A 43838-nucleotide genomic window follows, 5' to 3' on the forward strand; every position below is an offset into this window, starting at 1 on the left:
GCGGACCGCAACCTGTTCGACTTCACCAACCTGCGCATCGACGAAAACGCCACGCCGCGGTTCGTCAATGTGGTGAACCTCTGACGGCGCCAACCGCTCTATTCACGGCGCCAATGGCTATAAGGGCCACTGGCGCCGTTTTCATTTCCGACCCCAGGAGAGGGCATGCGCGATTACAAGTGGCTGCACGAGTATTGTCTGAACCGCTTCGGTTCGGCGGCTGAACTGGAAGCCCACCTGCCGGTTCCCAAGACCCCGGCGCAACTGCGCAAGATCGGCGACGACCGCTACCTTTCGACCATGGCGCTGCGGGTGTTCCGCGCCGGGCTCAAGCACAGCCTGGTGGACGCCAAGTGGCCGGCGTTCGAAGAGGTGTTCTTCAAGTTCGATCCGGAGAAAGTCGTGCTGATGAGCGCCGAGCACCTGGAGCGGTTGATGCAGGACGTGCGGATCATCCGCCATCTGGGCAAGCTCAAGAGCGTACCGCGCAACGCGCAACTGATATTGGACGTGGCCCACGAAAAGGGCAGCTTCGCCGCACTGGTCGCCGACTGGCCAGTGACCGACATCGTCGGCCTGTGGACGTACCTGAAAAAACGCGGCCATCAACTGGGCGGCCTGTCGGCGCCGCGCTTTTTGCGGATGATGGGCAAGGACACCTTCGTGCCCAGTTATGACGTGGTGGCCGCGCTCAATGCCCAGAAGATCATCGACAAAGTCCCCAGCAGCCAGCGGGACCTGGCGACGGTGCAGAATGCCTTCAACCAGTGGCATGAAGAGAGCGGGGGAAGGCCCATGAGCCAGATATCGATGATGCTGGCGTATACCGTGAATCATTGAGACCGCGTTGCGGCCATCGCGAGCAAGCTCGCTCCCACAGGGACTCGATGGCACCCTGTGTGCGAGCTTGCTCGCGATAGCGGTATATCAGGCGACGGAGACATCTCCCTCGCCCGCCAACCGTCGATTCAACTGAAACCGCCACCGCACATACAACAACGCCGAGCAGAACACCGCCACGCTCGCCGCCATTTCCAGCACACCGAACAGCTGACGGTTCGGGTCATAGGCTGCCAGTGCGCCCTTGATGAAGTACAGGTTCACCACGAAGCACATCCATGAGTGTCCACGGGCGCTGCCGCTGAGCATGCCGGGCGCGAGTATCAGCAGCGGCACCAGTTCGATCAGCAGAATCACCCAGGGCCGCGCGCCGTGCAGGTCGGCGATCAGCAGGTAATAGGCGCTGAGCAACCCCACCAGGCCGAAAAAGCACAGCAGGCTGAGAACGCGAGCCAGGCGTACGCGCGGTTCGAGCCATTGGATGGAAGGCAGGATCTTCGGCTTCTTAGCCACGGCCGTTCTCCAGCAACAGGGCGGTTTTCGCCAGGCGCAAACCCAGGGCGCGGCACAGGGCAACCTCATGTTCGTTCAAGCCGCTTTTACCGTCGGCCCCGGCGTGATGGCTCGGGCCGTAGGGCGTGCCACCGCCCTGGGTGTCGATCAGGGCCGATTCGCTGTAGGGCAGGCCGGTGATCAGCATGCCGTGGTGCAGCAGCGGCAGCATCATCGACAGCAGGGTGGTTTCCTGGCCGCCGTGCAGGCTCGCGGTGGAGGTGAACACCCCGGCCGGTTTGCCCACCAGCGCGCCGGTCAGCCACAGGTTGCTGGTGCCGTCGAGAAAGTACTTGAGCGGCGCGGCCATGTTGCCGAAACGGGTCGGGCTGCCCAAGGCCAGGCCAGCGCAGTTCTTCAGGTCATCGAGGCTGGCGTAGAGCGGGCCTTGTTCTGGGATGTCTGGCGAAACCGCTTCGCACTCGGCGGAAATGGCCGGCACCGTACGCAACCTGGCTTCCAGCCCGGCCTGCTCGACACCACGGGCGATCTGCCGGGCCATTTCGTTGGTGGCGCCACTGCGGCTGTAATACAACACCAGGATGTACGGCGTGGTCACGGCAGGATCTCCAGGATCTTCTCCGGCGGACGGCCGATCACGGCCTTTTCCCCGGCTTCCAGAATCGGCCGTTCCATGAGTTTCGGGTGGGCGGCGATGGCTGCGATCAACTGGGCCTGGCTCAGGCTTTCGTCGGCCAGGTTCAAATCTTTGTATTCGTCCTCGCCGGTGCGCAGCAATTGCCGGGCGGTGATGCCGAGCTTGCCCAGCAGACGCTCCAGGTGCGCGGCGTCGAGCGGGGTTTCCAGGTAGCGGACCACGGTGGGCGTCAGGCCACGGGCCTCCAACAGTTCCAGCGCACCGCGGGATTTCGAGCAGCGCGGGTTGTGATAAAGCGTCAGATCGGTCATGAGTGGGTCGCATCTTGCGTAAGGTGGCGGCTATTCTACTGTGCCGCGAAGCCCCTAGCACCTGAGAGAGGCGACGGGTCGCAGCAGCGTTCACATTCAGACAAGGATTGGCACATGGCAAGGCGATTGACGGCGGCACTGACATTTATCGGCATTTTGTTGCTCGCCGGCTGCGGGAACGACTACGGCGTGGACCAGAACGGCCAGGCCATTGCCTCGCAGCGGCTGGACAAACAATGGGTGGTGCTCAACTACTGGGCCGAATGGTGCGCGCCATGCCGTACCGAAATCCCGGAATTCAATGCCTTGGCCGAACAGCTCAAGGGGCGCAACGTCGGTGTATTCGGGGTCAACTTCGACCAGGTGCAGGGCGAAGAACTCAAGAGCGCCAGCGACAAGATGGGGATTCGCTTCACGGTGCTGGCCCGGGATCCGGCCGAGATCTTCGACCTTCCTCGCAGCGAAGGGCTACCGGTGACGTACATCATCGACAACAAGGGCAAGGTGCGCGAGCAGTTGCTGGGGGAGCAGACGGCGGCGGGGGTGATGGCCAAGCTTGAAGCGTTGCAGGCGTTCAAATAACCCCTGTCATGGCTGAGGGCTTGTGTGGCGAGGGAGCTTGCTCCCGCTGGGCTGCGCAGCAGCCCCAAAATGTATCTGTCACCACGGTGTCGGACAGGACGCAGGGGCCTGCTGCGCAGTCCAGCGGGAGCAAGCTCCCTCGCCACAGGGGGGCTCGTCAGCTTCAGCCCTCTTCCAACCACCACCGCAGCGGCTTGCCCTGGGCCGGCCAGAAGCGTATTTGCTCGATGGGCGAGATGTCCCAGCGCTCGACCTTTTCCAGGGCCTGCAAGAAGCGCGTTTCTTGCTCCATCACCGCCGGGGCGCAGAGTTTGCGCGTGCTGCCGATCTTGCCGAAGCTCAAACGGTGGCCTTCCAGGGTATAGGGCGCGAACCAGTGGTTGCAGCCGCCATTGCCATAGGCGCGACCGTCATCCCCAAGGGTGATGGTCAGGTGGCTGTAGTCCATCAATGGCCGTTCACCGATCCACTCCAGGATGTAGCTGCGGTTATGTTGCAGCTGTACAGGTTCAGCGGCACAGCCCATCAGGCTCATGCCGATCAACGCGGACAGGGCCAAACGTTTCATCAGGCGGCTTCCTGGCATTTCGGGCACAGGTGTTTTTCACCCACGGTGATCCAGCCCAGTTCGGCGATCCGTGCGGAGGCGGCCGGTTTTTCGGCCTTGACGCCGAGCTTGGCATCGACGGCGAATTCGAAGCTCAGTTCCTTGGCGCAGCTGTCGCAGTTGACCTGCCAGGTGTGGATCGCCAGTTCGCCGAACACCGGGCCGGTGGTCATGGCGGTCCATTGGCCCATGGGCTTGAGCAGGTGCCGCACGGTGTCCACGGTCAGGCGCATGGACAAGTCCTTGCTGCCCTTGAGCGTGACGAGCAACACATCGTTGGCCTGGATCGAACCGCCATTGCCGGTGACCTGGTAGCGGCCCGGCGCCAGTGCGCGGACTTCGGTCAAGGTGTGCTGCGGGTTCATCAGGGTGTAGCGGAAATCGTGTTCGGCCATGGGTCCTCCAAATAGGCGCGACATGCTAGCACGGGGCATGGCTTTGGATGCTCCATAAGGGATCTGACCGACGAAACTCCATCCCTGTGCGAGCTCGCGATGGCGTCAGCCCAGACAACCCACAACCCGTGGCGAGGGAGCTTGCTCCCGCTCGGCTGCGCAGCAGTCGCCAACCGGATCATGCGGTCCGGCTGAAAAAATGCAGAGGCCTGCTTCGCAGGCCAGCGGGAGCAAGCTCCCTCGATACATTGGGTTTGTGTGAAGCCGAAATTGGAGCTCGACCAAAGTCCCTGTGTGAGCGAGCTCCTACAGGGGGGGGCTGGCTAGAGCGGATCAGCCATCCACCAGGTTTTGCGGCGTGCCGGCTGCCCAGGCGGCGATGTTGTCCAGGGTGGTCATGGCAATCGCCGCCAAGGCTTCATGGGTCAGGAACGCCTGGTGAGCGGTGACGATCACGTTGGGGAAGGTCAACAGCCGGGCCAGCACGTCGTCCTGCAAGGGCAGGTCGGAGCGGTCCTTGAAAAACAGCTGGGCTTCTTCCTCGTAGACATCCAGGCCCAGATAGCCCAGCTGGCCGCTTTTCAACGCCTCGATCAAGGCCGGTGTGTCCACCAGGCCGCCACGCCCGGTATTGATCAGCATGGCGCCGCGTTGCATCGCAGCAAGCGATTGGGCATTGATCAGGTGTCGGCTTTGTTCATTGAGCGGGCAATGCAGGCTGATGATCTGCGCCTGCGCGAGCAGCTCGGCCAAGGGCAGGTAGCGGGCGCCCAAGGCTTCGACCTGCGGGTTGGGGTAGGGGTCATAGGCCAGCAACTGGCAGCCGAAGCCTGCCATGATCCGTGCGAACGTCGCGCCGATCTGCCCGGTGCCGATCACGCCAACGGTCTTGCCCACCAGATCGAACCCGGTCAGCCCATGAAGGCTGAAATTGCCGTCCCGGGTGCGGTTGTAAGCGCGGTGCAGGCAGCGATTGAGGGCCATGATCAATGCCACGGCATGTTCGGCCACGGCATGGGGCGAGTAGGCCGGCACCCGGACGATGCTCAAGCCCAGGCGCTGGGCGGCGAGCAGGTCGACGTGGTTGTAGCCGGCCGAGCGCAGGGCGATCAGCCGCGTGCCGCCTTCGGCCAGTTGCTCCAGCACCGGGGCGCTGAGGTCATCGTTGATGAAGGCACACACCACTTCATGCCGTTCGGCCAGGGCCACGGTGTCGAGGTTCAGGCGGGCGGGCTGGAATTGCAATTGAAGGCCTGCGGGCGTCGGGGCCTTGGTGAAACTGTCGCGGTCGTAGGTCTGGCTGCTGAAAAAAATCACGCGCATGGCGGCCTCCTGGCATTGGAATAGACCCAGCTTAACCGCCATCGCTCCGGTCGCCATTGCCCTGGATCAGGCGCTGATACGCGCCTCGCTGGCCAGGCGGTTGATGGCCCGCTCCAATTCTTCCAGGGCGTCGGCGGCCTTGGGATCCTGTTGCTTGAGCAGGGTTTCGCTGCGCTGGCAGGCCGCCCGCAATTGCGGTACGCCGCAGTAGCGGGTGGCGCCGTGCAGGCGGTGGACGCGTTCGATCAGTGCGTTGTGATCGTTGGCCTCGATGGCCTGGCGGATCGCTTCGCGGTCGGCTTCCAGGGAGGCCAGCAGCATCGCCAGCATGTCCGCCGCCAGGTCAGCCTTGCCGGCGGCCAGGCGAAGGCCTTCTTCGTGATCGAGCACCAACAGTTCGCTGCCGCCCGGGGCATCGCCGCTGCGCTCCGGTGACTGGTTGCGCAGGGCCAGGCCAGTCCATTTGAGCACCACCTGGGCCAGTTGCCGCTCGCTGATGGGTTTGGTCAGGTAATCATCCATGCCACTTTGCAGCAGGGCGCGCTTTTCGTTGGCCATGGCGTGGGCGGTGAGGGCGACGATCGGCAGCGGTGTGCAGTGCCGCTCGCTTTCCCACTGGCGGACCGCCTCGGTGCTCTGGCGACCGTCCATGCCGGGCATCTGCACGTCCATCAAGACCAGGTCGAAGGTTTCCTTCTGCACGGCCTTGACCGCCGCATAGCCGCTCTCCACGGCCAGCACCTTGGCGCCCATGTCTTCGAGCAGGGTCTGCACCAGCAGCAGGTTGGCCGGGTTGTCGTCCACGCACAGCACTTTCGGGGCGCGGCTGGATACCGGTTCGTGGGGGTCGCTGCGGGTCGGGCGCGGGTTGACCAGGTCGGAAAGCGCGCGGCGCAACTTGCGGGTGCAGGCCGGCTTGGCCTGGAGCTGGCTGTGAGGGTTGGGCACCGAGAGGTGGTACAGGGTCTGTTCGGTGGTGGGGCACAGCACGAGTACTTTGCAACCCAGGTGCTCAAGGTCCCAGATGTGTTGGTTGAGGCGCTCCGGTGGCATGTCGTTGCTGGTGATGCCCAGCACGGCCAGGTCGATCGCCTGATCGGTCTGGTGGGCAATGGTGATGCCGTTGGTCAAGCTTTCCAGGGTGTTGAACGGCGTCACTTGCAGGCCACAGTCTTCAAGCTGGTGCTGCAAGGCCTGGCGGGCCAGTTCGTGATTCTCCAGCACCGCTACACGCCGGCCCAGCAACGGTGGGCCCGGCAGGTCCTCGGCATCGTCACGGGTCTTGGGCAGGCGCAGGCTGATCCAGAATTCCGAGCCTTCGCCCGGTGTGCTGTCGACGCCGATCTCCCCGCCCATCTGTTCCACCAGGCGCTTGGAAATCACCAGGCCCAAGCCGGTGCCCCCCGGTTGCCGCGACAGCGAGTTGTCAGCCTGGCTGAACGCCTGGAACAGCGCCCGCACATCCTGGTTGGACAGGCCGATGCCGGTGTCCTGGATGCTGATGCGCAACTGCACGCTGTCTTCGTGCTCGTCTTCGAGCATGGCCCGGGCGACGATGGTGCCCTCGCGGGTGAACTTGATGGCGTTGCTCACCAGGTTGGTGAGGATCTGCTTGAGGCGCAGCGGATCGCCCACCAGCGACAGTGGCGTGTCCCGGTAGACCAGGCTCACCAGTTCCAACTGCTTGGCATGGGCGGCGGGGGCGAGGATGGTCAGGGTGTCCTGCAGCAGGTCCCGCAAGTTGAACGGAATGCTGTCGAGCACCAGCTTGCCGGCCTCGATCTTCGAAAAGTCGAGGATCTCGTTGATGATCCCCAGCAGGCTGTCGGCGGATTTTTCAATGGTACCCAGGTAGTCGAGCTGGCGTGGGGTCAGTTCGCTTTTCTGCAACAGGTGGGTAAAGCCGAGGATACCGTTGAGCGGCGTGCGGATTTCATGGCTCATGTTCGCCAGGAACTCGGATTTGATCCGGCTCGCTTCCAGGGCTTCCTTGCGAGCCAGGTCCAGCTCGATGTTCTGGATCTCGATGGTTTCCAGGTTCTGGCGCACGTCCTCGGTGGCCTGGTCGATGCTGTGCTGCAATTCTTCCTGGGCGTTCTGCAAGGTACTGGCCATGCGGTTGATGCCCGAGGCCAGTTCGTCCAGCTCCTGGCTGCCCAGCGGCGGCAGGCGGGTTTCCAGGTGACCGTCCTTGAGCTGTGCCACGGCCTGCTTGATCTGGCTCAGCGGGCGGTTGATCGTGCGGCCCATGCGCAGGGCCAGCAAGCCGGTCAGGCACAGGCCAGCGGCGATCAGCAGCAGGCTGGCGAACAGGCTGCGATAGCCGCGCAGCAACATACCGCTGTGGGACAACTCCAACTCGACCCAGCCCAACAGGCGGTCGGCTTCTTCGGGAATCAGTTCCCCCGCCAGGTTGCGGTGCTTGCCGAATACCGGCAGCAAGTAGCGCGTGGCGTCGTTGCCAGTGCGTTGCAGTAGCTGCGTGCTGTTGCCCTCCGGCGCCCGGTTGAGCATGGTCGGGCCGGCGTGGGCCAGTGGTACGCGGTCGGGGGCGAGGAAGGTGACGGCGCGCACGTCCGCCTGTTCGAGGGACTGGGTGGCGATGCGCTCCAGTAGATCGATGTCCTGGCGGCTCATGGCTGGGGCGACCAGCGGCGCAAGTTGTTCGGCGATCATTTCACCGCGTTGCAACAACTGGGCATGCAGCTCCGATTGCTGCATCCAGGTGAAATAGCCGCCCAGGACCAGCGCCATCAGGCTGGTCGGCAACAGGGTCAGCAACAGCACACGGCCTTTGATTCCCAGTTTCTTGAGCACACTTGTCTCCTGCATCCAGCGTCTGATTGAGCGGTGCGCGCATCCAGCACGCAGTACCTGCGCAGTGTAGCGATTTGCGGGCGGGCGATCTTCGTAAAAATCATGTCACGGTCCTGGCACCTTCGCCTGCTCGTCTTTGGGGCTGCTGTGCAGCCCAGCGGGAGCAAGCTCCCTCGCCACGCGACCTGCTTATTCCCATAAGCCATAACCCCCTTACTTTGCGTGATATGGCCGCGCCAGGTTTGCCGGTATGATAGGCGCCCCCGCAGTCCGGATTGCGAATACGCCATGACTCTGCAGTACCCAACCATCGCCGATTGCGTCGGCAACACTCCGCTGGTCCGTTTGCAACGCTTGCCCGGCGTGACCACTAATACGCTTTTGCTCAAGCTCGAAGGGAATAACCCGGCGGGTTCGGTCAAGGACCGGCCGGCGCTGTCGATGATCACCCGTGGCGAATTGCGCGGGCAGATCCGGCCTGGCGACACGCTGATCGAGGCGACCTCCGGCAACACCGGTATTGCCCTGGCGATGGCGGCGGCGATCAAGGGCTACAAGATGATCCTGATCATGCCCGACAATTCCAGCGCCGAGCGCAAGGCAGCGATGACAGCCTACGGTGCCGAGTTGATCCTGGTGACTCAGGAGCAGGGCATGGAAGGCGCCCGGGACCTGGCCGAGCGCATGCAGGCCGAGGGGCGTGGCAAAGTGCTGGACCAGTTCGCCAACGGCGACAATCCAGAGGCCCACTACACCTCCACCGGCCCTGAGATCTGGCGCCAGACCGACGGCACCATCACCCATTTCGTCAGCTCGATGGGCACCACCGGCACCATCATGGGCACCTCGCGCTACCTGAAAGAACAGAACCCGAACGTGCAGATCATTGGCCTGCAACCGATGGAAGGCTCGGCCATCCCCGGCATTCGTCGCTGGCCCGAGGAATATCTGCCGAAGATCTACCAGGCCGACCGCGTGGATCGCATCATCGACATGGCCCAGAGCGAAGCCGAGGACACCACCCGCCGGCTGGCGCGCGAGGAGGGCATCTTCTGCGGCGTGTCTTCGGGCGGTGCCGTGGCGGGGATGCTGCGCCTGTCCAAGGAAGTTGAAAACGCGGTGATCGTCGCGATCATCTGTGACCGTGGCGACCGTTACCTGTCGACCGGCATTTTCGACGCGCCCAACTGATGGCCAAGCAAGAGAGAGGTCTGCGCTTCCAGCCCAGCGGCGGAAGCCGGGCCCCGCAAGTGCCCACCGGCAAGAAGCAGCGCTTGACCATCGAGCGCCTGGCCAACGACGGTCGGGGCATCGCCTTTATTGAAGGGCGTACCTGGTTTGTCATCGGCGCCCTGGCCGGCGAAGAAGTCGAGGCGCGGGTGCTCGGTGCCCATGGCAAAGTGGTCGAGGCCCGTACCGAGCGCGTGTTCCTGCCCAGTGAACTGCGACGTGCGGCGCCGTGCGTCCATGCTGGTCGCTGCGGCGGTTGCAGCGTCCAACATTTGCCCCATGACGAACAACTTGCCCTGAAACAGCGCATGCTCGCCGAGCAGTTGTCGCGGGTGGCCGGGGTGGTGCCAGAGGAATGGACCGCGCCCTTGAGCGGGCCGGAATTCGGTTACCGGCGTCGCGCCCGCGTGGCGGTGCGCTGGGATCAGAAGGCGAAAAAACTCGAAGTCGGTTTCCGCGCCGTCGGCAGCCAGGACATCGTCGCCATCGGTGATTGCCCTGTGCTGGTACAGCCCTTGCAGCCGATCATGAGCCGCCTGCCGGAGATGCTGCGTCGCTTGAGCAAACCCCAGGCGTTGGGGCATGTGGAATTGTTCGCCGGTTCGTCCCTCGCGGTATTGCTGCGCCACATGGCGCCGCTGTCGGAGGCCGACCTGACGATCCTCAAGGACTTCTGCGCGTTCCATGAAGCCCAGTTGTGGTTGCACGGTGAAGGTGAGCCGCAACCGGTCGAGCCCGGGCAAGCTCTCGGGTTTCGCCTGGATGCCTGGGACCTTGAGCTGGCTTACCGACCGGGGGATTTCATCCAGGTGAACGCCGGGGTCAACGAGGCGATGATCGCCCAGGCCCTGCAATGGCTGGCACCGCGAGCCGAGGAACGGGTGCTGGATCTGTTCTGCGGCCTGGGCAACTTTGCCTTGCCGCTGGCCAAAAGCGTGCGCCAGGTGGTGGCTGTTGAAGGCGTGCAGACCATGGTGGATCGTGCGGCGGCCAATGCCGTCAGTAACAATTTGAATAACACGGCCTTTTTTCAGGCCGATTTATCCCAGCCTCTGGCTGATGCCCAATGGATCGGCGAAGGCTTTTCTGCGGTACTCTTGGACCCACCCCGTGACGGTGCTTTCGAGGTGGTGCGCAAACTGTCGTCCCTGGGTGCCAAACGATTGGTCTATGTATCGTGCAACCCGGCAACTTTGGCCCGGGATACGGTCGAACTGATCAAGCAGGGCTACCGGTTAAAACGTGCCGGGATTCTCGATATGTTTCCTCAAACGGCGCATGTCGAGGCCATGGCGTTATTTGAAGCGAGCCAGGATGGCTTGTCCGACTGACCCGTTCGTGCCAACTCGCCACAGCCCTGGGCGTAAACACGGGCATCATGAAGGTCAGCGAAGTTGACGCATTGAATCTGCGTCGTAGGGAAGGTAAGTAAAGATGGTACAGGTGAGAGCACACCAGCCGATCAACACCGACGGCAGTATCAATCTCGAGGCTTGGCTCGATCATGCGGTCAGCGTCGACATGGCTCTGGATCGCGAAGCCTTGAAGGCCGCCTGCGAGTTCGCTCGTGAGGCGGAGCAGCAACATAACGCAGCGAAGAACCTGTGGTCCGAAGGCACCTCGAGTTTCCAGACGGGCCTGGAGATCGCCGAAATTCTTGCTGACCTCAAGCTCGACCAGGACTCCCTGGTGGCGGCGGTGTTGTACCGCGGCGTGCGCGAAGGCCAGATCCAGCTACCGGTGGTCAGCCAGCGCTTCGGCACGGTGGTCGCCAAGCTGATCGATGGCGTGCTGCGCATGGCCGCCATCAGCGCCAGCCTCAGCCCTCGCCAGTCCATGGTGCTGGGCACCCAGGGCCAGGTGGAAAACCTGCGCAAGATGCTGGTGGCGATGGTTGACGACGTGCGCGTCGCGCTGATCAAGCTGGCCGAACGTACCTGCGCCATCCGCGCCGTGAAGTCTGCCGATGACGAAAAACGCAATCGCGTCGCCCGGGAGGTGTTCGACATCTATGCCCCCCTGGCCCACCGTCTCGGCATCGGTCACATCAAGTGGGAGCTGGAGGACCTGTCCTTCCGCTACCTGGAGCCGGATCAATACAAACAGATCGCCAAGCTGTTGCATGAGCGGCGCCTGGATCGCGAGCGTTTCATCACCGATGTGATGACCCAGTTGCGCGAAGAGTTGCAGGCCACCGGCGTGGTAGCCGACATCAGTGGCCGGGCCAAGCACATCTACTCGATCTGGCGAAAAATGCAGCGCAAGGGCCTGGAATTCAGCCAGATCTACGACGTTCGCGCCGTTCGCGTCCTGGTCCCGGAAATGCGCGACTGCTACACCGCGCTGGGGATCGTCCATACCTTGTGGCGGCACATTCCGAAGGAGTTCGACGACTACATCGCCAACCCCAAGGAAAACGGTTATCGCTCGCTGCACACTGCAGTGATCGGCCCCGAGGGCAAGGTACTGGAAGTGCAGATTCGCACCCATGCGATGCACGAGGAGGCTGAGCTGGGGGTCTGTGCCCACTGGAAATACAAGGGCACCGACGTCAAGTCCGGCTCCAATCACTACGAAGAGAAAATCTCCTGGCTGCGTCAGGTCCTCGAATGGCATGAGGAACTGGGTGACATCGGCGGCCTGGCCGAACAGCTGCGGGTCGATATCGAGCCGGACCGGGTCTATATCTTCACCCCCGACGGCCACGCCATCGACCTGCCCAAGGGCGCGACGCCGCTGGACTTCGCCTACCGGGTCCACACCGAGATCGGCCACAACTGCCGTGGCGCCAAGATCAACGGGCGGATCGTGCCGCTCAACTACAGCCTGCAGACCGGTGAACAGGTCGAGATCATCACCAGCAAGCACGGTACGCCGAGCCGCGACTGGTTGAACCCGAACCTGGGCTACATCACCACGTCGCGGGCGCGGGCGAAAATCGTCCACTGGTTCAAGTTGCAGGCCCGCGACCAGAACGTCGCCGCTGGCAAGACCCTGCTCGAGCGCGAACTCGGTCGCCTGGGCCTGCCGCAGGTGGATTTCGACAAGCTGGCCGAAAAAGCCAACATGAAAACCGCCGAAGACATGTTCGCCGCCCTCGGTGCCGGCGATCTGCGCCTGGCGCAGTTGGTCAACCTGGCCCAGCAACTGGTGGAGCCGGAGCGGGGCAACGAGCAACTGGAGCTGATTCCGCGCAAGGCTACCGGCTACAAACCGGGCAAGCGCGGCGATATCCAGATCCAGGGCGTGGGCAACCTGATGACCCAGATGGCCGGCTGCTGCCAGCCATTGCCGGGGGATGCGATCGTCGGCTACATCACCCAGGGCCGTGGCGTGAGCATTCACCGCCAGGACTGTGCCTCGGTGCTGCAACTGGCCGGACGCGAACCGGAGCGGATCATCCAGGTCAGCTGGGGGCCGGTGCCGGTGCTCACCTACCCGGTGGATATCGTCATCCGCGCCTACGACCGCTCCGGCCTGCTGCGCGACGTGTCCCAGGTGTTGCTGAACGAGCGGATCAACGTGCTGGCGGTCAACACCCGTTCGAACAAGGAAGACAACACCGCGCTGATGTCGCTGACCATCGAGATCCCGGGGCTGGATGCGCTGGGGCGGTTGCTGGGGCGGATTTCCCAGTTGCCGAACATCATCGAGACTCGGCGTAACCGGACGCCAGGTTAAGCGCAGTCCAAACGTGTGGGAGCGAGCTTGCTCGCGATAGCGGTCCATCACTGACCGGCCGCCATCGCGAGCAAGCCCGCTCCCACAGGGTTATTTTGTGATGAGATGGATTGATGTATAGCCTCGAAGACCTGCTCCACCTGATGAACCGCCTGCGGGACCCGCAGTACGGCTGTCCGTGGGACATCCAGCAAACCTACGCGACCATCGTTCCTCATACGCTTGAAGAAGCCTACGAAGTGGCCGATGCCATCGAGCGCGGCGATTTCGATCATTTGCAGGGCGAGTTGGGCGACCTGTTGTTCCAAGTGGTGTATTACAGCCAGTTGGCCCGGGAAGAGAACCGCTTCGAATTTGCCGGCGTGGTCGACAGCATCACCCGCAAGCTGATCCGCCGTCATCCCCATGTGTTTCCTACCGGGGACCTGTATGCGCCTGTGGATATCCCGCGCCTGAGCGAAGAGCAGGTCAAGCAGCGCTGGGAAGAGATCAAGGCAGAGGAGAGGGCCGAGAAAGCCGCGGCGCCCGAACAGTTGTCGTTGCTCGACGATGTGCCAACGGCCTTGCCGGCGTTGTCCCGTTCGGCGAAGCTGCAAAAGCGTGCGGCGCAGGTCGGTTTCGACTGGCCAGGCCCGTTGCCGGTGCTCGACAAGGTCCGGGAGGAGTTGGACGAAGTCCTCGAAGCCATGGCCGACAATGATCCGGTTGCCATCAGTGACGAGATCGGCGACCTGCTGTTCAGCGTGGTGAACCTGGCTCGCCACCTCAAGGTCGACCCGGAAACCGCCTTGCGTGGCGCCAACGGGAAGTTCGAACGACGGTTCCGATTTATCGAACAGGCATTGCGCGACACCCACCGTCCCATGGAAGATTGCACCCTCGAAGAGTTGGACGCCTTGTGGGGCGAAGCCAAACGTCAGGAAAAGAATTTGCCCAGCTGTGGCTGAGGCCGTTGCCTAAGTGAGTAAGCACCATGAGCCTTTCCCTTCGCGACCAGTTGCTCAAAGCAGGGCTGGTCAACCAAAAGCAGGCCAAGCAGGTCGGCAAAGAGAAACAGAAGCAGCAACGCCTGGCCCATAAAGGCCAGATCGAACTGGATGATTCCCAGCAGCGTGCGGCCCAGGAGGCCATGGCCGAGAAGGTCAAGCGCGACCAGGAACTCAACCGGCAGCAGCAGGAAAAGGTCGAGCAGAAGGCCCGGGCCGCGCAGATCAAGCAATTGATCGAAGTCTCGCGCCTGCCGAAGCTGACCACCGAGGATTACTACAACTTCGTCGACGACAAGAAGGTCAAGCGCATCTCGGTCAACACCCTGATGCGCAACAAGCTGAGCAGCGGCTCGTTGGCGATCGTCCACCATGCCGGCGGTTACGAAGTGATCCCGCGCGAGGCGGCTCTGAAGATCCAGGAACGCGATCCCAAGCGCATCGTCCAGCTCAACACCCAGACCGAAGAAGTGGATGCCGATGATCCGTACGCGGCGTATCAGATTCCGGATGATTTGATGTGGTAAAGCCGGCAACCTGAAAAAACGACCCGTGGCGAGGGAGCTTGCTCCCGCTTGAGTGCGAAGCGCTCACAAGAAAGAGCTGCTACGCAGCCCAGCGGGAGCAAGCTCCCTCGCCACAGGGTCCCCGTGTCGTTCAGGATTCCGCCATTTCTCGCGAGCGCAGCCGTTCCTCGCGCTCCAGCTCAGCCTTGTAGCTATGGGCATCCGTCTCCGAGTGGAACATCCCCACCAGCAAATCCTGTTGATGCACATCCCAGATCCGGATACCGGCGGCAATGCCTTCGTGGGACATATGGGCGTCGTCGCGTTCAGTTACTTTCACAGTCATCTTGCAAGCTCCAATCTCTGTTATCTGCAGCAAGGCGTGTGCAGGACTTTGTTATAGATTTGGATAGCGTGCTAAGTAAATGCCCCGGTTCGTTAAGAAGTTTTCATGGAAAGCGCAATAATCCTGCAGGCCAGGTGGTGCGCGGCGTTCGGTCGCAGGTGTTTTTCATGAAGAAGATTTCATGTCGCAATCCTCCATGAATACAAATCCTGTGGGAGCTTGAAATCCAGGCAATAAAAAGCCCCGCATGGCGGGGCTTCCTGGTGTTTGCGTCGATCAGCTGCCTTTCACAGCCTTGCCGTTGACCGTACCGTCCAGGAGCATGATGTTGTACTCCTTGCCGTCGGTCTCGACCTGTTGCAGGCGGACCAGCAGGTAGTCCCAGTCCTTGGCGAACCAGAGCACGGTGATGCGTTTGCTTTGCGTCGGGTCGCGCACGCGCTCGACCTTGATCGCGTCGATCTGGCCGGCCTTGGTGTCGACTTTTTCCGAGCCCAGCACGCGGAAGTCATAAGTATCGATCTCGCCATCATCGACGACCTGATAGCTCATGCTTTTCTTGCCGGCCGCCACGTCGTGCTGTAGGGCCAGTTGATAGGTGGATTTATCGACCATGCCACGGTTGAGCGGCAGCTTGACCGCGTCGCCGCGATCGGTGCCGGTGACCATCTTGGTGTTCCAATCGAAGTCCAGGTCGGCCTTCTTGGCTTTGCCCAGGCCACCGCGTTCGAAGTGGTAGGACTGTGGCAGCAGCGTGTCCTTGTCCAGGGTCAGGGTGCTTTCTTCGGTCAGGCTGGCGATCATCATCGAAGCCTTGAAGCTCAGCTTCCAGGTGCCGTTGGCTTCCTTGGTCAGGCTGCGCTCGGCGGTGCCGCTCATGGGCAGCTGTTTCCAGTCGGCGGTGTAGCTGGCGGAGAACGGTTGTAGTTCCGCAGCCTGTGCCAGGGGCAGGGCAAGCAGAGCGCAAGCGAAGAGCAGGGCGCGACGCATAAAATCTCCTAGTATCGAATCAAATGGCCGCTGGCGGCGAGCAACTGGCCGTCCAGTGAGGCTCCGCGATCGTCGAGGGTCAGCCTTCCTTCGGCAAACCAACGCACGGCCATCGGGTAGATCTGGTGCTCGCGGGCGTGAACCCGTTGCGCCAGGCTGTGCGGCGTGTCGTGCAACTCTACCGGTATTACTGCCTGTACGACCAGTGGTCCGCCATCGAGTTCCTCGGTGACAAAGTGCACCGAGCAGCCATGCTCCGTGTCTCCGGCCTCCAGCGCCCGCTGATGAGTGTGTAACCCTTTGTATTTGGGTAGCAGCGAAGGATGGATATTGAACAGGCGGCCCTGGTAGTGACGCACGAAGCCGGCGCTGAGGATGCGCATGAAGCCAGCGAGGACCACCAGTTGCGGATTGAAGGTGTCGATCTGTTCGATCAACGCGGCGTCGAAGGCTTCGCGGCCCTCGAACGCCTTGTGATCCAGGACGCGGGTGTCGATCCCCGCGTCCTTGGCGCGTTGCAGGCCATAGGCATCGGCGCGGTTGGAGATTACCGCGCGGATACGGACCGGGCTGTCGCCGGTCCGGGTGCTGTCGATCAGGGCCTGCAAATTACTGCCGGTGCCGGACAGCAGCACCACCACGTCACAGGTTGCGGACATCAATGCGCCTTAAGGTTTTTCAGCTCGACCTGTGCAGCGCCTTCGGCCGCGGTAGCGATCTGGCCGATGACCCAAGGCTGCTCGCCAGCTTCACGCAATACTTTCAGGGCGGTCTCGACGTGCTCCTGGGCCACGCAGATGACCATGCCCACGCCGCAGTTCAGCACGCGGTGCATTTCGGTTTCATCGACATTGCCTTTCTCTTGCAGCCAGTCGAACACCGCCGGGCGGGTCCAGCTCGCCACGTCGACCACGGCCTGGGCGCCTTTTGGCAACACGCGCGGGATGTTGTCCAGCAAGCCACCACCGGTGATGTGGGCCATGGCCTTGACGGCGCCGGTGTCCTTGATCAGCTTGAGCAGCGGCTTGACGTAGATGCGAGTCGGGGCCATCAGCAGGTCGGCCAGTGGCTTGCCGTCGAGCTGGGTGTTTTCGATGTCGGCACCCGAGACTTCGATGATCTTGCGGATCAGCGAGTAGCCGTTGGAGTGCGGGCCGGAGGACGGCAGGGCGAGCAGGGCATCGCCAGCGGCGACTTTCGAGCCGTCGATGATCTCGGCTTTCTCTACCACGCCGACGCAGAAGCCGGCCAGGTCGTAGTCTTCGCCTTCGTACATGCCAGGCATTTCAGCGGTTTCGCCACCGACCAGGGAGCAGCCGGACAGTTCACAGCCGGCACCGATGCCGGTCACCACCTGAGCGGCGGTATCGACGTTCAGTTTGCCGGTGGCGTAGTAGTCGAGGAAGAACAGCGGCTCGGCGCCGCAGACCACCAGGTCGTTCACGCACATGGCCACCAGGTCGATGCCGATGCTGTCGTGCTTGTTCAGGTTCAGGGCCAGGCGCAGCTTGGTGCCGACACCGTCGGTGCCCGAGACCAGGACCGGTTGCTTGTAGCCGGCCGGGATCTCGCAGAGGGCGCCGAAACCGCCCAGGCCGCCCATGACTTCCGGACGCGCAGTGCGCTTGGCGACGCTCTTGATGCGTTCGACCAATGCTTCACCGGCGTCGATGTCTACACCGGCGTCCTTGTAGCTCAGGGAGGGTTGCTTGCTCATGATCCAGGCCTTTAGGGGGGATTTCTGGGTAACGACCGACGCCGGGGCCATTGAATAACCGTTGTACGAATTATTCCGGGAGCCCAGCCATTGCCGGTCTGCGAAGGCGCGCGATTTTATCAGGCTTGAGGGGCAGCGGCCATCCTCGCGCCGACGGGCAGGGACATATCCACGGAAAAAAACCGATATTTCTTATATTGGTACTGCGTAGCGCGTCTGTATAAGGTGTAGCGGTAACCGGCTATGGTGATGACCGTGCGAAACTTCCATCGGGCGTGTGAATGTTTTGCCGGGTGTTGTGGTCACAGCCATGCTCAATCTTCTTCACACGGCCTGTTCCAGCCGTTATGTCCGGGAATCTTCCATGCGTTTGTTCAAATTCTTGTCTATGGGCTGCCTGGCGCTGATCAGCCTGGCGAGCCATGCCGAAACCGTCAATGGCCTGTATCAAGTGCTCGAACCGGTCAGCAGCCAGACCCCGGAAGAGCGTAACCAGGCGACTCTGCGTGCGCTGGACACGTTGGTGCTGCGCCTGACCGGCGACGCCAAGGCTGCTCAGAATCCTGGCCTGGCGGCGATCCGCAAGGACCCGCAACAGATCATTCTTCAATATGGCTACGACGCCGGCCCGCCGGAAAGCCTCAAGGTGGACTTCGACCCGGCGAGTACCGACCGGGCATTGCGCTCGGCAGGCTTGTCACTGTGGAGTGCGAACCGGCCATCGATCCTGGGTTGGTGGCTGAACGACTCAGCCGAGGGCTCCAGCCTGGTGGGCGATGGCCAGGCCAGCGCCACGCCATTGCGGCGTGCCGCCCAGCATCGGGGGCTGGCGTTGCACCTGCCGCTGGCGGACTTGAGCGAGCAGATCGTTGCCACCGCACCAAACCTGGAAGGCAGCGACCCGGCGCCTTTGCGCGATGCCTCGGAGCGCTACGCGACAGACGCCTTGCTGGCGGTCCACGCCAAGGAGGAGGGCGGGCAGTGGAATGGGGCCTGGCGCCTGTGGCTGGGCGATCAGCGTGAGCAGGGTACGGCCCAGGGCGCCGATCCGGCCGCATTGGCTGACGCGGTGATGTTGGCGGTGAACCAGCGCCTGGCGCCGCGCTTCGTCGCCAAGCCGGGCGTGGCGACTGAACAGTTGCTGGAGGTGCAGGGCATGAACCTTGAGCGGTATGCGGCGCTTGGGCGTTTGCTCGAACCATTTGGTGGGCAGTTGCAGCAGGTCGAGGGTGATCGGATCGTCTATCGAGTCAATGGCAGCGCCGAGCAGTTGAAGGCGCAACTGGCCCTGGCGAAACTTCAGGAAGTTCCGCCCGGCGAGGCCGTCGCGCCAGCGCCAGTGGCGCCTCCCGCCGCCGATGGCTCGGTCCCGGTTGCAGCACCTGTGCCGGCGCCGGCAGCCAATCTGCGGTTCCGCTGGTAGGTTTTCTTTCTTTATATAGCTAGGAGTGGTTCATGGGCGATACGCGGCGTTGGTTCTGGTTGGGTGGGGTTGCCCTGCTGTTCGCCCTTATCTATTTGCTGCATCCGATCCTGACGCCGTTCCTGGTCGCGCTGCTGTTGGCCTATCTGTTCGATCCGGTGGTGGATCGCCTGGAAAAACTCGGCCTGTCGCGCACATGGGGCGTGGTGGCGGTATTTGCGCTGTTCACACTGATTGTGAGCGCCCTGTTGCTGGTGCTGATACCGATGCTCGCCAAGCAACTGTTGCGCCTGTACGAATTGGCGCCGCAGATGCTCGATTGGTTGCAGCACAGCGCGGTGCCGTGGGTGCAATCGAAGCTAGGGCTGGCGGACGGTTTCTGGAAGTTCGACAAGGTCAAGGCGGCTATCAGTGAGCACATGGGCCAGACCACCGACATCGTTGGCGTGGTGTTGAGCCAGGCCACGGCCTCGGGCCTGGCGTTGATCGGCTGGCTGGCGAACCTGGTGTTGATTCCGGTGGTGGCCTTCTATCTGCTGCGGGATTGGGATCTGATGATGGCGAAGATTCGTAGCCTGCTGCCGCGTCACCGTGAAGAACGCATCATGACCTTGACCTTCGAATGCCACGAAGTGCTGGGGGCGTTCGTGCGCGGGCAACTGCTGGTGATGGTGGCCCTGGGTTTCATCTATGCCGCAGGGCTGATGCTGGTAGGACTGGAGCTGGGCCTGTTGATCGGCCTCATCGCCGGCCTGGCCGCCATCGTGCCGTACATGGGGTTTGTGATTGGTATTGGCGCGGCATTGATCGCCGGATTGTTCCAGTTCGGCGGCGACCTGTACCCGATGCTGGGCATCGTCGCGGTGTTCATGGTCGGTCAGGCGCTGGAGGGCATGGTGCTGACGCCGCTGCTGGTGGGCGATCGTATTGGCCTGCATCCGGTAGCGGTGATCTTCGCGATCCTGGCTGGGGGAGAGTTGTTCGGCTTCACCGGGATTCTGTTGGCGCTGCCGATGGCGGCGGTGATCATGGTGCTGGTGCGCCATATGCATGATTTGTACAAGGATTCGGACATTTATAGCGGCGCTGAAGACCCCGACCTGTAGGGCAAATCGTTGGCGGAGCGTCAGGGAAACCGACGCTCTGTCCTCTTTCCGCTGCAAACCTTTGATTTTGCTCGTGGTCCGGCGCATTGTGCGGTCCGTGTCACGGGTATAAACTTTGCGAACTTTACACAGAGGCCACTAACGGTTCCTTTGGAACTGTTCAGTCAGCATGAAACCGATTCAGCTGCCCCTAGGTGTGCGTCTGCGTGATGACGCCACCTTTATCAATTACTACCCAGGCGCCAATGCCGCTGCACTCGGCTATGTCGAGCGGCTTTGCGAAGCCGACGCCGGCTGGACCGAAAGCCTGATCTACCTGTGGGGCAAGGACGGGGTAGGGCGCACGCATCTGTTGCAGGCCGCGTGCCTGCGGTTCGAACAATTGGGCGAACCTGCGGTGTACCTGCCGTTGGCCGAATTGCTTGACCGCGGTGTTGAGATCCTCGACAACCTTGAGCAGTACGAACTGGTCTGCCTGGACGATCTCCAGGCCGTGGCCGGCAAGGCTGATTGGGAAGAGGCGCTGTTTCATCTGTTCAATCGGTTGCGCGACAGCGGTCGGCGCTTGTTGATCGCCGCGTCGACGTCGCCACGGGAGCTGCCGGTGAAGCTGGCGGACCTCAAGTCCCGTCTCACCCTGGCGCTGATTTTCCAGATGCGTCCGCTTTCCGACGAAGACAAACTTCGTGCCTTGCAGCTGCGCGCGTCCCGGCGTGGCCTGCACCTGACCGACGAAGTCGGGCATTTCATCCTCACCCGTGGCACCCGCAGCATGAGCGCGTTGTTCGAACTGCTCGAACGCCTCGACCAGGCCTCGCTTCAGGCCCAGCGCAAGCTGACCATTCCTTTTTTGAAAGAAACTTTGGGCTGGTAAAGCTGTCGCCCGATGATGGCTTAAAGCCTCTTCTGGACCCGGTGAAGCCCGCGGTTTTACTGGGCTGTAGGGCTGTAACCCGCTCAGGTCGGGCTTAAGCGCTTAGATGTAAGCGTAAAACCGAGAAGTCACATTTGCATCGATTGAATTTGCAAATGAGGTTGATAGAAGGCATAGTCTCGCCATCTTTACTACTTCAGCCACGGTCGTGCCCATGCTAAATCGCTTCGCACCCCTCGTGCCTCTCGCACTCGTTACCCTGTTGTTTGGTTGCGCTGCCCACTCCCCAGTGTCCCAGCAAGAGCAACAACCACAGGTCAAGAACTCCGTTACCGCCCAGTCTTCCTCCGTTGCGTTCCAGGAAGAAATGGCCTCCGACAAAGAGCTCGCAGCCTTCGCCGGCAGCAAGCCTTACCAGCTTCCAGTATTGGCTGACAGCATCCTGGAACGTGGGATGTCGTTGATCGGTACCCGCTACCGTTTTGGCGGCACCTCTGAAGCTGGCTTCGATTGCAGCGGTTTCATCGGTTATCTGTTCCGCGAAGAGGCCGGCATGAACCTGCCGCGCTCCACCCGCGAAATGATCAACGTGAACGCCCCACTGGTGGCTCGCAACCAACTGGAGCCCGGTGACCTGCTGTTCTTCAGCACCAACGGTCGTCGCGGTCGCGTCAGCCACGCCGGTATCTACCTGGGCGACAACCAGTTCATCCATTCCAGCAGCCGCCGCAGCGGTGGCGTGCGGATCGACAGCCTGGGCGACAGCTACTGGAGCAAGACCTTCATCGAAGCCAAGCGCGCCCTCGCCATGGCGCCGACTGTGGTCACTGCCCGCAAGTAAGCACACAGTTTGTAAGGCAAACTTAAAGTCTTACTTGAAGTTTGTCGTATAGCCGCTAGAATCCTGATCATTGTTTGATGGCAATCCGCCTGCGTACTCCGCAGGCGGATTTGTTTTCATGCCCACGGCAGAAAAGCCGCATCCAGATCAGGATTGTTCTGCATATGTCGACGTCGGCCCGCCTCGCTCTCATGTTCCTCGCCGCGCTGCTCAGCGCCTGCGCCAGCCGCACTCCACCGCCAGCTCCCGTGCGGGCTCCGGTGGTCTTTGCCCCCTCACAAACCTTTTCCCCGGCTGCCGAAGATGTGCTGTTCCGGGCATTGGGTTTGGTGGGGACGCCGTATCGCTGGGGCGGTAATACGCCGGATTCGGGTTTCGATTGCAGCGGCTTGATTGGTTACGTCTACCGCGATGCGGCGGGTATTTCCCTGCCACGTTCCACGCGGGAAATGATCGGCATGCGCGCCCCGGATGTGGGCAAGGAGGCGTTGCAGACAGGTGATTTGATTTTCTTCGCCACCAACGGCGGCTCCCAGGTCAGCCATGCCGGGATCTATGTGGGGGAGGGCCGTTTCGTCCATGCACCGGCCACCGGTGGCACGGTCAAGCTCGACAGCTTGTCCAAGGCCTATTGGCAGAAGGCTTACCTGGGTGCCAAGCGGGTGCTGCAGTCGGAACATCTGGCGCGTAATCCCTGACCCTTCAACGTTTGCAGTGCTAGAAAGCTTTTGTGGCGAGGGAGCTTGCTCCCGCTCGGTTGCGCAGCAACCGCCAGAAGCAGGGGCTGCTTCGCAGCCCAGCGGGAGCAAGCTCCCTCGCCACGGGTGTTCACCATGTCCTCGGACCAAACAGGGTTCTTTCACAAGTCTTGGGTGGTGGGTTATTTACCCGACACCCGCCAAACCTTGTTCCCAACATCATCAGCCACCAGCAACCCACCCTGTTGATCGATCACCACGCCCACCGGCCGGCCCTGGGCTTTTTCGTCGGCGTTCAGGAAACCGGTGAGCACATCCACGGGTTGTCCCACGGGCTTGCCGCCAGTGAACGGTACAAAAATCACTTTATAACCACTGTGGGGCTTACGGTTCCAGGACCCGTGCTGCCCGATGAACGCCCCTTCGGTGAAGGGTGCAGGTAAGCGGCTGCCTTCGGCGAAGGTCAGGCCTAGCGATGCGGTGTGAGGGCCGACGGCGTAATCCGGGGCGATGGCCTTGGCCACCAGGGCCGGATTCTGCGGTTCGACCCGCACATCGACGTGCTGCCCATAGTAGCTGTAGGGCCAGCCATAGAACGCGCCGTCCTTGACCGAAGTGATGTAGTCCGGCACCAGGTCGCTGCCGATTTCATCCCGCTCGTTCACGGCCGTCCACAGGGCACCGCTGCGGGGTTCCCAGGCCAGGCCGTTGGGGTTGCGCAGGCCCGAGGCAAATATGCGGTGATTGCCGCTGGCTCGGTCCACTTCCCAGATGGCGGCGCGACCTTCTTCGGCCTCCATGCCGTTTTCCGCGACGTTGCTGTTCGAACCGGTGGTGACGTACAGCTTGCTGCCGTCCCGGCTGGCGATGACGTTTTTGGTCCAGTGATGATTGAGCGTGCCGCCCGGCAAATCGACGACCTTGGTCGGTTGCGCCTTGATCTGCGTGTCACCGTCCTTATAGGGGAAGCGGATCAGCCGGTCGGTGTCGGCCACGTACAGGTCATTGCCCACCAGGGTCATGCCGAACGGCGAGTTGAGATTTTCCAGGAACACCGTGCGGGTTTCGGCGACGCCGTCATGATTGGCGTCGCGCAGCAGCGTGATGCGATTGGGGCTAGGCACGCCGGCACCGGCGCGGCCCATGACCTTTTTCATCACCCAGCCGCGGATGCCCTTGGAATCGTCCGGTTTGGGTGGGGCGTTGGTTTCGGCCACCAGCACATCGCCATTGGGCAACACATAGAGCCAGCGCGGATGGTCTAGCCCTTCGGCGAAGGCGACCACTTGCAGGCCTGGGGCCGGGGTGGGTTTGGCGCCGCTGGCCCAGCCGACCGCTTCGGCGATGTTGACGGTAGGCACCAGGGTCTTGTTCGGTTCAGGCAGTTTCGGCGCAGGACCGGTGCCGTCGGACACTTGCAGGGTGGACGACTCGCCACAAGCGACAAGCCCGGCGGCAAGGGCGACGATCAGGAGATGGGGTGGCTTGAGCATGCTGGCTTCCCTATGAATGCATGGAGTTATTCATAGAGAAGCGTAGACGCGCGATGGTTCAACCGGTCAGCCGTGGGCCTGTTTGAACAGCACGGCGATGCCGGGGTGATAGAAGCCGGCTTCATTGCGCAACTTGCGGTAGGCGTAGGGGAAGTACCAGGCCACGGCGCAGGTGTTTTCCTTTTGCAGGTCGTCGATCATGTCCTGCAGTTCTTCGGGCGTGGCGCTCTGCTGGGCTTTTTGCGGCGAGACGAACAGGCAACCCAGCTTCAGGTCGCTGGCATAGCTGATACGCTTGGCATCGCTGGCGGCTTCCTGCAGCGGCTGGGTCAGGTTCAGGTTGCTGACCTTGGGCCAGCGTTGGGTGGCCTGGATAAAGGCGCGCTCCTCGGTACTGGCGATAAACAGATCGGCGCTGACATTGCGTTCGCCTTCTTCATTCTGTTTGCGGGTCGGGGCATCCTGCAGCGTGACCATCTCGGCCATCCACGCCGCGGCCGACAGCAGGCCCAGGTTGGCCCGTTCATCGAACCAGTAAGGCGTGTCGTTATCGCCGCGCACGGCGTTGTAGCGGTCGATACAGTCAAACCAACGTTCCAGCACCGGACGCAGGAATTCCAGTTTTGGATTGCTGATGATCATGCCTTGCATACATTGCCCTCTTGTTCTTGTGATATCGGGTCGTGATGCCGCTTTGATATCACTTCCCTCAGCGTGACACAAGATTGACGTCATTCCATTGATCCCGGCCAATAAACAGCGCTGGACCCGTGGCGGCTTTAATTGACGCTCCACCCCCAACCCTCTAACCTTCGCCGCTTGTTTCAGGTGCTCTGTGGCCGTGGCCGACAGAGTGAAACAGGGAAGCCGGTGAGTGCACACGAACCCGGCGCTGCCCCCGCAACGGTAAATGAGTCAAGGTTGCCTACAGGCCACTGTGTCCATGGACATGGGAAGGCGCGCAGCCCGGCATCACGCCGCTCATGAGCCCGGAGACCGGCCTGATTCATCCAACGGCATCACGGTGGGCGATGCCAGGCTTGTTGCCGTCTTTTTTTGTGCCCGCCCGCCGTTATCCAAGCCCAACGGAGAGCTCCCCCATGACCGACACCCCGGATCGCGACGAACGCCACCTGGCGCGCATGCTGCGCAAGAAAGCCGTGATCGACGAGCGCATCGCCAATTCGCCGAACGAGTGTGGCCTGCTGCTGGTGCTGACCGGCAACGGCAAGGGCAAGAGCAGTTCGGCGTTCGGCATGCTCGCCCGGGCCATGGGCCACGGCATGCAGTGTGGTGTGGTGCAGTTCATCAAGGGGCGCAACAGCACGGGCGAAGAATTGTTTTTCCGCCGCTTCCCGGAGCAGGTGCGTTTTCATGTCATGGGCGAAGGCTTCACCTGGGAAACCCAGGACCGCCAGCGCGACATCGCCGCCGCCGAAGCGGCCTGGGCGGTATCGCGCCAGTTGCTCGGCGATCCTTCCGTTGGCCTGGTGGTGCTCGATGAACTCAACATCGCCCTCAAGCACGGTTACCTCGACCTCGATCAGGTGCTCAGCGATCTCCAGGCCCGCCCGCCGATGCAACACGTGGTGGTGACCGGTCGTGGCGCCAAGCCGGAAATGATCGAGCTGGCCGACACCGTCACCGAGATGGGCATGGTCAAGCACGCGTTCCAGGCCGGCATCAAGGCGCAGAAAGGCGTCGAGCTGTGAGTGACACGTCCATGACGAGTCGCCATTGCCCGGCGGTGCTGATCGCCGCTCCGGCTTCGGGGCAAGGCAAGACCACCGTCACCGCCGCCCTGGCCCGTTTGCATCGCAACCAGGGGCGCAAGGTGCGCGTCTTCAAGTGTGGCCCGGACTTTCTCGATCCGATGATCCTCGAGCGCGCCAGCGGCGCGCCGGTCTATCAGTTGGACATGTGGATGGTCGGCGAGCAGGAGAGTCGTCGGTTGTTGTGGGAAGCCGCCGCCGAAGCGGACCTGATCCTGATCGAAGGGGTGATGGGGTTGTTCGACGGCACCCCGTCCAGCGCCGACCTGGCCCGGCATTTTGGTGTGCCAGTGCTGGCGGTGATCGATGGCACGGCCATGGCCCAGACCTTTGGCGCCCTGGCCTTGGGCCTGGCGCGTTATCAAGCGGACTTGCCATTCGCCGGGGTCTTGGCCAACCGCGTTGGCACCTTGCGCCACGCGCAGTTGCTCGAAGGCAGCCTGACCGAAGGCTTGCGCTGGTACGGCGCGCTGTCCCGGGAAACCGGCATCGAGTTGCCCAGCCGTCATCTCGGGCTGGTCCAGGCCAGCGAGTTGAACGACCTCGACCTGCGCCTCGACGCGGCAGCCGAGGCCTTGGCCGGCAGTTGCGAAGTGGCGCTGCCGCCAGCGGTGGAGTTTGCCGCGCCTGAGGTGATCACCGTTGAGCCGTGGCTCGCCGGGGTGCGCATCGCCGTGGCCCGGGACGAAGCGTTTGCCTTCACCTATGGCGCGAGCCTCGATTTGCTGCGGGCCATGGGCGCGCAGTTGAGCTTCTTTTCGCCGATCCATGACACCGAACTGCCCGAGGCGGACAGCCTGTATCTGCCCGGCGGTTATCCAGAGCTGCACCACGTTGCGTTGGCCCGGAACACGCCGATGCTGGCGGCGATCCGTGCCCACCATGCAGCCGGCAAACCGTTGCTCGCCGAATGCGGCGGCATGTTGTATTTGCTGGACTCATTGACCGACGTTGAAGGCGTGTGCGCCGAACTACTGGGTTTGCTGGCGGGTGATGCGCAGATGCAAAAGCGTCTGGCGGCCCTGGCGCTGCAATCGGTGGACTTGCCGGAAGGCATCTTGCGTGGGCATACCTATCATCATTCGCTGACCAGCACCGAACTTGAACCGATTGCCCGTGGCCATAGCCCCAACGGCGGGCGTGGGGCAGAAGCGGTGTTCCGGCAGGGGCGGATGACGGCTTCCTATGTTCATTTTTATTTTCCGTCGAATCCGAGGGCGATTGCCGCGCTGTTTGCGCCTGACCTTGAGGCCGCGAAAAGGCCATGACCGACAACGCTTTCTCCCAGGTCGAACGCGACGCAATCTACCGCGCCATCGCCGAGCGCCGTGACATGCGCCACTTCAGCGGCGGCACGGTCGAACCGGCCTTGCTGCGCCGGCTGCTGGAAGCCGCGCACCAGGCGCCCAGCGTCGGCCTGATGCAACCCTGGCGGTTCATCCGCATCAGCGACCGTGCCTTGCGCGGGAACATCCAGCAGTTGGTGGAAGAAGAACGCATCCGCACCGCCGAGGCCCTCGGCGAGCGCAGCGATGAATTCATGAAGCTCAAGGTCGAAGGCATCAACGACTGCGCCGAAGTGCTGGTGGCGGCGCTGATGGACGACCGTGAGCGACACATCTTCGGCCGTCGGACCCTGCCGGAAATGGACCTGGCCTCGCTGTCCTGCGCGATCCAGAACCTGTGGCTGGCGGCCCGTGCCGAAGGGCTGGGGATGGGCTGGGTGTCGTTGTTCGAACCCCAGGCTTTGGCCGATATGCTGGGCCTGCCCGCCGGTGCCAAGCCGCTGGCGATCTTGTGCCTTGGGCCGGTCGAAGGTTTCTACCCGGCACCGATGCTCGCCCTGGAAGGCTGGGCGCAACCGCGTTCGCTGAATGAACTGCTCTATGAAAACCAGTGGGGCGTGCGCCCATGAGTGTGGCCTTGCTCACGGTCGCCGCGGTGGCGCTGGATGCGCTGCTGGGCGAGCCCCGGCGTTGGCATCCGCTGGTGGCGTTCGGCGGTTTTGCCTCGCGGATCGAACAACGTTTCAACTCCGGTGGGCGCGGTTGGCGCAGCCATGGGGTGACGGCGTGGATCATCGCCGTGGTGCCCTTGACCTTGCTCGCCACGGCCTTGTCTTGGGCGCCCATGGTTGGCTGGCTGGTGGAGATCCTCGCGCTGTACTGCGCCCTCGGCCTGCGCAGCCTCGGCGAACATGTCGAACCGGTGGCCCAGGCGCTGCGCAGTGGCGATCTGGACGAAGCGCGCCTGCGTGTCGGCTACCTGGTCAGCCGCGAAACCCGCGAGCTGGACGAAACCGCCGTGGCCCGCGCCGCCACCGAGTCGGTGCTGGAGAACGGCAGCGACGCGGTGTTCGCCGCGCTGTTCTGGTTCGCCGTGGCCGGCGCGCCCGGTGTGGTGTTGTACCGCCTGAGCAATACCCTCGATGCCATGTGGGGCTATCGCAACGAGCGTTTCGAGCGCTTCGGCTGGGCGGCGGCAAAGATTGACGATGTGCTCAACTACATTCCGGCGCGCCTGGTGGCGTTGACCTACGCGCTGCTCGGCAAGACCCGCCTGGCGCTCAAGTGCTGGCGCAGCCAGGGCCCGACCTGGGACAGCCCCAATGCCGGGCCGGTCATGGCCGCCGGTGCCGGTGCGCTGGGTGTGGAGTTGGGCGGGGCGGCGGTTTATCACGGTGAACTGCACCAACGTCCGCCGCTGGGCGAAGGCGTGCCGGCGAGCGCGGATTCCATTGATCGCGGCTGGCAATTGGTCCAGCGCGGCGTATGGTTATGGCTGCTGATTCTCTGCCTGGGAGCTGAGTTTTATGCTTGAGCACGGTGGACGCCTGCGTAACGCAGCCCGGCAATACGGCATCGCCGAGGCTGACTGGCTGGATTTGTCCAGCGGCCTGGCGCCTTGGCCGTTCGAGGTTCCGGCGATTCCCCTGCGGGCCTGGGCGCGCCTGCCGGAAACCGATGACGGCCTGGAACAGGCCGCCTGCGACTACTACGGTGCGTTGGATGTGTTGCCGGTGGCCGGTTCGCAAATGGCCATCCAGCTGTTGCCGCGCCTGCGCCGGGCCGGCAAGGTCGGTGTCTTGTCGCCGTGTTACGCCGAGCACGCCGAAGCCTGGCGCCGCAGCGGCTACATCGTGCGCGAAGTGCTGGAGTCGGAGGTGGATTTCTTTCTCGACAGCCTCGACGTGCTGGTGGTGGTCAATCCGAACAATCCCACGGGCCTGAGCCTTGTACCCGAGCGCTTGCTGGACTGGCATGCGCGCCTGGCCCAGCGCGGTGGCTGGCTGGTGGTGGATGAAGCCTTCATGGACGTCACGCCGGCGCTGAGTCTGGCGGCGCACACCCATCTGGTCGGGTTGATCGTGCTGCGCTCGTTTGGCAAGTTCTTTGGCCTGGCCGGGGTTCGCCTGGGGTTTGTACTGGCTGAGCGCCGCTTGCTCAAGTTGCTCGCCGAACAGGTCGGGCCGTGGGTGGTCAGCGGGCCGACCCGGGTGCTGGGGCAGGCGTGCTTGCTGGACACTGATGCCCACGCCTACCAGCGCCAACGTTGCGAAGCCACCAGCCAACGCCTGGCGCTGATGCTCGAACGCCACGGCTTCAAGCCGCAGGGCGGCTGCGGGTTGTTCCAATGGCTGGTCACCGAACACGCCCTGGGGCTTCATGATTTCATGGCCCATCGCGGCATTCTCCTGCGCTTGTTTACCAACACCAGCAGCCTGCGCTTCGGACTGCCAGCCGACGACAGCGAATTCCTGCGCCTCGAACAGGCCTTAGAGGCCTACACCAAGGACATTCGATGACCACTGTGATGGTGCAAGGCACCACGTCCGATGCCGGCAAAAGTACCTTGGTCACGGCTTTATGCCGCTGGGTCCGCCGCCAGGGTGTCAGCGTGGTGCCGTTCAAGCCGCAGAACATGGCGCTCAACAGCGCCGTGACCGCTGACGGCGGCGAAATCGGTCGCGCCCAGGCGGTGCAGGCCCAGGCCGCCGGCCTCGAACCGCATACCGACATGAACCCGGTGCTGCTCAAGCCCAACAGCGACACCGGCGCCCAGGTGATCATCCACGGTCGCGCCGTGACCACCATGAATGCCGTGGCCTATCACGATTACAAAGCCATCGCGATGCAAGCGGTGCTGGCTTCCCACGCGCGCTTGAGCGCGGCCTATCCGGTGGTAATGGTGGAGGGCGCCGGCTCGCCGGCGGAGATCAACCTGCGCGCTGGCGACATTGCCAACATGGGCTTTGCCGAGGCGGTGGATTGCCCGGTGCTGCTGATCGCCGATATCAATCGCGGCGGGGTGTTCGCCCATCTCGTCGGCACCCTGGCGTTGCTTTCACCCAGCGAGCAGGCGCGGGTCAAGGGTTTCGTCATCAATCGTTTTCGCGGCGACATCGCCTTGTTGCAACCGGGCCTGGATTGGCTGGAGGCGCGCACTGGCAAACCGGTGGTGGGCGTGTTGCCCTACGTGATGGACCTGCACCTGGAAGCCGAGGATGGTCTCGACCAGCGCCAGGCCAATAAGGCCGAGCAGGTGCTCAAAGTGCTGGTGCCGGTGCTGCCGCGCATCAGCAACCACACCGATTTCGATCCGTTGCGGTTGCACCCACAGGTCGACCTGCAATTCATCGGCCCCGGCCAACCTATCCCGCCGGCCGACCTGATCATCCTGCCCGGTTCGAAAAGCGTGCGCAGCGACCTGGCCTACCTGCGTGCCAACGGCTGGGAAAGCGCCCTCCAACGGCACCTGCGCTATGGCGGCAAGCTGCTGGGCATTTGCGGCGGCTTGCAGATGCTCGGCCAGCAGGTCCACGACCCGCTGGGGCTGGAAGGCGCGGCGGGCTCCAGTGCTGGCCTGGGTTTGCTGGATTTCGAAACGACGCTGGAACACGAGAAACAATTGCGCAATGTGCGCGGGCGATTGGCCTTGGAAGAGGCTGAAGTCAGCGGCTATGAGATTCACGCCGGGGTGACCACCGGCCCGGCACTGGAACACGCAGCGGTGCATCTGGAGGATGGCCGTTGCGACGGCGCCCAGAGCCTCGACGGGCAGGTTTTCGGCACCTATCTCCACGGGCTGTTCGAATCTCCCCAGGCCAGTAGCGCGTTGTTGCGCTGGGCTGGGTTGCCGGATGTGCAAACGGTGGATTACCACGGCTTGCGCGAACGGGACATCGAGCGGCTGGCGGATCTGGTGGAGCGGCATTTGGACACTGGGTTGTTGCGTGAACTCTGTGGGATTTGAGGCCGGCAGCAACACCGCCATCTGAAAGGTAAAAAACATCATGCTGCAACTCATCCTCGGCGGCGCCCGCTCCGGCAAAAGCCGCCTGGCGGAAAAACTCGCGGTCGAAACAGGCTTGCCAGTGACCTACATCGCCACCAGCCAACCCCTGGACGGCGAGATGAACGCACGGGTCGCCCAACACCGAGCCCGTCGCCCGGCCGAATGGACGCTGGTGGAAGAACCCTTGGCCCTCGCCCGGGTGCTGCAAGAAAACGCCGCCCCCGGCCACTGCCTGCTGGTGGATTGCCTGACCCTGTGGCTGACCAACCTGCTGATGCTCGACGACGCCGAGCAGTTGAACGCAGAACGCGAAGCGCTGCTGGACTGCCTCGCCGCGCTGCCCGGTGAAATCATTTTTGTCAGCAACGAGACCGGCATGGGTGTCGTGCCCCTGGGCGAGTTGACTCGCCGTTATGTCGATGAAGCCGGTTGGCTGCATCAAGCCTTGGCCGAACGGTGTCAGCGCGTCGTGCTGACCGTCGCCGGCCTGCCCCTGACTCTCAAAGGTACTGCGTTATGAATCACCGCTGGTGGCTGGACCCGTGCAAGCCCCTCGATACCCAGGCCCTGGAACAGGCCACGGCCCGTCAGCAACAACTGACCAAGCCGGCCGGCTCACTCGGGCGGCTGGAGTCGGTGGCGGTGCAACTGGCGGGGCTGCAAGGGCAGGTCAAGCCGAGCCTGGATCACGTCTGGATCGCGATTTTTGCCGGCGATCATGGTGTTGTGGCGGAGGGCGTCTCAGCCTTTCCCCAGGAAGTGACCGGGCAGATGCTGCTCAACTTCGTCAGCGGCGGCGCGGCCATCAGCGTCCTGGCGCGGCAACTGGGCGCTTCGCTGGAAGTGGTGGACCTGGGCACCGTGACGCCTGCGCTGGACCTGCCCGGCGTGCGGCATCTGCGCGTCGGCCCTGGCACGGCGAATTTCGTCCACGGCCCGGCGATGACCGTGGCCCAGGGTGAGCAAGCCCTGCAAGCCGGCCGCGACAGTGTGCAGCGTGCCGTTGGGGCCGGGACGCACTTGTTCATCGGCGGCGAGATGGGCATCGGCAACACCACGGCGGCCAGCGCCCTGGCCTGTGCCTTGCTCGATTGCCCGGTGGCGCATCTGGTCGGCCCGGGCACCGGCCTGGACACAGCAGGTGTCAGCCACAAGGCCCAAGTGATCGAACGGGCCCTGGCGCTGCACGCAGCCCAACGCAACGACCCGTTGCAGACCCTGTTCAACCTCGGCGGTTTTGAAATCGCCGCGTTGGCCGGCGCGTACCTGGCCTGTGCCCAGCAAGGCGTTGCCGTGCTGGTGGACGGGTTCATCTGCAGCGTCGCGGCCCTGGTGGCGGTGCGCCTCAACCCTGAATGCCGGCCATGGTTGCTGTTCGGCCATCGCGGCGCCGAACCGGGCCATCGTCACGTGCTGGAAACCCTCGGCGCCGAACCGCTGCTGGACCTCGGCCTGCGCCTGGGCGAGGGCAGTGGCGCGGCGCTGGCGGTGCCGCTGTTGCGCCTGGCCTGTGACTTGCACGGGCAGATGGCGACGTTTGCCGAAGCGGCCGTGGCGGATCGCCCGGCATGACCTTGCGCCTGGACCTGCTGCGCCACGGCGAAACCGAATTGGGCGGCGGACTGCGCGGCAGCCTCGACGACGCCTTGACCGCCAAGGGCTGGGAGCAGATGCACGCGGCAGTCATAGAAGGCGGGCCCTGGGATCGGCTGGTGAGTTCGCCGTTGCAGCGCTGCGCCCGTTTCGCCGAACAACTCGGCGCCCGACTCGGCGTGCCAGTGCACTTGGACAAGGACCTGCAAGAGCTGCATTTCGGCGCCTGGGAAGGCCGCAGCGCGGCGGCGTTGATGGAGACTGACGCCGAAGCACTGGGGCGGTTCTGGGCCGATCCCTACAGCTTCACGCCTCCCGATGGCGAGCCGGTGCTGGCGTTTTCCGCGCGGGTTTTGGCGGCGGTCGAACGCCTGCATAGCACCTATGCCGGCCAGCGGATTTTGCTGGTCAGCCATGGCGGCGTGATGCGCTTGCTGCTGGCCCAGGCCCGGGGTCTGCCTCGGGAGCAACTGCTCAATGTCGAAGTCGGCCATGGGGCGTTGTTTTCTCTTCAAGTGTCGTCCGACGCCGTGCTGTCAGAGGTTGGCTGAAGATGCTGCCATTCTGGATCGCCCTGCAATTTCTCAGCAGCCTGCCGGTTCGCCTGCCGGGCATGCCCGAGCCCGGGCAACTGGGCCGTTCGCTGTTGTTCTACCCGCTGGTGGGCCTGTTGTTCGGCGGCTTGCTGTGGCTGCTCAATGCGTGGCTGACAGGCGCGCCGCCGCTGCTGCACGCCGCGCTGTTGCTGACGGCGTGGGTGCTGCTCAGCGGCGGCCTGCACCTCGACGGCCTGGCCGACAGTGCCGACGCGTGGCTCGGTGGCTTCGGCGACCGCGAGCGCACGTTGCTGATCATGAAGGATCCGCGTAGTGGGCCGATTGCGGTGATCACCCTGGTGTTGGTGCTGTTGCTCAAATTCACCGCGCTGTTGGCGTTGATCGAGCAAGGGCAGGGCTTGGCATTGCTTATCGTCCCGGTGCTGGGGCGCGGAGCGTTGCTTGGGCTGTTCCTGACCACGCCTTATGTGCGGGCCGGTGGGTTGGGGCAGGCGCTGGCCGATCATCTGCCACGGCGTGCCGGTTGGCAGGTGTTGCTGGTGTGTGCGCTGGGCTGCGTGCTGGTGGCGGGGTGGGGAGGTGTCTTCGCGCTGTTGGTTGCGTCAGTGGTGTTCATGGGCTTGCGGCAGATGATGGTGCGCAGGCTGGGGGGATGTACCGGGGATACGGCGGGGGCGTTGTTGGAGTTGCTTGAAGTGGCGGTGTTGGTGGGGATGGTGTTGGTCTGATCTGCCATGGCGACCTGTCAACTCTGACAGTATCGCGCTTCGAAAAATCGGCGCTTAATTTTGCTCAAGGCTTCTAGGGCCGGGCGGAGCGACAGGGCTATTTTTCACTCATTGAGCCATGAGTCGAACTGCCGAACGCGTTTTTGAAGGGCCATGAAACCTCTTCATGGCTTAACCCAAACGGTTTTGGAGCGGCGAACATGGCAGATTCAAGCGCACGTCCAACGGCGGAACAGGTACGGATCGACTATCGCAAAAAGCTCTTCAAAGAAAGCGAGGGGTTGGCGCTGCAGGCGCCCACCGTCGTGGATGCCATCCCCGGCGACGCTGACGGATTGATACCCGAAAGCAAAATCCACGATCCATTGAAGATCGAAATTCCTGAATGGCCTGATCGTCCGGATCCAGGTAATCCCTTCCCCAATCAACTGTACGTGGATTGGAAACCCGCCAGCTCAGACGATTTCTTGCAATTTCATAACGAAGAGGTCCCTGACACCGACACGCTGCCCTCTGATCGATTTCCTCTGGAACGGACAATCCCGCTAAACATTTTTGAAACCTATGAAGGGACGTTTCAACTCAGGTACCGCGTGAAACATTGGAACACGCCCGTAGAAACGAATTCACCCGCGGCGCCTATCACCATCGATAGGACAGGCCCCATCAGGCCCGGTGTACCAGACCCTATTATCGTTTTAGAATCCCTGATCACGACGGCCATCCTGGACCGCGATGGTGGTGTCTGGTGCGAAATCCCTGATTTCATAGAAGACAAGAAAGAATTCGTCACCGTCGCTGTTGCCTGGATGGATAAAGCGCCGTCCCCGGACATAGATCCTAGCGAGTTGGCATATCTGGGAAGGCTTCCTCCAGACCGCAAGATATTGGTGCCTAAAGGGATAGTGACACCTCTGGGCTCGAACATTCATTACGTAGTGTACTTTTTGTTCGACAAGGCGGGTAACCGCAGTGATATGCCTTTTCCGGTCGAAGTCATGGTTGCCTTGGGGAATCTACCGGCCGGTTTGGGTATCCCCAGGGTCCCTCTGGCTGCCGATGATCTGATCGATCGTGTCGATGCCAACTTTCCAACCAAAGTTGAAATTGACCAATACATTAACTGGGACGCCTACGACCTCATTCGCGTTAGGTGGGGCACCACGAAACTTGCTGAGACACCCGTTGGCTCGCACCTTCCTTTCCCGCTGAAAATCACCGTGCCCTGGTTACACATAAAGGCTGAATATGATTTTGACGGGGCTAACGTGCAGGAAACGGAAGTGGACTATGAGGTGCTTCGAGGCAGGTACCCGACGGACTCTCCGGGCAAAATCGATGTCAAGGTGGATCTGGCAATCCCCGGCCCGGGAACCGAGGATCCTGGACCGATCAACCCAAATCTGGAGCTGATCAAGTTCCTGAGCTCATCTGACAGCGATACCGAGTTGACCGAGGACGATATCAATAATTCCGCGTCAGGTTTTATAGCGTTATACGATGATCCTGAAGTGGGCGACACGTTAACGCTTTACTGGAACGGTGTGGCCGTGACACCTGCTTATGTCGTCGATGGCAATGAAACCCCTAATGAGGAGGTTGAAATAATCATTACTTGGGACGTAATAAAACAGACCCCGGTGATGTCCCAGCTGCCGATGTACTACACCCTGACTCGCACAGGTTTCAATAATAAACCGCAGTCGCGCCGAACAATGATCGACGTCAATGTTGAAAAAATTGAACTTGAGGATCCCACCTTCCCGGATCAAGATCCAGGCTATCCTTTGAATTGTAATGCGCTGATTGAAAAAGCCGGGGTCTGGGGTATTCGAGTGCATATTCCAGCCTCTGAGTACTTGAAACAAAATGTGGAGGTCAAGGCCGATTGGCAAACCTACGATAAGGATGATCTGGAGCTACCTGGCACCCATTTTCCTGACGATCTGATCGTCAGTGAAGAGGAGGAGAGGGACGGCATCGATTGGTTTATTCCTTATGAAACCTATTTGAAGCCGACCTATGAAACCGGCGACCAATATGGCTGGGGCAAAGTTAAGTACTCGATCAATATACGCGGTGAGGACGTCAGCTCTGACTTAGTGAGGGTCATGATTGCCGTATTCGAAGATGGCGGACACTGTGTAATCCCCAGGCCCTGAACTGTTTCCTTGTGTGGTGTCAGGAGGGCGCATGTCCCTCCTGCTGCTGAGGTCAGGGTATTTTTTCCTGCTTTATTTCGGATAAATCCTACATACCCTGGGGAGCTGTCTCTCTATTATTCGCCGCCTTTACAAGTTCAAGCACAGATCGTCGGTCACGGCGAGCCTATTCTTTGAAAGTTAATTATTGCGGTGTCTGATGAAAGCTAAACACTCCTTTGCGTTGCACCCATTGTCGGTCTCCCTGAAGTGGGTGACCATCATGCCGTTTCTGTTGGCAAGCACCTCCTTGCTGGCGAGAACCATCGACAACGATACGCTGTTGATCGACGGCACCGTGGCTGCGGAAAACTACCTTCTCAGAAACAATGCCATCCTGACCGCCAATGGTGCGACGACCCATGAGATCCGGGCTGAGAGTGGATCGTCCCTGACGCTCAACGGCTCGGTCGTGACCTCCGGTGCGAGTAGCATCGCCATCGATTTGCTTGACAGCAACGCGACCATTCAAGGCAGCAACATCACCGGCACCGGCACTGGCCTGTCGTTAGGCAACGCAGCGGCCAATCCGCAAGGGTCCACGGCAACTGTCACGGGGAGCACTATTTCCGGTGGTAACGTGGGGGCGGTGGTCGGTGGGTTGAGTCAATTGGACCTGAACCAAACCGTGCTGACGGGCACCAACGCGAACAGTTTCGGCCTGCAACTGGCTAACGGGCGGGTATCGGCCACCGCCAGTACGATTCGAGGGGGGCTCAGTGGCATCGTGATGACCACGGATCAGACGGTATCGACACCTGGCCGTCTGGTGCTCGATGGCACGACTGTCCAAGGCCTGACCGGTGCAGCGATCGTCGTCAATGATTTTGGCCTGCCTGCCACCACAGCCGAGATTCATGTCGGCAACGGTTCCACCCTGATCGGTGGCAATGGAAAAATTCTCGAGGTCAAAGGCTCATCGACCGCCAACATGGCCGTCGACAACAGCCAGTTGGTGGGGGACGTCATTGCCGACGCCGGGGCCACGGCCAATGTCACCCTGCAAAACCAGGCAACCCTGACGGGCCGCCTGGAAAATGTTGCCAATCTGGCGATCAATAGCCAGGCCCAATGGAACATGGTGGATAACGGCACCGTGGCGAATCTGTCCATGGATGGCGGGTCGATCAAGTTTGGCAACCCGACCGAGTTCTATAAATTGTCAGTCGGCAACCTGTCGGGCAATGGCACGTTCATCATGGATGCGGACTTTGCCACCGGCCAAGTCGACACGCTCGAAGTCACCGGTACCGCCACCGGCAACCACAAGGTCCTGATGGGCAGCAGCGGCGCCGACCCGACCGGTGCGGGCAACATACCGGTTATCCACATCGCCGCCGGGGATGCCGAATTTTCGATGTTGAACGGTCCGGTGGACCTGGGCACCTATTCTTATGACCTGATCAAACAGGGCGATAATGACTGGTACCTGAATATTGCCTCGCGGGTCATCAGCCCTGGCACCCGGTCGGTACTGGCGCTGTTCAACACCGCGCCGACGGTCTGGTACGGCGAACTCAGCACGTTGCGCAGCCGCATGGGGGAAGTGCGCAGGGACGCCGACAAGGCCGGTGGCTGGATTCGTGCCTATGGCAACAAATTCGATGTCAGCGCCAGCTCCGGCGTGGGCTATCAGCAAACCCAGCAGGGGCTGTCGTTCGGTGCCGATGCGCCATTGCCGATGGGTGACGGGCAGTGGCTGGTTGGTTTGCTAGGTGGTTACAGCAAGTCTGACCTGGATTTGAGTCGTGGCACCAGCGGTACGGTCAATAGTTACTACCTGGGCGCCTACACCACTTGGCTGGATGACGAAAGCGGCTACTACTTCGACGGCGTGCTCAAGTTCAACCGCTTCCAGAATGAATCCAAGGTACAACTGAGCGACGGCAAGAAAACCAAGGGCAGTTATGACAACCATGGTGTCGGTGGTTCCCTGGAGTTCGGTCGGCACATCACCCTGGCCGACGATTATTTCGTCGAACCCTACACCCAACTCTCAGGCGTGATCATCCAGGGTAAGGACTATGACCTGGATAACGGCCTGTCCGCCGAAGGCGACCGCACTCACTCGTTGCTCGGTAAGGTCGGTGCAACTGCCGGACGCAACTTCGATCTGGGCGAAGGCAAGGTGGTGCAGCCGTATGTTCGTGTCGCATATGCCCATGAGTTCGCCAAGAATAACGAAGTGCAGGTCAACAATAACAAGTTCAACAACGACTTGTCGGGCTCCCGGGGTGAACTGGGTGCGGGTGTGTCCATGAAGCTAACCGACAAGGTTGCGATGCATGCGGATCTGGACTACAGCAACGGCGACAAGATCGAGCAGCCGTGGGGCGTCAATTTTGGTGTGCGTTACAACTGGTAAGCAGAGCGTTTGCGAGGGGGAGGGATCTGACGATCCTTCCCCCTCGGCGTTTAAGTTCTTTGATTCGTAACAGTATCGATTGGGTGAACACGGTCATTTAAATTCTAACGCCCGCCGGCCAGGCCATTCACGGTACTCACACCGGCTCGCTTACACGTGAGGGAACAGACATGTCGAGTTCCAGAGACGCAAAGCATGTGGATGAACCTAAGGCGGACCTCGCCCCGCCCGATATTATCGGGGTGCTCGATCCGGTGCCGGGCGGCGAAGAGAACCTTCTGCGCAAAGACGCCTGGCTGGTGCCGCTACGGATAGAGTTCGAGCTATGGAGCGATTCCGCGCCAGAGTCGGATAAGGCCGATACGCTCCAGTTGTTCTGGAAAGGCGAAAAGGTTGACGAAAAAATATTGCCGGGGCCTGTTCAAGCAGCGGACCTATGGTTGAATGTCCCACCCCTCAAGTTGGAAGAGGGCGTTCACGCCTTACATTACGAGGTCATTCCCTGGAATACTCCGACGCCGCGTGAATGCGTGCCGGTGAACGTCACCATCGATAAAACCCCTCCAATATTGGCTGCGGATAACAAGCTGGTTTTTCCTTCCGAAGTTCTTCCGCCCAACAAGCTCACTGCCCATTATCTTGAGTTGAACGGCGATGAGGTCAAGGCCGATCTACCCGGCTACACGACGCCCAGGCCCTGGGATCGGATTACCTGGTACTGGGGAAGCAGCCCTGGTGATTTGAATCGTGGTGGCATCATCGAGCTTGACGAAAATAACTACGCTGACCCAGTGGTACTTACGGTTCCGAGCCAGTTTATACAGGACCGGGGGAATGGCCTGCGCTATGTGTCCTATCGCGTGCAGGACCGGGCGGGTAACTGGAGCCAGTACTCTCTGGCGGTTGAACTGGATGTGGACGCCACTCCGATCCCGCGTGTTTTGCCTTGGCCTCGCGTCGAGAACGCCTCGGGAACTGGGGAGCAGCAGACGTTGGGACCCTTGAACTTTCTGTCCGGGGCGGTAGTGGAAATTCCCGATACAGCGGTCATTTACCCCGGGGAAAAGGTCTGGGTACAGTGGAGTGACCTCGGCAGCGTGGGGGAGTACCGGACAGACCGGGAGATCTCCGCAGGTTCACGTCGTTATCAGATTCCCATGAGTTCGATTGCCGCGTATATCGGCAAGACCCTGCCCTTGTCCTACAGTGTCATCGACCACAAGGACGATGAATTACCTTCTGTAAAGCGAAGGCTGAATATCCAGACAGTCGCCAGTTCTGAATTCCCGATCGTTCAATGCCAAGGGCTTTCCGGCGGTGATTTGAGCCTGCGCAATGTGCCGGAAACAGGTGCAGTGTTGACCCTTGCCAAGTGGGTACTGATGACGACGGACCAGTGGATCATGATCAATATGACAGGAACCGGCGCGTCGGGAGCGGTTGAGTTTTCCGCGGTCCGAAGACGCCAAGTGACTGAACAGGAAGTCAGTTATGGGGTTGGCCAGCGGGGTGATGTGACGGTATCAAGAACCTTTCTGAGTTCGCTGCGACGCCCAGGGCCTTTGACGGGGAAGGTTTATGTCAGTTTCGATGGCGGGGTTACCTGGCCACCGCTGGCAGTGCCCAATTTTCCAATATTGAATTTGCGGTTGGTTGACTGAGGCGGGGAGGTTCAGTGGGCTTTTTGACCTTTGCATAGTAGCTCATCGTGGATACCGGTTGGAGACGCAGAAATAGGCCGAGGGGAAAACTCCCGCAGCGTAAGCTGCGGGAGTTAGGGGGGAGGGGCGTTACTGTTTCAGCGGGAAGTCAATGTGGCTAGATGAGCGCCCGGTGCCAGTTGGTTGTAATGACTTACCATTATCAACCCTCCGGAAGCTGTCGCTATAAAACGCCCTCCCTGAGCAGGAGGCGCGGGGGACCTTTCATCCGGCACTCTCAATGCATTTGGGTCACCGATGTCCTTCTCCGCTCCCAGGCGGGTCGCCATTTCTTTATCTTTTTGTTTTTGTCTCGTGTTAGGTCTACCTGGTTTTGCTATTCCTCCAGATTTTCCTAGGCGTTTCCTGCGGGATACAAATACATATACCCGATTTCCTCGACCAGCAGGACCAGCAGGACCAGCAGGACCAGCAGGACCAACAGCACCAGGAGGACCAACAGGACCAGGAGGACCAATAGGACCGGCAGGACCAGGTAGCCCTTTCGTTAACGACGCGAGCATCGTAGCGCTAGCACCAACCCCTGCTCTAACGGCCGCTGCTGCCTTGGCTGTAGCCAGCGCGGCCCTTACCGCCATTATCCCGGACCCCGCAAGCAATCCGCCGGCTCCGCTTATCGAACCACCGATAGCGGTCAAGGAATCGTCGTACGTGAACGTGCCATAAGCTTGCAGCACAAGACCGCTTGTCTGGACAGCTATCCCGACCAGACCGACCACAAAGGAGGTGGTCAGGCCGATGGTAGCTGGCGCGCTCCAGGGCATCGCTATCACCGTGGCAGCCAGGAACAACGCCGCCACACCCAGGCCGATCCATTGGGCAACGCCTACGCTTTTCTTGGGCTCTTCGATAGGATCCCTAAAAGGTGGATCCTCGTCTCGATACGGTGTAACCGGCTGGGCACGGTGTCCGCTGGGGTCGCGCCAGGTGATCGGGTTACCCCTGCAATAGCCGTAGGGGTTCAGGCCACCGGTGCCGAAGGGGCTCAGCGAGTCTGGGCTATGGAAGCGCATCAGCCCCGGGTCATAAGCGCGGTAGCCTTGCCCCAGCAAATACCAGCCAATGACGGCCTCGCGTACTTCTCCGGCAAAGGCCAGCAATCCCTTCAGGCCATTGTCCTCGCGGCGCTCGCCATAGGCGCTATAGGTGGTTTCATGCAGCCCGTCCACGCGTTGCTCGCCGATCACGCTATTGGCGGCATCGGTCAGCAACAGCATGCTTTGATCGGTCGCTTGCGGTGCCTGCTGGCCTAATGGGCGATCACCGTCGTACAAAAACTGGATCAGCACGTCGTCTTGCAAGGTATAGCTCAGGTGGTAGCCCTGATAGAAACGCAGGGCCTCCGGTTCACTGCCGTGGCGCACCCCAACCAGTTGGTCATGGCCGTCGTAGCGGTAGTTGATCAGCGAGAGCGCATCATTGGCGCTGCGCACTTCCAGCAAGCGACCCAGCTTGTCGTAGCGCAGCCGCCGACCTTGTCCATCGTTGAGCTGATGACCCTCGGCGTCGTAGCCAAAGGTTTGCAGTTGCGGATACGCAGCGTGGCTGTGGCTGACTTCTCGCAGTTGGCAGGGGTCATCCGCGTCATAGGTGAAACGTGCGTCGTCGCTGCTGGTATCGGCAAAACGACTGATGCAACGTTCAATGTTGTCCAGGGCGTCGAAGCGGAACACCTGTTCGATAATGGCATTGCCATAGTGGTCGGTCGGCAACGCTTCGCCTGTGCAGGTGTGGTGGGTCAGGCGGTTACGTGAGTCGTATTTGAAATGTTCTTCCAGTAATGTCTGGCCGGCTTTTTCCAGGCGACGGCTGCGTAATTGATCGTCGTCTTGCCAGACCATGGACAAGACTCTGTCGGCTTCGCCGTCTACCCGCAGGGTTCGTTTGATTTCGCGGCCATGCTCGTCGTACTCCAGCTCGGTGACCAGGCGATGACCGTTGGCCAGGTTGGTGCTGGTACTGCGTTCAAGCAGGCCATCGAGGTTGTAGGTGAACTCGGCTTTCAGGCCATCCAGTTCACCCTGGGTGACCTGTATCAGCCTGCCCGCGCTGTCGTACTGGTACTGCGTTGGCACTGCGCCATCGTCTTCGCGGCGCAATGGCCTGCCTTGCAGTGAGGTGTGATGACGGGTGTTTTGATCGATGCCGTGGCTGTCGTGCCAACGCTCCGAGGCCAGGTGGCCTTCTGGCGTGTACTCATAGTCGCGTTGACCCTGATCGTTGATGGCCTGGGTGATGGCGGCGCTCAGCGGGTCATATTCATAGGTGGATTCGGGGCCTTCGGCCATCGTGATGGCCAAGGGCTGCTGGGTCAGCGGCAGATTGTAGCGGTAGGTCAGTGTCTGATTGCCGGGAGTGATCCGTTGGTGAGGCTGTATATGCCCGCCCTCGTAACGATAGAACTCACTGCGTAGACCCACCTTGCGTTCGGTCAGCCGCTCGAGATCGTCAAATTGCTGGGTACCCGGCACTACGACCGGTTGCGCAGCGTTACCGGGCGTCACCTGCAAAAGCGTAGGTAATTCACTGATGCTGTAGTCGGCAAAGGTGCGCTCGATGCAGTCTTCGTTCGGCAGCACAGTTCGTAGCATGCGGCCCCAGGCATCGTAGGCGTATCGAGTGGTGCGCTGTAGATCTTGCGGTGTATCGCTCTGTGGGTCTCTCAGGGTTTCGACCTCGCGCACGCAATTGCCGTAGCCGTCGTAGGCATAGTCCTGGCAGCCCACCGTATTGTCTTGGGCGTCCAGGCGTCGCACCTTGTCGGGCTGTTCAAAGAGGTTGTAATGGGTCTCGCTTCTTTGGGTCCGCACATTGGGCCGTTCGACATGTTCCTGCCAGGTGCAGATGATCAGGCGGTTGCCTTCGAACCGCTGCTCGCTGAGTTGGGTCACGCCGTCGGGCCCGGTGGCTCGGCACACCGCGCCCCAATCGTCATAGGAAAAATGACTGGTCAAGGGCAAAGGCGCGTCGGCCAGCCAGTCGCAGACGGTCTCGCTGACTTTGCGCCCCAGGGCATCATGCTGGGTGGTGTAGGTCTGGCGCCAGACGAGTTTGCCGCTTTCACTGTCCCGTCGCTGCTGCTGCTCTGCGATGACCCGGTTGGCGCCATCGAACAGCAGCCGGGTCTTGACCCCTTTGGCATCAGTCTGCTCTTGTCCGGCTTGCTGCCCGTCTGCAGACGTCAGGTTATAGACGTAGTGCTGGGAGGCTACGACCGGTGTATCCACAGCCGTGCGTTCTTCCAGCAGTCGGCCCAGTACGTCGTACCGGTAGGCGGTTTTAACGCCGTCGATATTCTCCTGCTGCACGGTTTCGCCGTTGAAGCGGGAGACTTGTGAAGTGGTGACCTGCTGGCTGCCGTTGTACCCGGTCAGGGTCTCTACTGTCTGGTGCAGTGTCTTGGCCCCCAGCTCTCCATCGACCTGACTATAGCGCCAGCTAACGGAGGCGGTTTTGCCCCTGCCGTCCTTGTCATACAGGGTTTCTTCCTGGCTATCCGGGCGACCGTGCAGGAAAGGTTTGTCCGGCATGTTCAGATAGCGGCGCCGGGTGTTCTGCAACGTGATCTCGGTGGTGTCCAGCACTTGTGACAGGTCTTCGTTGCATACAGCCAGGAAGCCCTCATCCAGGGTTTCCTCCAGCGGCGGCAATTCCACATAGCGATACCGGGTGCGCAGGACCGGCGCCTGG

At 61.6% G+C, this 43838-nt stretch carries 40 protein-coding genes and 1 riboswitch (1 of these 41 running past the window's edge); of the genes, 26 read left to right on the top strand and 14 right to left on the bottom strand.

Annotated elements, in window-relative coordinates; genetic code table 11:
* Positions 1-84: the final stretch of a tRNA 2-thiocytidine(32) synthetase TtcA gene (gene ttcA, locus V7773_RS19990; RefSeq protein ID WP_063324743.1), read on the top strand. It extends 741 nt beyond the left edge of the window; 84 of the gene's 825 nt are visible here — the last part of the coding sequence; its start codon lies off the left edge, out of view; its stop codon occupies positions 82-84.
* Positions 85-165: 81 nt separating this feature from the next.
* Entirely contained in the window at positions 166-840 is a 675-nt protein-coding gene (locus V7773_RS19995; protein ID WP_336074683.1) for a DNA-3-methyladenine glycosylase I, read from the top strand.
* Positions 841-927: 87 nt separating this feature from the next.
* Here V7773_RS19995 and V7773_RS20000 read toward each other — a convergent pair whose 3' ends face one another.
* The 3 genes from V7773_RS20000 to arsC are packed head-to-tail and all read right to left on the bottom strand — an operon-like array spanning position 928 to position 2301.
* Positions 928-1353, bottom strand: coding sequence for a DUF2069 domain-containing protein (locus tag V7773_RS20000; protein ID WP_063324745.1), 426 nt, complete (start codon positions 1351-1353; stop codon positions 928-930).
* Positions 1346-1951 carry an NAD(P)H:quinone oxidoreductase gene (gene wrbA, locus V7773_RS20005; protein ID WP_336074685.1) on the bottom strand — a complete coding sequence of 202 codons (606 nt, stop codon included), beginning with the start codon at positions 1949-1951 and terminating at the stop codon, positions 1346-1348. Before wrbA ends, V7773_RS20000 begins: the two co-directional genes overlap by 8 nt.
* Positions 1948-2301 (bottom strand): arsenate reductase (glutaredoxin), encoded by a 354-nt coding sequence (arsC, locus tag V7773_RS20010; protein WP_057448610.1) that lies wholly within the window; start codon positions 2299-2301, stop codon positions 1948-1950. Before arsC ends, wrbA begins: the two co-directional genes overlap by 4 nt.
* Positions 2302-2415: 114 nt before the next feature.
* Here arsC and V7773_RS20015 point away from each other — a divergent pair, with 114 nt between their 5' ends.
* Positions 2416-2883 carry a TlpA disulfide reductase family protein gene (locus tag V7773_RS20015; protein ID WP_063324746.1) on the top strand — a complete coding sequence of 156 codons (468 nt, stop codon included), beginning with the start codon at positions 2416-2418 and terminating at the stop codon, positions 2881-2883.
* Between the two features lie 163 nt (positions 2884-3046).
* Here the strand turns inward: V7773_RS20015 and V7773_RS20020 are convergent, their stop codons facing one another.
* The 4 genes from V7773_RS20020 to V7773_RS20035 all read right to left on the bottom strand — a co-directional run bounded on the left by V7773_RS20020 (position 3047) and on the right by V7773_RS20035 (position 8025).
* Positions 3047-3451 carry an META domain-containing protein gene (locus V7773_RS20020; RefSeq protein ID WP_003204689.1) on the bottom strand — a complete coding sequence of 135 codons (405 nt, stop codon included), beginning with the start codon at positions 3449-3451 and terminating at the stop codon, positions 3047-3049.
* Positions 3451-3885, bottom strand: coding sequence for a hypothetical protein (locus tag V7773_RS20025; protein WP_336074690.1), 435 nt, complete (start codon positions 3883-3885; stop codon positions 3451-3453). Before V7773_RS20025 ends, V7773_RS20020 begins: the two co-directional genes overlap by 1 nt.
* Before the next feature lie 333 nt (positions 3886-4218).
* On the bottom strand, positions 4219-5208 hold the full coding sequence (locus V7773_RS20030) for a 2-hydroxyacid dehydrogenase (protein WP_063324748.1): 990 nt from the start codon (positions 5206-5208) through the stop codon (positions 4219-4221).
* 66 nt (positions 5209-5274) lie between these two features.
* Positions 5275-8025, bottom strand: a complete 2751-nt coding sequence (locus V7773_RS20035; protein ID WP_063325240.1) for a response regulator — start codon at positions 8023-8025, stop codon at positions 5275-5277.
* 288 nt (positions 8026-8313) lie between these two features.
* On the opposite strand from V7773_RS20035, the gene cysM reads away from it, so the two are divergent.
* The 5 genes from cysM to V7773_RS20060 all read left to right on the top strand — a co-directional run bounded on the left by cysM (position 8314) and on the right by V7773_RS20060 (position 14449).
* Positions 8314-9216, top strand: a complete 903-nt coding sequence (gene cysM / locus V7773_RS20040) for a cysteine synthase CysM (RefSeq protein ID WP_063324750.1) — start codon at positions 8314-8316, stop codon at positions 9214-9216.
* Complete coding sequence (gene rlmD, locus V7773_RS20045) at positions 9216-10586, top strand: 23S rRNA (uracil(1939)-C(5))-methyltransferase RlmD (RefSeq protein WP_336074693.1); 1371 nt, start codon at positions 9216-9218, stop codon at positions 10584-10586. Before cysM ends, rlmD begins: the two co-directional genes overlap by 1 nt.
* Positions 10587-10689: 103 nt before the next feature.
* Entirely contained in the window at positions 10690-12936 is a 2247-nt protein-coding gene (relA, locus tag V7773_RS20050; RefSeq protein WP_003204671.1) for a GTP diphosphokinase, read from the top strand.
* 113 nt (positions 12937-13049) lie between these two features.
* Positions 13050-13883, top strand: a complete 834-nt coding sequence (gene mazG, locus V7773_RS20055; protein WP_092462296.1) for a nucleoside triphosphate pyrophosphohydrolase — start codon at positions 13050-13052, stop codon at positions 13881-13883.
* A 26-nt stretch (positions 13884-13909) separates the two neighbouring features.
* On the top strand, positions 13910-14449 hold the full coding sequence (locus V7773_RS20060; protein ID WP_053124301.1) for a DUF2058 domain-containing protein: 540 nt from the start codon (positions 13910-13912) through the stop codon (positions 14447-14449).
* Positions 14450-14579: 130 nt separating this feature from the next.
* Here the strand turns inward: V7773_RS20060 and V7773_RS20065 are convergent, their stop codons facing one another.
* The 4 genes from V7773_RS20065 to purM form a co-directional block, all read right to left on the bottom strand.
* Positions 14580-14774 carry a hypothetical protein gene (locus V7773_RS20065; protein ID WP_025215049.1) on the bottom strand — a complete coding sequence of 65 codons (195 nt, stop codon included), beginning with the start codon at positions 14772-14774 and terminating at the stop codon, positions 14580-14582.
* Positions 14775-15050: 276 nt separating this feature from the next.
* A complete protein-coding gene (locus V7773_RS20070) occupies positions 15051-15764 on the bottom strand; it encodes a DUF3108 domain-containing protein (RefSeq protein ID WP_063324753.1) in 714 nt (237 codons plus the stop codon).
* Between the two features lie 8 nt (positions 15765-15772).
* Complete coding sequence (gene purN, locus V7773_RS20075) at positions 15773-16423, bottom strand: phosphoribosylglycinamide formyltransferase (RefSeq protein WP_092462294.1); 651 nt, start codon at positions 16421-16423, stop codon at positions 15773-15775.
* Positions 16423-17481 (bottom strand): phosphoribosylformylglycinamidine cyclo-ligase, encoded by a 1059-nt coding sequence (gene purM / locus V7773_RS20080; RefSeq protein ID WP_135846751.1) that lies wholly within the window; start codon positions 17479-17481, stop codon positions 16423-16425. Before purM ends, purN begins: the two co-directional genes overlap by 1 nt.
* Positions 17482-17845: 364 nt before the next feature.
* Here purM and V7773_RS20085 point away from each other — a divergent pair, with 364 nt between their 5' ends.
* The 5 genes from V7773_RS20085 (at position 17846) to V7773_RS20105 (ending at position 22423) form a co-directional block, all read left to right on the top strand.
* Positions 17846-18904, top strand: coding sequence for a DUF2066 domain-containing protein (locus V7773_RS20085; RefSeq protein ID WP_336074696.1), 1059 nt, complete (start codon positions 17846-17848; stop codon positions 18902-18904).
* Positions 18905-18936: 32 nt separating this feature from the next.
* Positions 18937-20010: an AI-2E family transporter gene (locus V7773_RS20090; RefSeq protein ID WP_063324755.1), complete on the top strand. Its 1074-nt coding sequence runs from the start codon at positions 18937-18939 to the stop codon at positions 20008-20010.
* Positions 20011-20179: 169 nt separating this feature from the next.
* Positions 20180-20884 (top strand): DnaA regulatory inactivator Hda, encoded by a 705-nt coding sequence (gene hda / locus V7773_RS20095; RefSeq protein ID WP_003178999.1) that lies wholly within the window; start codon positions 20180-20182, stop codon positions 20882-20884.
* A 214-nt stretch (positions 20885-21098) separates the two neighbouring features.
* Positions 21099-21725, top strand: a complete 627-nt coding sequence (locus V7773_RS20100) for a C40 family peptidase (protein ID WP_003204649.1) — start codon at positions 21099-21101, stop codon at positions 21723-21725.
* A 164-nt stretch (positions 21726-21889) separates the two neighbouring features.
* Positions 21890-22423 carry a C40 family peptidase gene (locus V7773_RS20105; protein ID WP_063324756.1) on the top strand — a complete coding sequence of 178 codons (534 nt, stop codon included), beginning with the start codon at positions 21890-21892 and terminating at the stop codon, positions 22421-22423.
* A 182-nt stretch (positions 22424-22605) separates the two neighbouring features.
* On the opposite strand, the gene V7773_RS20110 is transcribed toward V7773_RS20105, so the two are convergent.
* The gene (locus V7773_RS20110) at positions 22606-23916 is read right to left on the bottom strand and encodes a PQQ-dependent sugar dehydrogenase (RefSeq protein WP_063324757.1); all 1311 of its coding nucleotides are present in this window, start codon (positions 23914-23916) and stop codon (positions 22606-22608) included.
* A gap of 66 nt (positions 23917-23982) precedes the next feature.
* A complete protein-coding gene (locus tag V7773_RS20115) occupies positions 23983-24567 on the bottom strand; it encodes a hypothetical protein (RefSeq protein ID WP_092345556.1) in 585 nt (194 codons plus the stop codon).
* 158 nt (positions 24568-24725) lie between these two features.
* Positions 24726-24935, top strand: a riboswitch (cobalamin riboswitch).
* An 81-nt stretch (positions 24936-25016) separates the two neighbouring features.
* Here V7773_RS20115 and cobO point away from each other — a divergent pair.
* From cobO to V7773_RS20180, 13 genes are all read left to right on the top strand, one after another.
* The gene (cobO, locus tag V7773_RS20120; protein ID WP_072346504.1) at positions 25017-25628 is read left to right on the top strand and encodes a cob(I)yrinic acid a,c-diamide adenosyltransferase; all 612 of its coding nucleotides are present in this window, start codon (positions 25017-25019) and stop codon (positions 25626-25628) included.
* A gap of 11 nt (positions 25629-25639) precedes the next feature.
* Entirely contained in the window at positions 25640-26956 is a 1317-nt protein-coding gene (locus V7773_RS20125) for a cobyrinate a,c-diamide synthase (RefSeq protein ID WP_336074718.1), read from the top strand.
* Positions 26953-27603, top strand: coding sequence for a 5,6-dimethylbenzimidazole synthase (gene bluB / locus V7773_RS20130; RefSeq protein ID WP_336074698.1), 651 nt, complete (start codon positions 26953-26955; stop codon positions 27601-27603). Before V7773_RS20125 ends, bluB begins: the two co-directional genes overlap by 4 nt.
* On the top strand, positions 27600-28508 hold the full coding sequence (gene cbiB, locus V7773_RS20135; protein WP_336074699.1) for an adenosylcobinamide-phosphate synthase CbiB: 909 nt from the start codon (positions 27600-27602) through the stop codon (positions 28506-28508). The genes bluB and cbiB overlap by 4 nt, the downstream gene beginning before the upstream one ends.
* Positions 28501-29493, top strand: coding sequence for a threonine-phosphate decarboxylase CobD (gene cobD / locus V7773_RS20140; RefSeq protein WP_336074700.1), 993 nt, complete (start codon positions 28501-28503; stop codon positions 29491-29493). Before cbiB ends, cobD begins: the two co-directional genes overlap by 8 nt.
* A complete protein-coding gene (locus tag V7773_RS20145; RefSeq protein ID WP_336074701.1) occupies positions 29490-30941 on the top strand; it encodes a cobyric acid synthase in 1452 nt (483 codons plus the stop codon). The genes cobD and V7773_RS20145 overlap by 4 nt, the downstream gene beginning before the upstream one ends.
* Before the next feature lie 40 nt (positions 30942-30981).
* Positions 30982-31503 (top strand): bifunctional adenosylcobinamide kinase/adenosylcobinamide-phosphate guanylyltransferase, encoded by a 522-nt coding sequence (cobU, locus tag V7773_RS20150; RefSeq protein ID WP_336074702.1) that lies wholly within the window; start codon positions 30982-30984, stop codon positions 31501-31503.
* On the top strand, positions 31500-32555 hold the full coding sequence (gene cobT, locus V7773_RS20155) for a nicotinate-nucleotide--dimethylbenzimidazole phosphoribosyltransferase (protein ID WP_336074703.1): 1056 nt from the start codon (positions 31500-31502) through the stop codon (positions 32553-32555). Before cobU ends, cobT begins: the two co-directional genes overlap by 4 nt.
* Positions 32552-33127, top strand: a complete 576-nt coding sequence (gene cobC, locus V7773_RS20160; protein WP_336074704.1) for an alpha-ribazole phosphatase family protein — start codon at positions 32552-32554, stop codon at positions 33125-33127. Before cobT ends, cobC begins: the two co-directional genes overlap by 4 nt.
* Positions 33128-33129: 2 nt before the next feature.
* Positions 33130-33861, top strand: a complete 732-nt coding sequence (locus V7773_RS20165; protein WP_336074705.1) for an adenosylcobinamide-GDP ribazoletransferase — start codon at positions 33130-33132, stop codon at positions 33859-33861.
* 200 nt (positions 33862-34061) lie between these two features.
* The gene (locus V7773_RS20170; protein WP_336074706.1) at positions 34062-36023 is read left to right on the top strand and encodes a hypothetical protein; all 1962 of its coding nucleotides are present in this window, start codon (positions 34062-34064) and stop codon (positions 36021-36023) included.
* 199 nt (positions 36024-36222) lie between these two features.
* Positions 36223-38427: an autotransporter outer membrane beta-barrel domain-containing protein gene (locus V7773_RS20175; protein ID WP_336074708.1), complete on the top strand. Its 2205-nt coding sequence runs from the start codon at positions 36223-36225 to the stop codon at positions 38425-38427.
* Between the two features lie 170 nt (positions 38428-38597).
* Positions 38598-40088: a hypothetical protein gene (locus V7773_RS20180; RefSeq protein ID WP_336074709.1), complete on the top strand. Its 1491-nt coding sequence runs from the start codon at positions 38598-38600 to the stop codon at positions 40086-40088.
* Between the two features lie 137 nt (positions 40089-40225).
* Here the strand turns inward: V7773_RS20180 and V7773_RS20185 are convergent.
* Positions 40226-43838 (bottom strand): RHS repeat-associated core domain-containing protein (locus V7773_RS20185; protein ID WP_336074711.1); only part of this gene is annotated, 3613 nt, incomplete at its 5' end.

Origin of the sequence: Pseudomonas sp. 3JA (assembly GCF_036961705.1) — a bacterium.
In the GTDB taxonomy this organism is placed as follows: domain Bacteria; phylum Pseudomonadota; class Gammaproteobacteria; order Pseudomonadales; family Pseudomonadaceae; genus Aquipseudomonas; species Aquipseudomonas fluorescens_Q.

Coding starts and splice junctions, on each gene's coding strand:
- V7773_RS19995 (WP_336074683.1), top strand. CDS start 166: ATGCGCGATTACAAGTGGCTGCACGAGTATTGTCTGAACCGCTTCGGT.
- arsC (WP_057448610.1), bottom strand. CDS start 2,301: ATGACCGATCTGACGCTTTATCACAACCCGCGCTGCTCGAAATCCCGC.
- V7773_RS20015 (WP_063324746.1), top strand. CDS start 2,416: ATGGCAAGGCGATTGACGGCGGCACTGACATTTATCGGCATTTTGTTG.
- V7773_RS20020 (WP_003204689.1), bottom strand. CDS start 3,451: ATGAAACGTTTGGCCCTGTCCGCGTTGATCGGCATGAGCCTGATGGGC.
- V7773_RS20025 (WP_336074690.1), bottom strand. CDS start 3,885: ATGGCCGAACACGATTTCCGCTACACCCTGATGAACCCGCAGCACACC.
- V7773_RS20030 (WP_063324748.1), bottom strand. CDS start 5,208: ATGCGCGTGATTTTTTTCAGCAGCCAGACCTACGACCGCGACAGTTTC.
- cysM (WP_063324750.1), top strand. CDS start 8,314: ATGACTCTGCAGTACCCAACCATCGCCGATTGCGTCGGCAACACTCCG.
- rlmD (WP_336074693.1), top strand. CDS start 9,216: ATGGCCAAGCAAGAGAGAGGTCTGCGCTTCCAGCCCAGCGGCGGAAGC.
- relA (WP_003204671.1), top strand. CDS start 10,690: ATGGTACAGGTGAGAGCACACCAGCCGATCAACACCGACGGCAGTATC.
- mazG (WP_092462296.1), top strand. CDS start 13,050: ATGTATAGCCTCGAAGACCTGCTCCACCTGATGAACCGCCTGCGGGAC.
- V7773_RS20060 (WP_053124301.1), top strand. CDS start 13,910: ATGAGCCTTTCCCTTCGCGACCAGTTGCTCAAAGCAGGGCTGGTCAAC.
- V7773_RS20065 (WP_025215049.1), bottom strand. CDS start 14,774: ATGACTGTGAAAGTAACTGAACGCGACGACGCCCATATGTCCCACGAA.
- V7773_RS20070 (WP_063324753.1), bottom strand. CDS start 15,764: ATGCGTCGCGCCCTGCTCTTCGCTTGCGCTCTGCTTGCCCTGCCCCTG.
- purN (WP_092462294.1), bottom strand. CDS start 16,423: ATGTCCGCAACCTGTGACGTGGTGGTGCTGCTGTCCGGCACCGGCAGT.
- purM (WP_135846751.1), bottom strand. CDS start 17,481: ATGAGCAAGCAACCCTCCCTGAGCTACAAGGACGCCGGTGTAGACATC.
- V7773_RS20085 (WP_336074696.1), top strand. CDS start 17,846: ATGCGTTTGTTCAAATTCTTGTCTATGGGCTGCCTGGCGCTGATCAGC.
- V7773_RS20090 (WP_063324755.1), top strand. CDS start 18,937: ATGGGCGATACGCGGCGTTGGTTCTGGTTGGGTGGGGTTGCCCTGCTG.
- hda (WP_003178999.1), top strand. CDS start 20,180: ATGAAACCGATTCAGCTGCCCCTAGGTGTGCGTCTGCGTGATGACGCC.
- V7773_RS20100 (WP_003204649.1), top strand. CDS start 21,099: ATGCTAAATCGCTTCGCACCCCTCGTGCCTCTCGCACTCGTTACCCTG.
- V7773_RS20105 (WP_063324756.1), top strand. CDS start 21,890: ATGTCGACGTCGGCCCGCCTCGCTCTCATGTTCCTCGCCGCGCTGCTC.
- V7773_RS20110 (WP_063324757.1), bottom strand. CDS start 23,916: ATGCTCAAGCCACCCCATCTCCTGATCGTCGCCCTTGCCGCCGGGCTT.
- V7773_RS20115 (WP_092345556.1), bottom strand. CDS start 24,567: ATGCAAGGCATGATCATCAGCAATCCAAAACTGGAATTCCTGCGTCCG.
- cobO (WP_072346504.1), top strand. CDS start 25,017: ATGACCGACACCCCGGATCGCGACGAACGCCACCTGGCGCGCATGCTG.
- V7773_RS20125 (WP_336074718.1), top strand. CDS start 25,640: ATGACGAGTCGCCATTGCCCGGCGGTGCTGATCGCCGCTCCGGCTTCG.
- bluB (WP_336074698.1), top strand. CDS start 26,953: ATGACCGACAACGCTTTCTCCCAGGTCGAACGCGACGCAATCTACCGC.
- cbiB (WP_336074699.1), top strand. CDS start 27,600: ATGAGTGTGGCCTTGCTCACGGTCGCCGCGGTGGCGCTGGATGCGCTG.
- cobD (WP_336074700.1), top strand. CDS start 28,501: ATGCTTGAGCACGGTGGACGCCTGCGTAACGCAGCCCGGCAATACGGC.
- V7773_RS20145 (WP_336074701.1), top strand. CDS start 29,490: ATGACCACTGTGATGGTGCAAGGCACCACGTCCGATGCCGGCAAAAGT.
- cobU (WP_336074702.1), top strand. CDS start 30,982: ATGCTGCAACTCATCCTCGGCGGCGCCCGCTCCGGCAAAAGCCGCCTG.
- cobT (WP_336074703.1), top strand. CDS start 31,500: ATGAATCACCGCTGGTGGCTGGACCCGTGCAAGCCCCTCGATACCCAG.
- cobC (WP_336074704.1), top strand. CDS start 32,552: ATGACCTTGCGCCTGGACCTGCTGCGCCACGGCGAAACCGAATTGGGC.
- V7773_RS20165 (WP_336074705.1), top strand. CDS start 33,130: ATGCTGCCATTCTGGATCGCCCTGCAATTTCTCAGCAGCCTGCCGGTT.
- V7773_RS20170 (WP_336074706.1), top strand. CDS start 34,062: ATGGCAGATTCAAGCGCACGTCCAACGGCGGAACAGGTACGGATCGAC.
- V7773_RS20175 (WP_336074708.1), top strand. CDS start 36,223: ATGAAAGCTAAACACTCCTTTGCGTTGCACCCATTGTCGGTCTCCCTG.
- V7773_RS20180 (WP_336074709.1), top strand. CDS start 38,598: ATGTCGAGTTCCAGAGACGCAAAGCATGTGGATGAACCTAAGGCGGAC.